52 protein-coding genes, 1 tRNA gene and 1 pseudogene (1 of these 54 cut by a window edge) are annotated in these 57,316 nt (G+C 68.1%); 17 read left to right on the forward strand and 37 right to left on the reverse strand.

Annotated features, from left to right (window positions below):
• Positions 1-671, forward strand: a pseudogene (locus NE2_RS36415) (polysaccharide biosynthesis protein); the annotation flags it as partial.
• Between the two features lie 18 nt (positions 672-689).
• Here NE2_RS36415 and NE2_RS23875 read toward each other — a convergent pair.
• A complete protein-coding gene (locus NE2_RS23875; RefSeq protein ID WP_233429865.1) occupies positions 690-1,163 on the reverse strand; it encodes a MarR family winged helix-turn-helix transcriptional regulator in 474 nt (157 codons plus the stop codon).
• Positions 1,164-1,258: 95 nt separating this feature from the next.
• Here NE2_RS23875 and NE2_RS23880 point away from each other — a divergent pair, with 95 nt between their 5' ends.
• Positions 1,259-1,699, forward strand: coding sequence for an SgcJ/EcaC family oxidoreductase (locus NE2_RS23880; protein WP_063029620.1), 441 nt, complete (start codon positions 1,259-1,261; stop codon positions 1,697-1,699).
• Positions 1,700-1,762: 63 nt separating this feature from the next.
• Here NE2_RS23880 and pgfA read toward each other — a convergent pair whose 3' ends face one another.
• On the reverse strand, positions 1,763-2,902 hold the full coding sequence (gene pgfA / locus NE2_RS23885; RefSeq protein WP_063029622.1) for a cell envelope lipid trafficking protein PgfA: 1,140 nt from the start codon (positions 2,900-2,902) through the stop codon (positions 1,763-1,765).
• Positions 2,903-3,135: 233 nt separating this feature from the next.
• Here pgfA and NE2_RS23890 point away from each other — a divergent pair, with 233 nt between their 5' ends.
• Positions 3,136-4,335, forward strand: coding sequence for an acyltransferase family protein (locus NE2_RS23890; protein ID WP_084494291.1), 1,200 nt, complete (start codon positions 3,136-3,138; stop codon positions 4,333-4,335).
• On the opposite strand, the gene NE2_RS23895 is transcribed toward NE2_RS23890, so the two are convergent.
• The 4 genes from NE2_RS23895 to NE2_RS23905 all read right to left on the reverse strand — a co-directional run bounded on the left by NE2_RS23895 (position 4,316) and on the right by NE2_RS23905 (position 10,942).
• Positions 4,316-8,968 carry an alpha-(1->3)-arabinofuranosyltransferase domain-containing protein gene (locus tag NE2_RS23895; protein ID WP_174553975.1) on the reverse strand — a complete coding sequence of 1,551 codons (4,653 nt, stop codon included), beginning with the start codon at positions 8,966-8,968 and terminating at the stop codon, positions 4,316-4,318. The two genes, NE2_RS23890 and NE2_RS23895, sit on opposite strands and share 20 nt — an antisense overlap.
• Positions 8,949-9,116 carry a DUF2613 domain-containing protein gene (locus NE2_RS35180; protein ID WP_081879341.1) on the reverse strand — a complete coding sequence of 56 codons (168 nt, stop codon included), beginning with the start codon at positions 9,114-9,116 and terminating at the stop codon, positions 8,949-8,951. The genes NE2_RS23895 and NE2_RS35180 overlap by 20 nt, the downstream gene beginning before the upstream one ends.
• Positions 9,117-9,244: 128 nt before the next feature.
• Positions 9,245-10,345, reverse strand: coding sequence for an isochorismate synthase (locus NE2_RS23900; RefSeq protein WP_063029624.1), 1,101 nt, complete (start codon positions 10,343-10,345; stop codon positions 9,245-9,247).
• A 93-nt stretch (positions 10,346-10,438) separates the two neighbouring features.
• Entirely contained in the window at positions 10,439-10,942 is a 504-nt protein-coding gene (locus NE2_RS23905; RefSeq protein ID WP_030514240.1) for a universal stress protein, read from the reverse strand.
• Positions 10,943-11,282: 340 nt separating this feature from the next.
• Between NE2_RS23905 and NE2_RS23910 the strand changes: the two genes are divergently transcribed.
• Positions 11,283-11,732: a VOC family protein gene (locus NE2_RS23910; RefSeq protein WP_146100745.1), complete on the forward strand. Its 450-nt coding sequence runs from the start codon at positions 11,283-11,285 to the stop codon at positions 11,730-11,732.
• A 43-nt stretch (positions 11,733-11,775) separates the two neighbouring features.
• Here the strand turns inward: NE2_RS23910 and NE2_RS23915 are convergent, their stop codons facing one another.
• The 7 genes from NE2_RS23915 to NE2_RS23945 form a co-directional block, all read right to left on the reverse strand.
• On the reverse strand, positions 11,776-12,783 hold the full coding sequence (locus tag NE2_RS23915; protein WP_063029625.1) for a Rieske (2Fe-2S) protein: 1,008 nt from the start codon (positions 12,781-12,783) through the stop codon (positions 11,776-11,778).
• The gene (locus tag NE2_RS23920; protein ID WP_063029627.1) at positions 12,780-14,378 is read right to left on the reverse strand and encodes an FAD-dependent oxidoreductase; all 1,599 of its coding nucleotides are present in this window, start codon (positions 14,376-14,378) and stop codon (positions 12,780-12,782) included. Before NE2_RS23920 ends, NE2_RS23915 begins: the two co-directional genes overlap by 4 nt.
• Positions 14,375-14,707 carry a lycopene cyclase domain-containing protein gene (locus NE2_RS23925; protein ID WP_030514244.1) on the reverse strand — a complete coding sequence of 111 codons (333 nt, stop codon included), beginning with the start codon at positions 14,705-14,707 and terminating at the stop codon, positions 14,375-14,377. Before NE2_RS23925 ends, NE2_RS23920 begins: the two co-directional genes overlap by 4 nt.
• The gene (locus NE2_RS23930) at positions 14,704-15,048 is read right to left on the reverse strand and encodes a lycopene cyclase domain-containing protein (protein ID WP_063029629.1); all 345 of its coding nucleotides are present in this window, start codon (positions 15,046-15,048) and stop codon (positions 14,704-14,706) included. The genes NE2_RS23925 and NE2_RS23930 overlap by 4 nt, the downstream gene beginning before the upstream one ends.
• An 8-nt stretch (positions 15,049-15,056) precedes the next feature.
• Positions 15,057-16,010 carry a phytoene/squalene synthase family protein gene (locus NE2_RS23935; RefSeq protein ID WP_063029631.1) on the reverse strand — a complete coding sequence of 318 codons (954 nt, stop codon included), beginning with the start codon at positions 16,008-16,010 and terminating at the stop codon, positions 15,057-15,059.
• Positions 16,007-17,287: a glycosyltransferase gene (locus NE2_RS23940; RefSeq protein ID WP_063029633.1), complete on the reverse strand. Its 1,281-nt coding sequence runs from the start codon at positions 17,285-17,287 to the stop codon at positions 16,007-16,009. Before NE2_RS23940 ends, NE2_RS23935 begins: the two co-directional genes overlap by 4 nt.
• Positions 17,288-17,490: 203 nt before the next feature.
• Complete coding sequence (locus tag NE2_RS23945) at positions 17,491-17,838, reverse strand: DoxX family protein (RefSeq protein WP_063011430.1); 348 nt, start codon at positions 17,836-17,838, stop codon at positions 17,491-17,493.
• A 129-nt stretch (positions 17,839-17,967) separates the two neighbouring features.
• Here NE2_RS23945 and NE2_RS23950 point away from each other — a divergent pair, with 129 nt between their 5' ends.
• Positions 17,968-18,969, forward strand: coding sequence for a sigma-70 family RNA polymerase sigma factor (locus tag NE2_RS23950; protein WP_063029635.1), 1,002 nt, complete (start codon positions 17,968-17,970; stop codon positions 18,967-18,969).
• Positions 18,970-19,026: 57 nt separating this feature from the next.
• On the opposite strand, the gene NE2_RS23955 is transcribed toward NE2_RS23950, so the two are convergent.
• A complete protein-coding gene (locus tag NE2_RS23955) occupies positions 19,027-20,364 on the reverse strand; it encodes an acetyl-CoA C-acetyltransferase (protein WP_063029637.1) in 1,338 nt (445 codons plus the stop codon).
• A 303-nt stretch (positions 20,365-20,667) separates the two neighbouring features.
• Between NE2_RS23955 and NE2_RS23960 the strand changes: the two genes are divergently transcribed.
• Together NE2_RS23960 and NE2_RS23965 are read left to right on the forward strand one after the other, a co-directional pair.
• A complete protein-coding gene (locus NE2_RS23960) occupies positions 20,668-22,029 on the forward strand; it encodes a 3-oxoacyl-ACP reductase (RefSeq protein WP_082856781.1) in 1,362 nt (453 codons plus the stop codon).
• A gap of 1 nt (position 22,030) precedes the next feature.
• Positions 22,031-22,900, forward strand: coding sequence for a MaoC family dehydratase (locus NE2_RS23965; protein WP_063029639.1), 870 nt, complete (start codon positions 22,031-22,033; stop codon positions 22,898-22,900).
• A gap of 130 nt (positions 22,901-23,030) precedes the next feature.
• On the opposite strand, the gene NE2_RS23970 is transcribed toward NE2_RS23965, so the two are convergent.
• The 3 genes from NE2_RS23970 to NE2_RS23980 all read right to left on the reverse strand — a co-directional run bounded on the left by NE2_RS23970 (position 23,031) and on the right by NE2_RS23980 (position 26,443).
• A complete protein-coding gene (locus tag NE2_RS23970) occupies positions 23,031-24,464 on the reverse strand; it encodes a DUF5685 family protein (RefSeq protein ID WP_063029641.1) in 1,434 nt (477 codons plus the stop codon).
• Positions 24,465-24,574: 110 nt separating this feature from the next.
• A complete protein-coding gene (locus NE2_RS23975; RefSeq protein WP_030514254.1) occupies positions 24,575-25,174 on the reverse strand; it encodes a TetR/AcrR family transcriptional regulator in 600 nt (199 codons plus the stop codon).
• Between the two features lie 90 nt (positions 25,175-25,264).
• A complete protein-coding gene (locus NE2_RS23980; protein ID WP_063029643.1) occupies positions 25,265-26,443 on the reverse strand; it encodes a glycoside hydrolase family 3 N-terminal domain-containing protein in 1,179 nt (392 codons plus the stop codon).
• 169 nt (positions 26,444-26,612) lie between these two features.
• On the opposite strand from NE2_RS23980, the gene NE2_RS36610 reads away from it, so the two are divergent.
• On the forward strand, positions 26,613-26,924 hold the full coding sequence (locus NE2_RS36610) for a hypothetical protein (RefSeq protein WP_063029645.1): 312 nt from the start codon (positions 26,613-26,615) through the stop codon (positions 26,922-26,924).
• Positions 26,925-27,053: 129 nt separating this feature from the next.
• On the opposite strand, the gene gnd is transcribed toward NE2_RS36610, so the two are convergent.
• From gnd to NE2_RS24000, 3 genes are all read right to left on the reverse strand, one after another.
• Positions 27,054-28,082: a phosphogluconate dehydrogenase (NAD(+)-dependent, decarboxylating) gene (gnd, locus tag NE2_RS23990; protein WP_063029647.1), complete on the reverse strand. Its 1,029-nt coding sequence runs from the start codon at positions 28,080-28,082 to the stop codon at positions 27,054-27,056.
• A 266-nt stretch (positions 28,083-28,348) separates the two neighbouring features.
• Positions 28,349-29,431: a glycoside hydrolase family 183 protein gene (locus NE2_RS23995; RefSeq protein WP_063029649.1), complete on the reverse strand. Its 1,083-nt coding sequence runs from the start codon at positions 29,429-29,431 to the stop codon at positions 28,349-28,351.
• 350 nt (positions 29,432-29,781) lie between these two features.
• On the reverse strand, positions 29,782-31,617 hold the full coding sequence (locus NE2_RS24000; RefSeq protein WP_063029651.1) for an acyl-CoA dehydrogenase: 1,836 nt from the start codon (positions 31,615-31,617) through the stop codon (positions 29,782-29,784).
• Positions 31,618-31,903: 286 nt separating this feature from the next.
• Between NE2_RS24000 and NE2_RS24005 the strand changes: the two genes are divergently transcribed.
• The 5 genes from NE2_RS24005 to NE2_RS24025 all read left to right on the forward strand — a co-directional run bounded on the left by NE2_RS24005 (position 31,904) and on the right by NE2_RS24025 (position 36,471).
• Complete coding sequence (locus NE2_RS24005; RefSeq protein WP_063029653.1) at positions 31,904-33,442, forward strand: arylsulfatase; 1,539 nt, start codon at positions 31,904-31,906, stop codon at positions 33,440-33,442.
• A gap of 2 nt (positions 33,443-33,444) precedes the next feature.
• Positions 33,445-34,383, forward strand: coding sequence for an HAD family hydrolase (locus NE2_RS24010; RefSeq protein ID WP_063029655.1), 939 nt, complete (start codon positions 33,445-33,447; stop codon positions 34,381-34,383).
• A gap of 63 nt (positions 34,384-34,446) precedes the next feature.
• On the forward strand, positions 34,447-35,319 hold the full coding sequence (locus NE2_RS24015; protein ID WP_063029721.1) for a formylglycine-generating enzyme family protein: 873 nt from the start codon (positions 34,447-34,449) through the stop codon (positions 35,317-35,319).
• A 21-nt stretch (positions 35,320-35,340) separates the two neighbouring features.
• The gene (locus NE2_RS24020) at positions 35,341-35,946 is read left to right on the forward strand and encodes an alpha/beta hydrolase family protein (protein WP_063029723.1); all 606 of its coding nucleotides are present in this window, start codon (positions 35,341-35,343) and stop codon (positions 35,944-35,946) included.
• A gap of 123 nt (positions 35,947-36,069) precedes the next feature.
• Positions 36,070-36,471 carry a hypothetical protein gene (locus NE2_RS24025; protein WP_063029657.1) on the forward strand — a complete coding sequence of 134 codons (402 nt, stop codon included), beginning with the start codon at positions 36,070-36,072 and terminating at the stop codon, positions 36,469-36,471.
• Positions 36,472-36,488: 17 nt separating this feature from the next.
• Here NE2_RS24025 and NE2_RS24030 read toward each other — a convergent pair whose 3' ends face one another.
• From NE2_RS24030 to NE2_RS24045, 4 genes are all read right to left on the reverse strand, one after another.
• Positions 36,489-37,190 (reverse strand): class I SAM-dependent methyltransferase, encoded by a 702-nt coding sequence (locus NE2_RS24030; RefSeq protein ID WP_063029659.1) that lies wholly within the window; start codon positions 37,188-37,190, stop codon positions 36,489-36,491.
• A gap of 75 nt (positions 37,191-37,265) precedes the next feature.
• Positions 37,266-38,372 (reverse strand): glycoside hydrolase family 183 protein, encoded by a 1,107-nt coding sequence (locus NE2_RS24035; protein WP_063029661.1) that lies wholly within the window; start codon positions 38,370-38,372, stop codon positions 37,266-37,268.
• Between the two features lie 150 nt (positions 38,373-38,522).
• Positions 38,523-39,266 carry a crotonase/enoyl-CoA hydratase family protein gene (locus NE2_RS24040; protein WP_030514268.1) on the reverse strand — a complete coding sequence of 248 codons (744 nt, stop codon included), beginning with the start codon at positions 39,264-39,266 and terminating at the stop codon, positions 38,523-38,525.
• A gap of 36 nt (positions 39,267-39,302) precedes the next feature.
• Positions 39,303-40,088 carry an alpha/beta fold hydrolase gene (locus NE2_RS24045; protein WP_063029663.1) on the reverse strand — a complete coding sequence of 262 codons (786 nt, stop codon included), beginning with the start codon at positions 40,086-40,088 and terminating at the stop codon, positions 39,303-39,305.
• 251 nt (positions 40,089-40,339) lie between these two features.
• On the opposite strand from NE2_RS24045, the gene NE2_RS24050 reads away from it, so the two are divergent.
• Positions 40,340-40,672: a hypothetical protein gene (locus NE2_RS24050; protein ID WP_030514270.1), complete on the forward strand. Its 333-nt coding sequence runs from the start codon at positions 40,340-40,342 to the stop codon at positions 40,670-40,672.
• Positions 40,673-40,747: 75 nt separating this feature from the next.
• Positions 40,748-41,527, forward strand: coding sequence for an enoyl-CoA hydratase-related protein (locus NE2_RS24055; RefSeq protein WP_063029665.1), 780 nt, complete (start codon positions 40,748-40,750; stop codon positions 41,525-41,527).
• 63 nt (positions 41,528-41,590) lie between these two features.
• On the opposite strand, the gene NE2_RS24060 is transcribed toward NE2_RS24055, so the two are convergent.
• From NE2_RS24060 to NE2_RS24100, 9 genes are all read right to left on the reverse strand, one after another.
• On the reverse strand, positions 41,591-41,890 hold the full coding sequence (locus NE2_RS24060; RefSeq protein WP_030514272.1) for a hypothetical protein: 300 nt from the start codon (positions 41,888-41,890) through the stop codon (positions 41,591-41,593).
• Between the two features lie 398 nt (positions 41,891-42,288).
• Positions 42,289-42,359, reverse strand: a tRNA-Gly gene (locus NE2_RS24065).
• A gap of 147 nt (positions 42,360-42,506) precedes the next feature.
• Positions 42,507-43,790, reverse strand: a complete 1,284-nt coding sequence (locus NE2_RS24070) for a cytochrome P450 family protein (RefSeq protein WP_063029667.1) — start codon at positions 43,788-43,790, stop codon at positions 42,507-42,509.
• Between the two features lie 187 nt (positions 43,791-43,977).
• Positions 43,978-45,246 carry a cation:proton antiporter gene (locus NE2_RS24075; RefSeq protein WP_063029669.1) on the reverse strand — a complete coding sequence of 423 codons (1,269 nt, stop codon included), beginning with the start codon at positions 45,244-45,246 and terminating at the stop codon, positions 43,978-43,980.
• On the reverse strand, positions 45,247-45,867 hold the full coding sequence (locus NE2_RS24080) for a hypothetical protein (RefSeq protein ID WP_146165229.1): 621 nt from the start codon (positions 45,865-45,867) through the stop codon (positions 45,247-45,249).
• A gap of 49 nt (positions 45,868-45,916) precedes the next feature.
• Positions 45,917-47,413: a flavin-dependent monooxygenase QhpG gene (gene qhpG, locus NE2_RS24085; protein ID WP_063029673.1), complete on the reverse strand. Its 1,497-nt coding sequence runs from the start codon at positions 47,411-47,413 to the stop codon at positions 45,917-45,919.
• Positions 47,414-48,027: 614 nt separating this feature from the next.
• Entirely contained in the window at positions 48,028-49,092 is a 1,065-nt protein-coding gene (locus NE2_RS24090; RefSeq protein WP_063029675.1) for a hypothetical protein, read from the reverse strand.
• 195 nt (positions 49,093-49,287) lie between these two features.
• Positions 49,288-49,680: a rhodanese-like domain-containing protein gene (locus tag NE2_RS24095; protein ID WP_030514281.1), complete on the reverse strand. Its 393-nt coding sequence runs from the start codon at positions 49,678-49,680 to the stop codon at positions 49,288-49,290.
• Positions 49,681-49,724: 44 nt separating this feature from the next.
• On the reverse strand, positions 49,725-50,249 hold the full coding sequence (locus NE2_RS24100) for a cysteine dioxygenase (RefSeq protein ID WP_063029725.1): 525 nt from the start codon (positions 50,247-50,249) through the stop codon (positions 49,725-49,727).
• Between the two features lie 344 nt (positions 50,250-50,593).
• Here NE2_RS24100 and NE2_RS24105 point away from each other — a divergent pair, with 344 nt between their 5' ends.
• Complete coding sequence (locus NE2_RS24105) at positions 50,594-51,046, forward strand: DUF6325 family protein (RefSeq protein WP_030514283.1); 453 nt, start codon at positions 50,594-50,596, stop codon at positions 51,044-51,046.
• A 10-nt stretch (positions 51,047-51,056) separates the two neighbouring features.
• On the opposite strand, the gene NE2_RS24110 is transcribed toward NE2_RS24105, so the two are convergent.
• Entirely contained in the window at positions 51,057-52,310 is a 1,254-nt protein-coding gene (locus NE2_RS24110; RefSeq protein ID WP_373862280.1) for a hypothetical protein, read from the reverse strand.
• A 121-nt stretch (positions 52,311-52,431) separates the two neighbouring features.
• Here NE2_RS24110 and NE2_RS24115 point away from each other — a divergent pair, with 121 nt between their 5' ends.
• A complete protein-coding gene (locus tag NE2_RS24115) occupies positions 52,432-53,310 on the forward strand; it encodes a TIGR03854 family LLM class F420-dependent oxidoreductase (protein WP_063029727.1) in 879 nt (292 codons plus the stop codon).
• A gap of 8 nt (positions 53,311-53,318) precedes the next feature.
• Here NE2_RS24115 and NE2_RS24120 read toward each other — a convergent pair whose 3' ends face one another.
• The 3 genes from NE2_RS24120 to NE2_RS24130 form a co-directional block, all read right to left on the reverse strand.
• Entirely contained in the window at positions 53,319-54,263 is a 945-nt protein-coding gene (locus NE2_RS24120; protein ID WP_063029729.1) for a zinc-binding dehydrogenase, read from the reverse strand.
• A gap of 22 nt (positions 54,264-54,285) precedes the next feature.
• Positions 54,286-55,746, reverse strand: coding sequence for an NAD-dependent succinate-semialdehyde dehydrogenase (locus tag NE2_RS24125; protein ID WP_106958488.1), 1,461 nt, complete (start codon positions 55,744-55,746; stop codon positions 54,286-54,288).
• A gap of 94 nt (positions 55,747-55,840) precedes the next feature.
• A protein-coding gene (locus NE2_RS24130; RefSeq protein WP_084494292.1) for a molybdopterin-dependent oxidoreductase crosses the window boundary here: on the reverse strand, positions 55,841-57,316 show its 3' portion. It continues 132 nt past the right edge of the window; the window shows 1,476 of its 1,608 coding nt (coding positions 133-1,608); the start codon falls outside the window, past its right edge; it ends in the stop codon at positions 55,841-55,843.

A 57,316-nucleotide genomic window follows, 5' to 3' on the forward strand; every position in this document is an offset into this window, starting at 1 on the left:
GAACCGGTGCGCGGGTCGGGGCGGTGCGGGCCGCCGGCGTGGGCGCGGTCCTGCGTGCCGCACAGGTCCAAGCCGCGTTGATGGCGCTCGCGTCCGCGGATCTGATCGTCGCCCGCATCGTGCTCGACGAGGCGGACGCCAGCCGCTACGCCCTCGGTGCGATCGCCACCAAGATCGCTTTCTGGCTGCCGCAGGCCGTCGGCGTCGTGCTGTATCCGCGGATGGCGCAACCGCAGCATTCCGTCCGCGCGCTGCGTTCCGCGCTCGGCGTGCTGGGGGCGGTCGGCCTGGTCGCCGTGGCGGGTGCGGCCGTGCTGGCGCCGCTGGCCCCGTTGTTCGCCGGCCGTGACTACGCGCCGATCCAGGATCTGCTGTGGCTGTTCGCGCTCGCGGGCGCGCTGTTGGCGGTGCTGCAGGGAGCCCTGCTGTCGGCCATCGCTGCCGACCGCACGGCACCGGCCGTCGTGATCTGGATCGGATTGGCGGTCGAAGTGGGCGTCGCGGTGCCGTTCGTGCGCAGCCTGCCCGTGTTGATCGCGCTGGCTACCGGAGTCGCCGCGACGGTCACGGCGCTGGTGGTCGCCGTCGTCATCCGAACCGTACGCCTCGACCCGCGCGCTGGCACCGACGTTGCTGTGGGAGAACGGCTTTCGCCGTTGTCGGCCGAGTGACATCGGGGTCGGCGCGGCCTATACGTCCGATTCCGTGACGTCCTCGGCGGTGATGTCCTCGGCCGCGCGCTGGTACGCCTCGGCCGCGCGCGCGAAATAGTCGAACAGCAATTCCCGCTGTTCGGGGGTGTAGCCGCGCACGATCTCGCCGATTCGGCGGCGCGCGGGGGCCAGGGCGCTGTCCAGTCCGGCGGGCCGGTCCACCGGTTCGACGATGACCTTGCGCCGGTCGGCCGGATCCGGCGCCCGGCGCACGTAACCACCCTGTTCCAGGCGATCGATCAGGCGGGTGGTGGGTCCGGTGGTGAGCCCGGTGCGGGCGCCGAGTTCGCCGGGCGTCATCGCGCCGCTCAATTCCAGGATGTTCAGCGCGTAGAGGTCGGTGGCCCCGAGCCCGACCGCTTTCGCCCCCGCTTGGGCATGCAGCACCACCGAACTCAGATAGCGCCGAAAGACTCGGCTGGGATCGCTGTCGCGGCTTGCTGTTGACACCGGGCGCACCTCTCTCATAGTCTCTTCCTCAACGAAGAGACTTCTTCAAAGAAGAAAAATCTTCTAAGCAGAGAATATCACGAGAGGGATCGCTCATGACCGCCACCGACACCACTGCCATCCGCGCCCTCATCGAGCGCAGCCGGGACGCGTGGAATAGCGGTGACGGCGCCGCCTACGGCGCGTGCTTCACCGCCGACGCCACCGACGTCACCTACCTGGGCACCGTCTACCACGGCGGGCCCGAGATCGGCAGCGCGCATCAGGCGCTGTTCGACAGCTTCCTGAAGGGCACCCGGCTCACCGTCGACATCGTCGAAATCCGCCGCTACGGCAGCGATACCGCCGTGGTCGTCACTCGCGGCGAATCGGCCAAGGGGCAGGCGAAGAAACTCGGCAAACTCGCCACCTACACGGTGGTCCGCGAATCCGACGGCCGGTGGCGGATCGCGGCGGTGCAGAAGACCCAGCGCAAAACTCTGATGGAGGCCCTGACATTCCGCCTGCAGCCCGCCGCTCGGCCGGCCGCACGGTAGCGCCCGGATACGACAGTGGCTCCCCGGTCCGACAACCGGGGAGCCACTGTGCGAGTGGAAGACCTAGCGGTTCTTACTGATGTCGATCTGCTGCGTCGGAGCCTCCGAGAACGCCTGCCCCGGCTTGTCGCTCGGCGGGGTGGTCTGCGGCTTCTTGACCAGACGGCCCGGCTTCGAGGTGCCGTCGCCGCCGCGAAGGCCCAGGATCAGGCCGGCGATCAGCGAGATCGCGCCCAGCACACCGAAGACGATCGGCAGCGTGCGGCCGTAGAGCGACAGCTGATCCATATACTTGCGGGCCTCGTCGGACTGCGAGCGGATGGTGTCGGGATCGAAGGTCAGCGTGGTGTTGATCGCGGTAACCTCGGGCTTGTCCGCACTGCGCGCGTAGTACTGGTGCAGCTGCTCGGAGCCGCTGATGACAGTGCCGGTCTGCGGCTCCACCCACACGTCACGGGTGTTGGTGTAGTAGCGGTTCATCGTGATGTCACCCTCGCCCGGGACGCCCCACTTGGTGGCCGGGAAGGTGAGCCGGTTGGTCGGCGAGGATGTGACCTTCGACAGATCGGTGGCCGGCACCTGCTGGCGGAAGTGGTAGACCTTCAGATCGTTGATCTCGGTCTCCTCCACGAACTTCATATCGAACGACTTGCGGGCGTTGATGTCGAAGTACGGGTACGTCGTCTTCTCGGTTCCCAGTGGGAAGCGGTACTGGAGGCCGGTGTGCTGCACCGGATCCGCGACGCTGTTGCCCTTGCTGTCGACGGTGGTGGCGATCGAGCCGTTGGGGTCGTCGTCGATCGGCTGGCCGGTCTTGCGGTTGATGGTGACGCGGTCGATGATCGCCGACAGCAGGCCGGTGTCGCCCGTCTTGTCCTTGCGGCGCAGCGTCTGACCGGCCTGGATGGTCATGTTGGTCTTGCCGGACGGTTCCTCGACGGTGAGGAAGCGCTGCGAGATGAGCCCGACGTTCTTATCGACCACCGCCGGGCCCTCGCCCGTGAGGAGCGATTTCGAATCCAGCACCTCGCTCGGGGCGTCGGGCTTGTTGGATGCGATGGTGGTGATCTCGAGGTCGAGGGGAGTTTTGGCCAATTGGCTCACCCCATATGTCGGGACCAGTATCGCTGCGACGATCAACAGCGCACCGAGTCCCACGAGCAGGCAGGCCACCGTCCTCTTGGTACCGGCACTGAGTGCCATGCAAACTCTCCTCGTCGTCGAACAAGCCTCGTCCGGGTGCGCTCATAACCGGGTGCGGTCATAACACAAGCACTCGTGAGCCCCGACACTAACAGTCCGGCACCTTAACCCGGCGAGCTGAGTGCGGAAAACACTCCGAAAAGTACGAGCGTCCGGCGAGTCGAGGCTCGAGTCTGCGGGCGCGGGGAGCCGCACGAGGCGCCGGCGAACCCGGCAGGGCACACTGGATCGCGATGACCGCAACGCCAGAAATCGCCACATCCAGCACCGACGTGCCGGTTGCCGCGGCGTCGCGTCCCGCTCCGCCGGTTCCCGGAACCCGGAGATTCGTTCCCGCGCTGGAGGGGCTGCGCGGACTGGCCGCCCTCGGCGTGGTGTTGACGCACGTGGCCTTCCAGACCGGCGCCACCGCGACGCCGGTGATCGGGCGGGTGTGGGAACGGTTCGACATGGCCGTCGCCGTATTCTTCGGTCTCTCTGGTTTCCTGCTGTGGCGCCCGCACGCCGCAGCGGCCCGCGGCCTGGGCACCGCCCCTCGGGCCGGGCGCTATCTGCTGCACCGGGCCGCTCGCATCCTGCCCGCCTACTGGGTCGTGGTCTGCGTGGCGCTCACACTGCTGCCGTCGGCGGCGCATTCGGCCGGACTGCGGGTATGGGGGGCGAATCTGATCCTGGTGCAGGTGTTCGTTCCGCTGACCCTGACCGACGGTCTCACCCAGATGTGGAGTCTGTCGGTGGAGGTGGCGTTCTATCTGATGCTGCCGCTGCTGGCCTGGGCGCTGGTCCGGTTGCGCGGCTCGGCGGCACGGCAGCGGGTGTTCGCGGTGAGCGCGATGGGATTGCTGTGCCTGGGCTGGAATTTCCTGCCGGTGCCGACCCCGGACGCCATCCACGCCGACAATTGGCTGCCCGGATATCTGCCGTGGTTCGCGGCCGGCATGGTGCTGGCCGAACTGGCCGAGGTCCTGGCCGCGCGGTCCCGCAGCGGGGACGTGACGCCGCGCTGGCAACGCCCGCTCGGTGACCGCCGGCTGATGTGGTCGGCCGCCGCGGTCGCGTTCGCGCTGTCGGCGACCGATCTGGCCGGTCCCGCCGGACTGGCCCGCGCCGCTGCGTGGCAGTACGCGATGAAAATGGGTCTAGGGGCCTTGATCTGTTTCGGCCTGCTCGCCCCGCTCGTGGTCGGTGTCGCGCGGCACCGCTTTCTGGAGAGCCGCCTGGCGCTGACGATCGGACGCTGGTCCTACGGCATCTTCATCTGGCATCTGGTGGTGCTGGCGATGATGTTCCCGATCTTCGGATTCATCCCGTTCAACGGCGGGTTCCTGCATGTGCTGGCATTGACGGTCGCCTTCACGATGCCGCTGGCCGCCGCGAGTTACGCGCTGGTCGAAGAACCGGTGCGGCAGTGGGTCAAACGTCGGTTCGGTTAGTGGAACGCGCCCGCCGGATCGGTGCGCGCGCGGGCAGTGCGGCGACGCCCACGGCGACCACCGCCACCAGCGCCGGGAACTGCGCCCACAGCGAGCCACCCATATAGGTCTCGGCCGAACGCCACGGCCCGGTCGAGAGCGCGGCTTCACCCAGAATCGTTCCGGCCCCGGCGAGGACCGCGAGAACGAGCGGCGCCTTCGGCAGCACCCGCACCGCAACCAAACCGGCGGCGGCGCAGAGTGTTCCGATCGGACCGGAAATGAGCAACGCGGCGATCGACACACCGGCCGCACCCAGCCACCAACTGTTCCAGGTCCGAGGTGGTGGGTCGTAGGTCGTCGCGGGTTCGCCGTCCGCCGGGGCGGGCGACTCGGCGGCCGACAGGGCGGGGGCGCCGGGCGTTCTGCCCTCTGCGGGGAGCGGCGTAGCCTCGTCGGCCGGCAGTGCGGCCGCGCGGCGCCCATCGCCGTTGTGCCACAACCGTTTACGCAGTCGTCTCGGAACCGGCAGGGCCAGCAGCGCCAGCGGGATCAGCAACAGCAATCCGCCGAAGATGGCCAGGCGATACCAGCGGTCGATCGAGAATCCCACGGTTACCGGGCCGTGCCCATCGGCGGGAATCACCCACCCCTGCTTCCACCCGTCGACCACGACGGGCCGCAACGCGTGGCCGTCCCCGGTGTGCGCGGTCCAGCCGACATTGGTACTGAGCGGCAAGACCAGCAGGCGATCGCCGACCGGCGCATTGATGCCGGCCGGGCGACCCGCATCTTCGGGCGACCCCGGAGCGAGGGATTCGGGCGAGGCGGAGCCGTCGGCCGCGAAAGCCGTGTTGTCCAAGCGCAGTTCGTCGACGGAGAACAGTTCCGTCGGGGCGACCGTGACGTCGACGGAACCGGCGGGGAGGTCGACCGTCCCCGGGGCGCCGCCGTCGCCGGGCGCGCACACGGTGGCGGACACCGGCTTTCCCGTGAGCAACGCATCGGCCGTCGCCGTCACGCTGGTGTGCAATACCCGCCCGGCGACCGCGATGGTCGGGCCGTGGTCGCAGTCGACGGTCACCGGCCGATCGCCGGGGGCGGCCGCGGGGTAGTCCGGTCCGAGTACGGACACCTCCGCCAGGCCCGGCGGTTGCTCCTGGGTGAGCCCGAGGGCGGTCCGGTCCAGCACCGGCTTCCAGGTATCGATGCTGAGCTCGATGTGGTCGGTGACGTACGGATGCAACTCCAGCCGCACCGGAGTCGGCGGCGCCGACATCGGCGCGGGGGTGTCGGTGGACTTCGGCTCCGGGGCGGGCGCGTTGCGCGGCGGTGTGGCGGTCGGCGAGGTTCGGCCCGGTGAGTCGGCCGTCGCCTCCGGATCGCGTCCCTTCGGTGCGGGCGGAACCTCGCGAACCTGCGGCCCGTCCCCGAGATTGACCGCGATCGAGGTCGGTCGCGCGGGCAGCGCGCCCATCGGCGGGGTGACCTCGAGGCCGGTCACCAGTTCCGGTCGCGGCAGCTGAATCGTCAGTGTCGGTTTGGCGCCGGTGCGATTGCGCACGGTGTCCTCGGGCGCGATCCAGCTCGTGCGCGGATCGCCGTCGGTCGCCGCGAAGGCCGAACCGCGCAGATCGCCCACGTCGGCCTTGCCGCGGGCGATGGGCCGCTCCGGATCGGTCAGCAGGCCTTCCAGCGCGGGGCCCTGTCGCGTGCGCAGGGTCAGTCGCGGTGCGACCGTCATCGGGTCCGGGACACCGAGAGTGCGTTCGAAGGCGCCCGGCTCCTCGGCGGGCAGCGCGAGGCCCTTGCTGCACCGCACCCGATCCGGCGCATCGAAACATCCGCTGCGGCCAGGGAATTCCTGTCCCAGATTCCAGCCGTGCACCGGTGTTCCGGCCGGAACGGGCGGTAGCACCGTGTGGTGGCGAATCGTCACGGGCGTCGGTGCGTCACGGTTCGAATAGTCGAACAGCTGAACTTCGCTGATGCCGAATTGCCCACCGCCGGTGCCGTTCTCGGTGCGGGTCGCGGTGATGGTGAGCCAGTCGGTACGGCCCGGCTGCAACGAAACCGACACCGGCGCACCGGGTTCCGATATTCGTGCGGCCACCGTCCCGTTAGCGGTGCGCACCTCGATCCACTTCACCGGGTCGCCGATCGCGGCGGGGCTCGTGGTGACCTGCAGGGCACCGGCTTCGATGGGATGGTCGAGGTCGAGTCGCAGCCATTGCCCGACAGCGTGTTCGGCGCTTGTGCTCAACCACGCGGTGCTCGGATCCCCGTCGAAGGCGGCGGCGGTCGAACTGCCGGGCGCCGCTCCGCCGAGCTGCGTGGCATCGGCCGCGGAACTGGACGCCGTGACGGTCGCGCCGGACCACTGTCCCTGCACCGGCTGCGCGCCGGGCACCGGGTAGTCGGGTACCAGATTGTGGGTGCGGCGGGCGTCGGTGGGCGCGCGCAGCGCCGAATTGTGGTTGTCCACCCGTCCGAAATCGGCCTCCCGATCCATCGGCGTATCGGTGATCGTGGTCGCGACCGGAGTCAGTCCGGCGCGTGCGGCATCGGCGGCCAGCAGCGCGGGACCGTTCGCGTCGGAGTCGTTGCGACGCAGCCGTTCCAGCACTTCCGGCCCGCCCTGCACCACCGGAACCGAAGGCAGCGGCACCGTCCGTGCCCCCGGGAAACTCGCCGGAGCGCCGGGACCACTGCGAATCTCGGCAGGGTCACCGCGGTCGCCGGCGCTCACCCGGTAGATCTCGATCGCCGGATACGTCGGGCGCAGATCACCGTCGGCGACCAGACCGTCACCGTGGCCCACCTCGATCTGGTTGCCGAATTCGGCGACCTTGGTGATGCCGGGCGAACCCTCGATCGCCGCGTGCGCCAGCATCGGCCGGGTGGAGCGGGAGGTATCGGGATCGAGATCGTTGCGCAGCACCAGAATTCCGATGCCTTGATCGATCAGTGTCGGTGCGAGCCCGGTCGAGGGCCGGCCGTCGGCGATCAGCCGCTGCACCGAATCCATCGCCCGGATCGCGCCCGGCGGCGTGAGCGGCACGGCATCACGCACCGCCCACGGCGTGCGAGCCAGAGCCTGCAGCGGTTCGTCGCGGGTCAGGCCCCAGATCTGACTGCCGAACGGTGCTCCGGGCACCACCAGCGCCCGGGTGTCCGGAGCATTGCGCGCCAACCAGTCCGCGGTCTGCTGCCAGTACGCCGGCACCTTGTCGTAGGCGCCGCGCGGGGCGAGTTTGCCGGTCCATGCCAACGAGGTCGACAACGCCAGCGCCGCCAGCAGCAGCGCCGCCACCGCGACCATGCGGTTGCGTTCGGGATGCGCGAAGGCGCTGCGCCACACCGGCATCGGCACCGAGGCGGGCAGCGGCACCCGCCGCAGCAGATGGGCGAGCCCGATCACCAGCGGGATCCGGATCAGTGGTTCCAGCTTGTGCACATTGCGCAGCGGGGCGCCGCCGGAATCCAGGAAGATCCGCACCGATTCGGCGAACGGGCCACCCAGCTGTCCGGCGTATCCGGCGCAGATGCCGACCAGGCCGGCGATCAGGACGAGCGTGAACCGACCGCGCGCCGGCATGGAACGCAGCGCCAGCCCGGCCATTCCGGCCGCCGCGAGCACGCCGGTCGCCAGCACCGCCGCGGGCTGGGTGACCAGCACCGCACCCGCGATCCGCTCCGGTGAGACGTACGGCGTCCAGCTGTCGGTGCCGCGCAACACCTCACCCAGCGACGCCCACTGGGTCGTCACGCCGGAGGATTCGATGTAGTCCAGGAACGGCGGACTCACCTTGCCCAGCACCAGCAGCGGCACCACCCACCACAAGGTGCCCAGGATCAGCAGCGGAATCCAGGCCCGGGTGAACCGCCACCAGGTCCGATTCGGGCGATACGACGCCCACCACAGTGCCGCGGGCAGGAAGGCGGCCACGGTCGCGACCGCGTTGACCGACCCCATCAGCGCCAACGCGAGGGCGCTCGCCGCCGGTGAGGTCGCACCCCGCATCGAGACCGATTCGGCGGTCGGCCGGTGCGGTAGCAGTCGCCGCCACCCGGACCGGGCGGCATGAATGCGCGGCATCCCGACCACACCCAGGGCCGCCGGTGCGAGCAGCACCCAGGGAGCCAGCATCATCGGCAGGGTTTCCGAGGAGATGGATCCGAGCGTGGTCAACACCCGCGGCGACAGCGCGAACGCGACCGCCGCGATCACCCGGGAACCGCGGGTGCCGATGCCCAGGACCTCGCACAGCCGGACGATGCCCCAGAAGCCGGCGAGGATCAGCAGCGCCCACCAGATCCGCTGCGTCACCCACGCCGGAAGGCCCAGCACATGGCCCAGCGAGAAGAAGGCGCCGTGCGGGAAGAAATATCCGTAGGCCTGGTTCTGCACCTGGCCCATCGGCGCCTGACTGCTCCACAGGTGGGCGGCACGCTGCAGGAATCCGACCGGATTCTGGGCGAGGTCGTATTTGGTGTCGGCGACGGTGTTACCGGGCGCCTGCAGATAGGTCAGCAGGAAGGCGACGAGAACGGTACCGGCGAACCAACGCCGGCCCAGTGGTGCGGTGGCCGAGGAGCGAGAGTCGACGGCGGGGGCAGCGGTCGGCGCAGCGTCAGCGAGCGCCGTACTCAACGTTGTTCAGTAGCGACGACGAGGCGTCTCCATGACTTATCTCGGGCCGCGAATTCTGCGCCGTCGCCGTCACGACGATGAACACCGCGATCACACCGAGCAGCGCTCCGGCGACGGCGCTCGCAACCCCCGGGACGGCAAACTTCATCGCGTACTCCCAACATCGACACAGGCGTCTTGCGAGCCAACCTACAACATGGACGCGCCCCGAGAGACAAGCAGCACGGCAACCCGCCGGGCGAACGGCTCCCGAGCGGCTTTTTCGAGCAGGTGCGATCAGCTCGGCTGGTCCGGTACCGGGCAGGCCAGCCCGTTCAACAGAGTGCGCAGTTTCGCGGTCGTCTCGTCGAGTTCGGTGCGCGGGTCGGAGGCCGCCACGATGCCGCCGCCACCGTAGGCCTGCACGGTGCGTCCGTCCGCGGACACGTCGGCGCACCGGATCGCGACCACCCATTCGCCGTCGCCGCGCGCATCGCACCAGCCGACCGCGCCGCCGTAGAAACCGCGCGGCTCCTCGTACTCGGTGATGGTCCGCAGGGCGAGGTCGGTGGGGGTGCCACAGACCGCGGGCGTGGGATGCAGCAGCAGGGCCAGATCGAGCGCGGTGGTGGCGGGATCGCGCAGGCGTCCGGTGATGGGTGTGGCCAGATGCCAGACCTCGGCGGTGTTGATCAGCTCGGGGCCGTCGGGAATCGCGAGTTCGGCGCACACGGGGGTGAGTCGTTCCCGGATCCACTCGATGACGAAGGCGTGTTCGTCGCGATTCTTGGTACTGGACAACAACTCCCGCGACCGTTCGGCATCGACCGTGGGATCGGCGTGCCGAGGCAGCGTTCCGGCCAGCGGACGCAGCGTGACGGTGTCACCGTGCCGGGCGACCAGCACCTCCGGTGTGGCGCCGACCAGGTGCGCGCCGGTCCGGCCGGCGGGCGTCAGATCGACGGCGAAGACGTTGGCCTGAGGATGGCGTACCAGCAGGTGCGCGGCGACCACCTCGGGCTCGAGCGGCTGGTCCGCCTCGGCGATCAACGAGCGCGCGGCGACGACCTTGCGGAGCGGCTGCGCCGGATCCGACAGCTGCTCCACCAGTTTCGTCACCCGGGCCACATGCTCTGCCGGACTGGGAATTTCCGCGACGACCCGGACCGCGGGCAGGGGCGGAACGGCGGCCGGACGCCACGGGCCAGCGCTGTGCTGGGCCTGCTGCGGCTCACACAGCGCGGCCGCATCGCCCGGGTCGAACGGGATCGCGCCGACGATCAGTTCCGCCGCACCGTCGCGCAGGGCCGTCGCTGCCCGCCGCGCATCGTCGAATGCGCGCCGGATGCCGGTCGTACGGACCACGCCCCCCGGTTGTGCGAGCAGAAAGCCGTCCATAGTTTCCCGACGATAGTCGTGTGCGGAAGCGGCGGCGGCCGGGTAGCGACGCAGATCTCATGTGGGCAGACTCATGTGAACGGGGCGGCACCCTCACAGCTGACCGGCGAGATCGCTGACCGGTATCGGTTCCTTTCCCGGCGGCACCAGCAGAATCGGCCGATGGCAGTGTTTCAGCACCGCCTCCGCCACGCTCGAATGCAGCAGTGCGCGGATGCCGGTGGAACCGCGCGTACCGGCGACGATGATGTCCACATTCAGCTCGTCTGCCACGTCGACGATCGCGTTCCAGATGGTCGAGGTGCATTCGGCGGTACGGGGCTCCGCATTCAATCCCGCCAATTTGGCCAGCCGTACGCCCTCGGCATTGATCTGTTTCGCGTCGACGTAGGCGATATCCTCGATCTCCTCGTCCGGCAGCCATTCCGGCTGCATCACACCGGAAAGTCCGGACAGCCGCGCGGCCTGGCGCACCATCGGCTCCCATGCGGTGAGCACGACCGCCTTGGGCGCGGACAAAAATCGCCCCGCATATTCCACGGCCCGCTTCGCATTCTCGGATCCGTCGTACGCGATGAGCATCAAGTCGCAAGTCATGCCGACCTCCCGGACATCCGTCCCGTGCGCATGCGGGTTGTTCCGAGACTACCCGCGGCCCCGAGAGTACTCGGGCGATGAGCGTAAATGCGGGATGTCGATCGGTATTCGCCGATTCGATTCGAAACCGTTCCGTTCCGTCACCGGATTCGGTCCGGACCGAATGCGACCATTCGGTCCGAACCGGCCGGACTGTGTCCTGAACCTCACTCGTGGCTGACAATTCGCGCGTGATTCACCGAATCACGTGTAACTGCTGTGATTTCCGGTATTCACTGGAACAACCGACGAACGGAGCCGGGGCACGGCGCCGGGAGATGGACAGTGAGTGAGGTGCATCGTGCGATTGAAAGAGATTGCTACGCCACAGGATTGGGCGGACACCTACCGGGAGCTGTTCGGATTACCCTATGTGCGCGTCACCTCGCCGGGATATGTGGTGTTACCTCTCGGCGACTCCGTCGCCGCCGTGAATACGCCGGAACCGCTCGGTGCGCTGGTACTCGGTGAATTGACCGTGCGCGGGATTCCGGGGCCGGTGCTCGTGCGTGAACACCCGCCGCGTCGAACGTTTATCGCGGTATTCGACGGATATCCCGATGTGGACCGGACACTGCGATTGGAACGCCACGGCGTCGATATCGGATCCCATCGCAGCAATGTCATTCTGCCCACCGGATTCGGGCGCCACACACATGAGGGCCGGTGGTGGGCGCGCGCGCCCCAGCGCGACGAATCGCTGCCGCTGCTGTCGGAGGTCGTGGCAGCGGTGGAGCGCATCGCGGCGTAGCACGACGACCGGGCCGGCGTGCGGCGGCGCCGCAATCGCGAGGCTATCGGCGGGTGCGCAACTCGTAGCGGCGCTCGGCATAGGCCAGGTCGTCGCGCCAGAGGCGGGCCGCCGCGTGGTTGATCAGCGGGCGCAGCACCGGGACAGCGCGGTGCGCGTGCCGGAAACCGGGGCGAGGCGAGTGTGCGATGACCGCTTCGATCACCGCGGTGCGAGGCCGGCCGTCGGGGCCCGGACCGAGCGGGGTGGCGTGGGTTTCCACCACGCTGCCCGCGCCTTCGCCGCCGACGATGCGCATGACGATCGTGCGCGGGTCGGGACAGGTGAATTCCGCTTCGACCGGAACGCCGAGACCGCGGGTGACGCGGAAGGTGACGGTGAGCAGGAAGCGATGATCGTCCTCGCCGAGGTGCTCGCGCTGGGGTGTCCGAGTGACATCCAGGCGGGTGAAGGAGTACGGGTGGAGCCATCCGCCGTGCCACGGATCGAGCCGGTTGGCGATGATGTCGCGCGGCTCGCAGATGCCCGTCGACCGATTGACCGCGTGCACCGTGGTGTCGTCGGGCCGGGCGCCGACGACCGGCGCCTCGGTCGGTGTGTGCCCACCCACGGTGTCCAGGCGTACCCAGGCGAGTACCCCGTCGTCGTGGCAGGGGAACGGTGACCACCGCGGCCCGCCGTCGGCGCCGATCCGCAGGCCGTGCCAGCGGCAGATCAAGGTGCCGTTCTCGACGCGGCCGGTCGCGAGCGACGCACCGAGGTGCGGGCATGCGCCGGGGCCGACCAGCAAGCTGCCGTCGCGGTCTCGCCAGGCGACGATCTCGACACCGCCGACGGTCGTGCCGAACGGCCGCCCCGCCCGGATCGCGCGACTCGCCGCGAACACGTACCAGTTTCCGCTGGGCAATCGCTGGGACCAGTCCAGTGTCGCGTCGATCAGGGCGGGATCGGCGTCGCGGTAGGTGGGCCGCTGTCGCGACCACTCTTCGGCGGCGAAACGTCGCAGTGGAAGGTTCTTCACCCGGCCGGTGAGCTGAAGCCGATGGTTCACGACGAATTCCTTTCCCGGAGCGCGAGGGTGCGCAGGACGGCCGAGCGGCCACGGTTGGGCACCGTCTGTAGTGAATGACCGGCTGTCTGCCAGTGTTGTGCCAACGCCGACGCCGCGAGCCAACCGGTTGTCGCGGCGCGTTCCATCAGGGCCACCGGAAGATCCACCCGTATGCCGTCACCTGCCAGCATCAACCGCGGGTGCGGGGTGGTGACCTCCGGCCGGTTGGCGAAATCGCCCGGCGCGAAACGGGGGCAGTCCCGGCGCCACAGCGTGCGTTCCGCCACGACCCGCGCCTGCCGGGATTCGGGGTAGATCTCGTGCAGTCGCGCGCACAGCCGGTCTCGCACCGCCTCCCGCACCGATGTGCCGGGTAGTTCGGGCGCGGCCGCGTAGGCGTGCAGTTCCACGACGCTGCCGCCTCGTTGCCGGGCCCATCGGGCAGCGGCGCTCTCGTAGCGATCGACGACACTGATGTTGTCGATCGGGCTGAGGTTGCCGGTGGCCAGGAAGCTGGGCCGGTCGCGGCGCAACGGCCGGTCCAGCCAGAGCCGATGGACGACGAAGGCCGGGGCGAGCGCCAATGCGGCGACTCGCTCGCGCCATTCGGCAGTCCCCAATTCCGGTGACGCGGCGACGATGTCGCGCAGACCGGCCACGTCGGCGGCGAGTACGACGGCATCGGCGGACAGACTGGACCCGGTGTCGGCGTGCAGCCGGAAACCGGGGCCGTCGGTGTCGATCCGGGTGATTCTGACGCCGGTGTGGAAATCGACACGGCCGGGGCGTCCGGTGACGTCCGGCGCGGTGAGATGGTCCCGCAGCGGATTCCACAGGCCCACATCGAAATTGTCCCGAATCGTGTCGAAGACCAAACCCTCGCTAGAGCCCAGGAAGTAGATGTGGAACATCGTCGCCAGTTCGGCTGCCGACATCTGCTGGGGAGCGGCGAAGAAGCTGCGAGAAAAGACGTCGAAGGCCAGATGCCGCGCGGCAACCGGGAAATTGATGCGCTGCAGGAAGGTATCGGCGTCCACGTCGTCGAGTTGCCGATAGATCCGCGGTACCGACACGGCGGCCAACGGTGCCGCCGCGGTGGGGTCCATCCGGATCAGGTCGCGCAGCCGGAAGGTGGGACTGCGCAACGCGAACGCCACCGCGTTCCAGGGAGGAGTGCGGGGCAGATGACGGAAACCGTCCCGGCGGCCCTGCGCGTCGATCAGCGGATAGTCGTCGACACGTTGCCACCTGGTCAGCCCAGGATCGCTGCGCGACAACAACTTTCGCAAATTGTAGTACTGCGGAAAGAAGGCGTGGAAACCCCGGTTCATGGCGAGCGCGGTGCCGTCGGGCAGCGTCTCGGTCCATCCGCCGACGCGTCCGCCGAGATATTGCTCGCGTTCGATCACATCGACTCGAAATCCCCGTTCGGCCAGGCCCGTGGCCGCGGCCAGACCCGCGATGCCCGCGCCCACCACCGCCACTCGTGGTCGCGGCTGCCCGCCCGCGCCGACATCCATTCGTCCCGGCGCGGCCGGGAGCCGGACCCGCCGCGGATCCCGCCCCAGCCCGTCGTGAGCCGACCGGCTTCTCATGACGGCGATCCCTCCTGCCGTTGCCGCGCCCGCTCCCAGCAGAGCAATACCGCTGTGACCAGGGCGAATCCGAAGAAGAAGTCCTCCACCGGGATATCCCAGGGAAACCGGATCCCGAGTATGTGGTCCGGGTTGTACAGCACGATCGGCGCGCTGAGCTTCGTCAACCACCCGTCGACCGGTATCTGGAAGCCGAGCACGATGACCATCGATATCCAGTAGGCGGGACGCCGCAGCAATCCGGTGCGCAGCACGGTCCATTCGGCGACCCACACCGCGGGCACCGCCGCGACAGCGGGCACGGTGTACGCGAGTATTCCGACGCTCATCGTCTGCCTCGCAGTGCCGGGCGCCGCCCTCGTTCGCTGCCGAGCAGCGCTTCGACGGCGACGAAGGTGAAGAGCCCGCAGATCGGAACAACCAGGAAGAACAGCACTTCCTCCAGCGGTATCGAGCCCGGCAGGGTGATGCCGATCAGGTAACGGCTGTCGAAACTCCATACGCCACCGGCGATCGCGAGCAGATCCCAGGTCAGGAAGAGCAGAGCGGGCGGTATCAGCGCGGCCGCCAGTAATCGTGGCCGGCGATACACGCCGCGGCCGAAGCATTCCAATGGCGCGGTCAGCGCCAGACAGGCCGTGAGGAGGAACAGGTAATGCCAATGCGCCATGCCGACTCCTACCGTCGTTCGTTGATCCTGTGTCCGCGTTCCGGCCGGCGGCGGGCCCACTGCGCGTGCGCCAGACCGGTGGCACCGACATACGCCCGGCGAAGCTTGCCGACGGTGGCGCGCTGCCCGAAGACTTCGAACCCGCAGCGTTCGATGCGATCCAGAATCTCCGAATAGAGCTGTAGAGCCGTCGCCACGCACGGGCGGGAACGGGATGCCAGGAGTTCGATCCCGTCCCGAGCGTAGGCATATATTTCCCGGGTGCGGGCATGTTGCTCGGCCAGCGCGTCACGCACCCGAGAATCGCTGCGCCGTTGTTTCCGGCACCACATCAGCAGATCGCGGTCGACGCCGTGCGCCGCCAGTTCGTCCGCGGGCAGGTAGATCCGGCCGCGCGCCAGATCCTCGTCGATATCGCGCAGAAAGTTGGTGAGCTGGAAGGCCTTTCCCAAGGCGGCGGCATATGGCTCGGCTGCCGTCGCGGGGCCGACGGTGCCCAGTATCGGCAGCAGTTGCAGGCCGATCACCTCGGCCGACCCGTAGACATAGCGGTCGAGCGCCTTGCGGTCCGGGTAGTCGGTGACGGTCAGATCGAGGCGCATGGATGCCAGGAATGCCTGGAACAGTTCGGCGCGGATGTGATGCCGTTCGGCGGTATCCAATACCGCGGCCAGCACCGGATCGGCATCGCCGTCACCGGCCTCGAGTTGCGCTGCCAACTGTGTCAAACGCGCCTCGCGGCGGTGAACGGTCCAGGCCGGATCGAATTCGTCGAGTACGTCGTCGACGCGGCGGGCGAATCCGTACAGCGCGTGCACGGCGGGGCGCTGATCGGGCGCGAGCAATCTGGTTGCCAGGAAGAACGTCTTGCCGTGGCGAGCGTTGAGAGATCGGCAATACCGGTACGAGTCACGCAGTCGCGGATCGGTGATGCCGGCCGCCTCGAGTTCGGTGCGGGTCACAACGCCTCCCCTCGGGGCCGCACACCCGTGGTCGTGTCCGCGAGTACGGACTCGATGGTGTCGAAGGGCTTGTGCTGTGCGATTTCCCTCGCCAATCGACGCGCCGCCACGCGATAGCCGGTGTCGCCGAAAACGCGGTCCACCGCCGCCGCGACCGCGGCCGGTGCGGGTGCGGCGCCACCGAGATCGATGCCCGCGCCGGTATAGGCCACGCGCGCGGCGACTTCCGGCTTGTCCGCGGTGTCACCCGCGACGATCACCGGGATGCCGTGGCGCAACGCATGGTGCACCCCGCCGTAACCACCGTTGGTGATCACGAGGTCGACATGAGGCAGCAACTCTGCGTACGGAACGAAATCACGCACGTGAATATGCGCGGGCAGCGGGCCCAAACTCGCGTCCTTCCCGCCGGTGCTGACCACGACGACCAGATCCGGGCGCCGCGCCAGCGCTGCCAGCGCGGGCCGGAGCAGCTGATCGGGATCGCCGTTGTCCCAGGTGCCCTGGGTGACGTGTACGACCCGGCGGTGGTCACCGACGGACTTCCAGTCGGGGGACGCCTCGAACCCGTCCGCCGACGCCGGAATCGGTCCGGTGAACACCACCGTGGATGGAAGATCGCGCCGAGGATATTCGAAACCGGGCACGGTGAATTGCAGTATCCGGTCGGCCAGGATCGGCCAATCGAGCAGGAAGACCGGGGCCGGCGGCATCCCGAGTTCGGCAAGAATCGCATTCAACCTCGCCTGCGATGTGCGGAACAGTACGTGGTGCACGAAATGATTCATCCGCGTGTAGTCGCGCCCGGCCCGTGGCTGCCATCCCACACCGAACGGCGGGCAATCGGCGCTGGAGAGCGTGAGCGGTCCGACTCCGCACACCAGCACCGGCGGTCGGGGAGCATCGGACACGAGCAGGGGTATCGCACCGCTGAACATCGAATCCACCAGCACGGCGTCGAAATGCCCGCGGGCCAGCTCGGAGGACAGCGCTGCGTACTGGGCCGTGAGGGGCGCGAGAAAGATCGAACGCAGTTCCGCCCGGCCGACCCGCAGACGCCGCCCGAGCCCGCGGCCCGCTTTCGAAGCCACGGGACGAACATCGGCCGCGCCCGGTAATTCCGCCGCCGGCACGCCGTGTTCGATCGCGAGTTCGCGAAATCGAGCTCCGGTGAGCAATCGGACTCGGTGCCCGCGCCGCCGAAGTTCGCCCGCGACGGTGGCCAGCGGCAGAACATGACCGGGTATGGGACTCGCGGCCAGCAAATATCGTGCCATTCCACGGTTCCTCGCTGATCGTGGCCGGATCGCCTCGGCGGTGTCCGCCCAGGATGTCGATCCGGCCTACTCTGCGCCGCGCTGACACTGCACGCGGCAGCAACCGTCACGTCGAGCTCAGTGAAGAAGCGTTCGGGCACCACATCGGTCGGCGACGTGTTGCCCGTACGACACGAGATTTTACGGTAGAACGCCCGCCCGGTTCAGGCGATCGGGAACAGGCAGGCGACGGCGAGTGCCAGGACCAGGCACGGCATCGGATACGGCAGATGCGCGTACCAGCGCGCCCGCACGATGGTGATCACCGCGCCGACGAAATACAGCACGAGGCCGACGGCCGCGGCGATGCCGATCGCCGGGATCGCCAGGCCGACCAGCAACCCGAGCGCACCCGCGGCCTTGATCGCCGCCAACGGCATCAACGCCCAGTCCGGTACCCCGTAGCTGCGCATATTTCCGCGCACCCAGTCCGGGTTGACGATGTCGACGACGGTCGCCCCGAAGACGACCACGGCGGCGACGATCGTGACGGTCACGTATGCGGTGTGCATGACACCCTCCTGCTCGTTCGGCGCCCTGATCTGCGATGGTGATGGTGTGGGCCGAGCCCACTGCGCGGGCGAACAGGGCGAATCCGTCCCACATCGAGTTCGACGTGCGGCGACCGAGAAAGGTGACCGGTGCGCGATCGGGACGAGCTGGCGCGGCGCTTCGAACGACACCGCGACCTGCTGCGCGATATCGCCTACCGCATGCTGGGCTCGCTGCACGAGGCCGAGGACGCGGTGCAGGAAGCCTGGCTGCGCCTCGATCGGGCCGCGAGCGCGACCGAGACGACGCGCGGTGAGCGAGGTGTTGCGGACGGGTCTGCGGTGGACGGGCGTGCGGCGGACGGGCTCGGGATCGACAATCTCGCGGCGTGGCTCACCACCGTCGTCTCGCGAATCTGTCTGGACCAGTTGCGTTCCCGGACCGCCCGGCGGGAAGAGTTCGTCGACCCCGTGGACCGATCCGCCGCGCTCGACTCCGCCGGCACCGACGCCGGCTCTCGGTCCGGCGCCTTCACCGAACCCGAACCCGAAGCGCTACTGGCCGATTCGGTCGGCCGCGCGATGCTGGTGGTGTTGCATGCGCTGAGCCCGGACGAGCGCGTCGCCTTCGTACTGCACGATATGTTCGCCGTCCCGTTCGGCGATATCGCCCCGATCGTGGGTCGGACCACGGCGACGACGAAGAAGCTGGCCAGTCGCGCCCGGCAGCGGGTGCGGGGCGACAGCTCGACGCCCCCGGCCGAGCTCGACCGTCATCGTGAGGTGGTCACCGCATTTCTGTCGGCGGCACGGGCCGGCGACCTCGGTGCCCTGATCGCGGTCCTCGCGCCCGATGTCGTGCGCACCGCGGACCCGGCGGTCCTGCCGCCCGGCATCGCGTCGGTCGTGCGCGGCGCCGCCGCCGTGGCCGAGGAAACCGTCTTGCTGCGCAACCGTTCGCAGGTCGCGGGTGTGGCGCTGATCGACGGCGCGGTCGGTGTCGTCGTCGCCCCGGCCGGGCGTCTCGCCGCGGTCCTGCTCGTCACCGTGCGCGGCGACCGGGTCACCGCCTACGACGTCGTCGCCGATCCCGAGCGACTCGCCGCGCTGACTGTCACCGTGGTGCCCGGGACAGCGCCGCTTCGGCCGTAGCCGAACCGGCGCTGTCCCGGTTGTCGAATTCCTATGTCACCGAGGTGAAGTCGCGGATCAACGCTCCAGGATCGCGACCACACCCTGGCCGCCGGCGGCGCAGATGGAGATCAGCGCGCGTCCGGAACCCTTCTCCGCCAACTGCTTCGCGGTCTGGGCGACGATGCGTCCACCGGTCGCGGCGAACGGGTGCCCGGCGGCCAGCGAGGAGCCGTTGACATTGAGCTTGGTGCGGTCGATCGCACCGAGGGCTCCGTCCAGACCCAGGCGCTCCTTGCAGTACTGATCGGATTCCCACGCCTGCAGGGTGGCCAGCACGACCGAGGCGAACGCCTCGTGGATCTCGTAGTAGTCGAAATCCTGCAGGGTGAGGCCGTTACGGGCGAGCAGGCGCGGCACCGCGTAGGTCGGCGCCATCAGCAGGCCGTCCGGACCCCAGACGTAGTCGACCGCGGCGACTTCACTGTCGACGAGGTAGGCCAGCGGCTTCAGGTTGCGCTCGGCGGCCCACTCCTCGCTGCCCAGCAGCACCGCGGAGGCGCCGTCGGTGAGCGGGGTGGAGTTGCCGGCGGTCATGGTGGCGTCGCCGAGCTTGTTGCCGAACACCGGCTTCAGGGTGGCCAGCTTCTCCAGCGAGGAGTTCGGGCGCAGGTTGTCGTCGCGGGTCAGGCCCAGGAAGGGGGTGACCAGGTCGTCGAAGAAGCCGCGGTCGTAGGCGGCGGCCATGTTCTTGTGCGAGAGGTAGGCCAGTTCGTCCTGCGCCTCGCGGGCGATGCCGAATTCCTTCGCGGTGATCGCCGCGTGGTCACCCATCGACAGGCCGGTGCGGGGCTCGGCGTTGCGCGGGATCTCGATGCCGACCATGCTCGGGCGCAGCCGGCCCACGAGCTTGACGTAATCCTTGTTGCTGCGCGCCCGGTTGGCGTCGAGCATCCATTCACGCATGGATTCGCTGACGCCGATCGGCGCGTCGGAGGTGGTGTCGGTACCGCCGCCGATACCGGCCTCGATCCGGCCCAGCGCGATGGCGTCGCCGACGGTGACGATCGACTGCAGGCCCGTGCCGCAGGCCAGCTGCAGATCGTGGGCGGGGGTGTAGGGCGACAGTTCGCTGCCCAGCACGCTCTCGCGGACCATGCCGTGCTCGCCGACGCGCTTGAGCACCGCGCCACCGACGACCATGCCCAGCCGCTCGCCCTGCAGCCCGAATCGGCTGACCAGGCCGTTCAGCGCGGAGGTGAACATGTCCTGGTTCGAGGCGCGGGCGTAACGGCCGTCGGAGCGAGCGAACGGGATCCGATTACCGCCGAGGACGGCGACAGGTTTGGCCTGCTTGGCCTTGTCGGCCCGGCTGCTCGATGGTGCGGTCTTCGCCGAACGGGCTTTGGTAGTCACTCGAGTCTCCTTGGGGGACGGTCGGGCCGGCGGAGCTTGCGGAGCCGGCGGGTGGGTAGGCACTGTCTCGGCGGGTTTTCTGGGGCCGGAGCCGGGAATGCCGCATATTGGGGACGAAGTCGGTAACCCGGCCGACTGTATTGCCGGCGATTCCGTCGGTTTACATTAAACTTACTCTGGAGTAAGTTAATTGTCGACACCGTACCCCGAAGATGTGGGCTACAACGCGCGGGGTAGTGGGGAAATACGGAAACGGCAGACGTCCAGATCGTCCACATTCGACACAAGGAGAAGGTAGGAACAGTGGCAGCCAGCAAGAGCAAGGGTGCTCCCAACCTTTACGGTTCGTTCGTCAATTCCGCCCCCGGCGCCTTCCTGGCCGGCAAGTTGGGCCTGCCGCAGCCGGAGAAGCTGCGCCGTTACACCCCGGGCGAGCCGGCGTTGCCCGGTCCGGTCCTGCTCGGCGGTAAGGGTCGCGTCGCCGACGCCGCGCGCACCCTGTTGTCGGACTACACCTTCGTCGACGCCCCCACCCAGGGCGTGAAGCTCGGCGCGCTGGTCTTCGACGCCACCGGCATCGGCACCGTGGAGGAACTGTCGCAGCTGTTCGAGTTCTTCCAGCCGGCCATGCGCTCGATCGCCCCCTCCGGCCGCGTGCTGGTCGTCGGCACCACGCCGGAACTCGCGGGCAGCGTCGACGCGCAGATCGCGCAGCGCGCGCTGGAGGGTTTCTCCCGCAGCGTGGGTAAGGAACTCCTGCGCGGCGCTACCGCCAACCTGGTCTACCTGCACCCGGAGGCCGCCGCGGCCGCCACGGGTCTGGAGTCGACCCTGCGCTTCATCCTCTCGGCCAAGTCGGCGTTCGTCGACGGCCAGGTCTTCCGGGTCGGCAAGGACGACAACGCCGCGGCCGGCATCGACTGGACCAAGCCGCTCGACGGCAAGGTCGCCGTGGTCACCGGCGCCGCCCGCGGTATCGGCGCCACCATCGCCGAGGTGTTCGCCCGCGACGGCGCCACCGTGATCGTCGCCGACATCCCGGCCGCCGGTGAGGCGCTGTCGCAGACCGCCAACAAGGTCGGCGGCACGGCGCTCGCGGTCGACGTCACCGCTGCCGACGCCGCGGACAAGATCGCCGAATTCGCCACCGAGCGCTTCGGCGGCGTCGACATCATCGTGCACAACGCCGGCATCACCCGCGACAAGCTGCTCGCGAACATGGACGCCGCCCGCTGGGACGCCGTGCTCAACGTCAATCTCGCCGCGCCGCACCGCATTACCGAGGGCCTGGTGGCCAAGGGTGCGCTGAAGGAGGGCGGCCGGGTGATCGACGTGTCCTCGATCGCCGGTATCGCCGGTAACCGCGGCCAGACCAACTACGGCGCCTCCAAGGCCGGTGTCATCGGCATGGTGAACGCCGAGGCGCCCAAGCTGGCCGAGAAGGGCATCACCATCAACGCCGTCGCCCCCGGTTTCATCGAGACCGCGATGACCGCCGCCATTCCGGTCGGCACCCGCGAGGCGGGCCGGCTGCTCAGCTCGCTGCTGCAGGGCGGGCAGACCGTCGACGTCGCCGAGACCATCGCCTACTTCGCCAGCCCGGCCTCGAATGCGGTGAACGGCAACATCGTTCGCGTCTGCGGCCAGGCCATGATCGGAGCCTGACGTGGCAACCCAGACCATCTCGCTGAACGAGCCGCCCAAGACCGGCAGCCTGTATCTCAAGGCCGCCCTGGGTGCCGTTCCGCTGCCGCTGGTGTCGGCGCGCAAGTCCGAGATTCCGGACCGCGCGGTCGAGTGGAACGGCGTCCGCGTCGATCCCGACCACCTCGCCGCCTACTGCCACGCGACCGGGCTGCGCTTCGGCGACTCCCTGCCGCTGACCTATCCGTTCGTGCTCACCTTTCCCGTGGTGATGCAGCTGGTGGTGGCCCGGGACTTCCCGTTCGTCGCGGTCGGCGCGGTGCACGCGGAGAATCTGATCGAGCGCACCCGCGAGATCTCGGTCAGCGAACCGCTCGACATCCGCGCCCACGTGGAGAATCTGCGGGAGCACCCGAAGGGTCTGCTGGTCGATGCGATCAGCGAGATCAGCGTGGGTCGGGAGCTGGTGTGGCGGCAGGTCACGACCTTCCTGCACCAGCAGCGCACCTCGTTGTCCGGTGGCCCGAAGGCCGCGCCGCCCCCGGACGAGGTGCCTCCGCCGCCGCTGCGCACGCTGAAGGTCGACCAGGCGATGATCCATCGCTACGCTGCCGCCTCCGGTGACCGCAACCCGATCCACATGTCGGCTCTCGGGGCGAAGGCCTTCGGCTTCCCGCGCTCCATCGCCCACGGCATGTGGTCGGCCGCCGCGATCCTCGGCGTGATCGAGGGCCGGGTGCCCGCGAAGACGTCGTACGCGGTGAAATTCGGTAAGCCGATCCTGCTGCCGTCCACGGTCAACGTCTACGCCGACCAGACCGCCGAGGGCTGGGATCTGTCGCTGAAACATCCGAAGAAGGGCTACCCTCATCTGACCGCGACGCTGCGCTGAGCAGCGAACGGCACGAACAGCCGCCCACCTTCTCGGCGGCCGCATATCGGATCGCATGGGGGATTCGATATGTGGCGGAGGCGAAAAGGTGGGCGGCTGTTGCCGTTCCGGCCGGCGACCGGCGGCCGGATCAGCAGTTGCAGTCGCAGCCGCAGCAATCGCAGTCACAGTCGCCGCAACTGTTGCAACAGCTGCAGCAATCGCCACAGCCCTCGCAGTCGCAGCAGTCGTCACAATCGCAGTCGCAGCGTTGTATCCAGGCTTCCCGGTGTTCACCGCTGCACGGCCGCCGATGCCCGCCACAGCAGGCGTATCCGGTGCAGTACACCCCGCAGATGATCCCGACGCCCTGCCAGAAGGTGGGCCGTCGCGGGGGCTCGTGCGGCGGCTCGTCCGAGGGCGGATACGGATCGCTCGGCGGCCGATCGCCGAACGGCGGCGGAATGTCGTAGGGCTGCACCGGGCCGGCGTGCCCGGCTGCCACGGGGTAGCCCAGCAGCTGTACTGCGGCGTCGGCAGCGGCGCCGTCGGAAAGCGTTCGGCCGCCGCGTTTTCCGCGGCCGCAGGCGGCTTTCGCGTCGCCGCATGCTACGGCCGCGGCTCGGCCCAGCTTCCGGACGACACCGCGCAACGGATCGAGCAGCAGCCAGCGGACGGCGGGAACGTGGGCGAGCTTCGCCTGGTGTAGCGCGCGGCGGATTTCGGCGTCGGATTCACGCAGCAGGCCATGCGCCTCTTCGGCGCTCACTCCGACGGCGAGAAGCGGGTTGAAGCGATTCCGGCGGCGGTCGTCGTCCAGATCTTCGATGGCGTCGGCCAGGTGAGCGATGCGGCCGAAATGCCATCCGGCATCTCGGAGGGCCGGCGTGTTCTCCGGTCGGCCCGCCAGCACCGCGCTGTGGGCGAACAGTTCCGCGGCACACATCTGTGTCGGCTCGGTGAGGGTGGCGAGGAGCGCGGCCGGTGTGGAACCGATTGTCCGCGTGGCGCTTTCGACGTCGGAGCCCCGGGAGTCGACCGCGGCAGCCCCGCGCCCGTGTGCCGCCTGCAAACGCGGTTGCCCGCCGCGCGCCGTGTGAATCCGCACTGCCTGTTCGAGTTCCGCCTGGCGGCCGATCGCGGCGATCAGCGGTTCGATATCCAGCCCGATGTCGGCGGCGTTCGCGCGCGCCGAGGCGAACCAGCGATCGGCCACCTTCCGCATGGGCCGCCGGACCAGCGGGCCCGCATCGCCGTCGTCGGCATGGTCGCGAATCTTGGCCGCTCCCAGCAGGAGTGACGCGGTGGTCGCCAGCCGCACCCCGGGGGAGTCGGCCGCGGCGACCGAGGCCCGCTGCATGCCGCGCAGCGCGCACGGCCCGGCCGCGGTTCGCGCGGACTCACCGGCCTGTGCTTCCGTCAGCACGTTCAGCACGATCGCATCGGTATTGGTCGCGGTGCGGGCCAATTGACCGTGCCCGTCGCGCAGGCCCAGGCACAGTCCGCACATCTGCGTGCGCCAATCCGCCGCGTCCAGGCCGTATTTCGCCGCGCTGTGCGCGCACGGCGTGAGAAGTCCGAACAATTCCGCCCCGTAGAATCGGCGGCCGCATCGGCAATCCGGCCGTCTGTGCAATCCGCACTCTGGCAGGTGCCGACCGCGCCGCGCAACTCGGACCGCGCGATTCGCCGGTGCTACTCGGCCTTCTTCTTACCGGCCAGACCGCGCCAGGCCAGATTGTCCAGGAGGTCGACCGCGCTGGCGACATCCACCTCACCGCTGGCGATCCGGTCGGCGATCGCCTCGCCCGCGCCGATCACCGCCACCGCGACGATGTCGAAATCCGTTCCGGGCTCGGCATATTTGGCGCTCGACTCGAGCAGTTTCGCGGTCAGTTCGATGATGCGCTCGCGACTGTTCGCGATCTCGGAGGCGAACGGCTGCTGCCCGAGGGCCTGCCGATACAGCACCGACCACGACAGCCGGTTGTTGTCGACATAGGACAGGAATGCCTCGAGCCCGGCCCGCAGCTGCTCGTGCGGGGTGAGCTTGGGGTTGCCGGCCACCGCGACGGCCTCGATGAACCGTGCGCTCTCGCGCTGAATGCAGGCCCGGAACAGTTCGTCCTTGGAGCCGTAGTACAAATACAACATCGGCTTGGAGATCTTGGCCTCGGCCGCGATGGCATCCATCGACGTGTCGTGATATCCCTTTCGGGAGAAGACCTCGACGGCGGCGTCCAGCATCTGCTGCTCACGAACCGCCCTGGGAAGCCGCTTCGTTCCGCCTGCCATCCACACTCCTAGCCCATATCGAAACCCCTATCTTACTCCAAGGTAAGTTTCGGAGAACAACGAATTGCCACCGATTCGCTGAAGCCGGGCTCAGCAGGGGAGCTGGATGCCTTTGTACTTGGCCACCCGCAGGACCGAATCGTCGACCTGCTTCATGGTCAGCTTCCCGTCGCGAACTTCCTGCTCGAGCCGGTCGAGTACCGAGCTGACGGCGTCGGTGCTGATCCACAGCGCGTCGTCGGCGCCGGCCTCCAGGGCGGCGGCTACCGCGTCCTCGATGCCCATCCGGGCGGTGATGGCCGCCATGCCGCTCAGGTCGTCGGTGAAGATCGGGCCGTCGTAGGGCTTGGCGTTGTAGCCGGTGCCCTGGCGCAGCAGTGCCATCGCCTGCGGGCTGATGCTCGCCGGAACGTTGGGCGTGGTCAGCCCGGGAACGTCCAGATGGCCGACCATCACCGCGGCGCCGGAGTCGATCAGGTTCCGGAACGGCACCAGATCCACCTGCTGCATCTGATCCAGCGGGGGCGTGCGCACCGCGCCGGTGTGGGAATCGCCCGACCCGTGCCCGTGGCCGGGGAAGTGCTTCATCACCGCGCCGACACCGGCATCGTGCATGGCCCGGATGTAGGCGCCGGCGTATTCGGTGACGACCTGCGGATCCTGCGAGTAGGACCGGTCGCCGATCACCGCGTCGTCGGGCTCGTCGCTGACGTCCACGTCGGGCGCGAAGTCGACGGTGATGCCGAGCTTCTTCATGGCCTGCCCGCGGGCCAGGCTCTGCTGGTAGTACTCGTCGGTCGACATGGTCTGCGCGGCGACCCGGGCCGAGGGCGCCTGCCCGATCAGGTTCTGCAACCGCGACACCCGGCCGCCTTCTTCGTCGATGGTCACCATCAGCGGTGTGCGCGCGGCGGCCTTCACCTGGTCGAGTCCCTGGCCCGACAGCATGGACTGGTCGGTCCAGCTGCCGACGAAGATGCCGCCCACCTGTTCCCCGCGCACCACCTGTTCGGCGTCGGCGGCGTTCTTGACGCCCACGGTGAGCAGCTGCGCCAGCTTCTGCCGGGTGGTGAACTGCGCGAGATAGCCTGCGGCGCAGTCCTGCTGGTTACCGGTTGTGGTGGTCGCGGGGGTGGCGCCCGTCGCGTTCGTCGTGCCCGGTGCGGCGCTGGGGCTGGTCGTGGTGGTGGAGGTGGAGCCGCCACCACCGGAGCACCCCGCGAGGGCGACTGCGGCTACTGCGAGAACGATCCCGGCAACGTTGCGCATGGACCGACCGTAGCCGTTCGAGGCGCCGGAACCTACCCGTGGTCGCCGACCGCACCCCTGCCCCGGAAATCGCACACCGAGAATCTGCAACTCGGCCACCGCGAACTGCAGTGGGCCGGGCGGTCAGGTCGGCGCCGACTTCGGTGGCGGCCTCGTCGACGCCGAACTGATGGGAACCCTCTACGAACTGCCCGGTATCGCCGACGCCGCACATACCGTCCTCGGCGCCGTCCAGCGCACGGCCGGCCCGCAGGCGGTCGCGATGCTGCCGGAGGGACTGCGTGCGCTGGCAGACGCCGCGCACACTCAGCTCGACGGGCTGGAGCCGAAATATCCTGAGATGCGGCCGGATTCGAAGCTGAACCAGGCCGGCCGGGCGGTGGCCGATGTATTCCGCTCGATGCTCACCGACCTCTACGGCTGGGGCACCGACCTGTTCGGCATGCAGACCATCGACTGGCTCGACCGGCAATTCGACTGAGCGGAGACATCAGGGCATTCCTCTGGGGACTGGGCTACCTGCTCACCTTCGGACCACTGGCGGCGCTGGACATGGTCGGCCGAGCCGTCGAAAGCCTGAGCTGAACCGGGCGCGAAACTGCGCCTGCGGCTACGTGCCCGGCAGCTCGTTGTGCCCGCCGAACGCCTTGCGCATGGCCGAGAGCACCTTGTCCGCGTAGAGCGCCTCACCGCGCGAGGAGAACCGCTCGTACAGCGCGGTCGAGAGCACCGGGGCGGGCACACCCTCGTCGATCGCGGCGTGGATGGTCCAGCGTCCCTCGCCCGAATCCGACACCCGCCCACCGAAGCTGGTCAGGTCTGGATCGGCGTGCAGCGCGGCCGCGGTCAGATCCAGCAGCCAGGACGCGACCACCGATCCGCGCCGCCACACCTCGGTGACCTCCGGCACGTCGATGTCGAACTGGTAGTACTCCGGATTCTCCAGCGGGGACACCTCGGCCGAATGCGCGTCGTCGAGTTCCTTGCCGATATTGGCCTTGTGCAGGATGTTCAGGCCTTCGGCGTAGGCGGCCATCGCGCCGTATTCGATGCCGTTATGCACCATTTTTACGAAATGTCCGGCACCGGCGGGACCGCAGTGCAGGTAGCCCTGCTCGGCGGGAGAGGGCTCACCGGTGCGACCGGGGGTGCGCTCGGCGGCGTCGACACCCGGTGCGATCGACTTGAAAAGCGGTTCCAGATGGGCGACCTGCTCGGCTTCGCCGCCGATCATCAGGCAGTAGCCGCGGTCCAGCCCCCACACGCCGCCGGAGGTGCCGATGTCGAGGTAGTGAATGCCTTTGGGCGCCAGGGCCTTGGCCCGCTCGATGTCCTCGTGGTAGCGGCTGTTACCGCCGTCGATGATGATGTCGCCCGGTTCCAGCAGTTCGGCGATCCGGTCGATGACCGCGCCGGTCGCACCGGCCGGAATCATCACCCAGACCACGCGCGGCTTCTCGAGCAGCGCGACGAAGGCCGGGTAGTCGGTCGCGCCCTGGAAGCTGTCGCCCAGTTCGTCGGTGAATTCCTTGATCTGGTCCTCGTGCCGGGAGTATCCGACCGCGGTGTGACCGTCCTTGACGATGCGCCGCACGATGTTGGCACCCATTCGGCCGAGCCCGATCATTCCCAGCTGCATACTCTTCTCCTAGAGTCGTCCGAGCTTCGGCAGGTCCGAGCTCTGCTTGCTGCTGTACCGCGGCGGGAGACCAGCGCCCTGCACCGCCACCGCTCTCGATTGTCCCCGCTGCCCCGATCGAAAATTTCTCCGGTGTCGAAACGAATCGTGTAACACCCCGAGCCCGGTCCCGATAATCAGATCGGCTCCGTGCAGTTGCCAGACCCCCGACCCGGCAACCGCACGGAGCCGTCTTCATGTCCTCGCGGCCTCCGGCTCCCGCACTTCTACAGCGGCGTCTTCATGAGCACGACGTTGTACTGGTTGTGCATGGTGAGCAGGAAGTACAGGTCGCCGCCGGTCTGATACGGGTAGATCATCGGCGCGTACATGGTCGGCAGATCGCGCACGTCGATCACGACGCGCGGCGCACTCCACGGGCCCTCCGGGTTCGGCGCGGTCCGCATGACCACGGAGTCGAAGGGATCGGTGGTCAGCATCACGTACTGGCCCAGATGCGCGTTCCACTGCACCGACAGCTCGCCCACGCCGCCGACGATCGGCTTGGCCGCGTTGGCGTCCTTCGGCTTCCACGCGCCGCCGTCCCAGTACTCGTAGGCGTCGATATTGGCGATATCGGCTTCCTTGACCCGCGAGATGAATCCGGGCTGGTTGCGGCCCGCCGGGGTGCCGTACTTGTAGACGTAGCCGCCGGCCTTCAGGAAGGCGTTCTGCTGGAAACTCTGGAAGCCGTTCTCGTTGCCGCGGCGGGTGGTCGGCAGCTGCGCCCAGGTCTGGCCGTCGTCACCGGAGACGGCCAGGGTGGAGAAGTTGGTGTCCCAGTGTCCATCCGGGCCCCACTCCCGCACCGACATCATCGACATGTACTGCACGCCGTTGACCGAGATGCCCGCGGTCGGAATGAAACTGATCTCGATGCCCGGAATCTTCGGGCTGGGCAGCGGATTGTCCACGAAGCTCGTGTAGTTCACACCCGCCGCCGGGTCCGCGTCGGCCGGGCTGCGGAACAGCACGTTCGAGCGCCACGCCCAGATGCTGCCGGCCAGCACGTTCGGCACGCCGAGGCCGGCGGTGTCGCCGTAGGCGGTGATCATCTGGCCGCGCCCGTCGTCCCACATGATGCCGAGGTCGGTGCCCAGCACGTTCTGGTTCTGCGTCCGGTTCGGCGAGGCCATTCCGGTGGCCTGGTAGACCGCCTGTGTCGGGCCCGGGAGCTGCGGCAATCCGTTGATGCCGTTCAGTCCGGGAATCGGATTGATGTTGTTCGGGTCGGCTCCGGCCGGCGATGCCGTCAGGCCCAGCAGCGCGACCGCCGCGCAAGCTCCCGCCAGTGCGGACAGTCGTCTCATATTCCGAATTCCTTCCATGAGTCGCGCCGTGGGTATTGTGCCTGCCCTCGGCGGACGGCGTGCTCCATGCCGACGAAACTCTCGTCACATCGGCGCGGCACGGCGTTGTCTCGGTTGTCTCGGTTTATGTATGGCGCACCAGACCCCGGGGCACTCCAGTGCCGACATTATTACCCGGTCTCGATTCCGGTGCAGGACCGGCGGTCCGGGCGTGCCGTCCGGATCGCTGCCCAGGCCTTCGCATTCGGGACCCGGAGCCCCTTCGCATTCGGGACCCGGAACGGCAGCGGCCCCGCCTCCCGAAGGCGGGAGGCAGGGCCGCTGTGTTCACGTGGTGGACGAGGAGGCGATCAGAAGGCCGCTTCGTCGAGCTCCATCACGTCGTTGTCCAGGTTGGACAGCACGGTGCGGGTGGAGGTCAGCTCCGGCAGCACGTTGCGGGCGAAGAACTGAGCCACGGCGACCTTGCCGTTGTAGAAGGCCTCGTCGGAACCGGTGGCGCCGTTGTCGAGGGCCTTGATGGCGACCTCGGCCTGACGCAGCAGCTGCCAGCCGATCAGCAGGTCGCCCACCGCCATCAGGAAGCGGACCGAACCCAGGCCGACCTTGTACAGCTCCTTGGCGTCCTCCTGCGCACCCATCAGGTGACCGGTCAGGGTGGCGGCCATGGCCTGCACATCCTCGAGCGCGGTGGCCAGCAGCTTGCGCTCGCCCTTCAGGCGGCCGTTGCCGGCCTCGGACTCGATGAACTTCTGCACCTGGCCGGCCACGTGGGCCAGCGCCACGCCGCGATCGCGAGCGATCTTGCGGAAGAAGAAGTCCTGCGCCTGGATGGCGGTGGTGCCCTCGTACAGCGAGTCGATCTTCGCGTCGCGGATGTACTGCTCGATCGGGTAGTCCTGCAGGAAGCCGGAACCACCGAAGGTCTGCAGCGAATCGGTCAGGTACTGGTAGGCCCGCTCGGAGCCCACACCCTTGACGATCGGCAGCAGCAGGTCGTTGACGCGGAACGCGAGATCCTTGTCGGCACCCGAGACCAGCTGAGCGATGTCCTCGTTCTGGTGGGCGGCGGTGTAGAGGTAGATCGCGCGCAGGCCCTCGGCGTAGGCCTTCTGCATCATCAGCGAGCGGCGCACGTCCGGGTGGTGGGTGATGGTGACGCGCGGAGCGGTCTTGTCGGTCATCTGAGTCAGATCCGCACCCTGCACACGCTGCTTGGCGTAGTCCAGCGCGTTCAGGTAACCGGTCGACAGGGTCGCGATGGCCTTGGTGCCCACCATCATTCGGGCGTTCTCGATCACGTCGAACATCTGCGCGATGCCGTTGTGGACCTCGCCGACGAGCCAGCCCTTGGCCGGGACGCCGTGGCCACCGAAGGTGACCTCACAGGTGGCCGAGACCTTCAGGCCCATCTTGTGCTCGACGTTGGTGACGAATACGCCGTTGCGCTCGCCCAGGGTCCGGTTCTCGAAGTCGAAGTGGAACTTCGGCACGAAGAACAGCGACAGGCCCTTGGTGCCCGGGCCGGCGCCCTCGGGGCGGGCCAGCACCAGGTGGAAGATGTTCTCGAACATGTCGTCGGAGTCACCGGAGGTGATGAACCGCTTGACACCCTCGATGTGCCAGGAGCCGTCCTCCTGCTGGATGGCCTTGGTGCGGCCGGCGCCCACATCGGAGCCGGCGTCGGGCTCGGTCAGCACCATGGTGGCGCCCCAGTTGCGCTCGACGGCGATCTCGGCCCACTTCTTCTGCTCGTCGGTGGCGTTGTTCCAGAAGATCTGGCCGAACGGGCCACCGGCGGCGTACATCGCGACGGCCGGGTTCGAGCCCAGGATCATCTCGTTGAGGGCCCAGACCACCGAACGCGGCGCGGGCAGGCCGCCCAGCTCCTCGTTCAGGCCGACCTTGTTCCAGCCGGCCTCTTCGTAGGCCTTGAAGGACTTCTTGAACGACTCCGGAATAGAGACGCTGTGGGTGTTGGGGTCGAACACCGGCGGGTTGCGGTCGGCGTCGGCGAAGGACTCGGCGACCGGCCCCTCGGCCAGGCGGCGTACCTCTTCGATGATGTTCTTGACCGTGTCGGTGTCCAGGTCACCGTAGGCGCCGGAATCCAGCACCGAGCCGATGCCCAGCACCTCGAAGAGGTTGAACTCCAGGTCGCGGACGTTGCTCTTGTAATGGCCCATCTCTGTTACTCACTCTCCGTTGAGTCGGTGCGGGTCGGTGTGTGCCGTTCCCGCCCATGTGTCTCCACACCGGGTAGTCGAACGGAACATCCGCCTTCTACTCGCGGGTAACTTACAGCGTATATTACCGATGAGTAATGGGCTTGGAAAGCGCTGACCGGGCGATGTGACGAGATGAACACGCGGCCGCCGGCTCACCGCAATCACCCGTCGCGGGTGAGGTGTCCGCGGGTGGTCGCGAGCAGGGTGTCGGCAGGGTAGTTCACCTGCGCCGAAGGAGGCCGCTGTGCCGGATTCGAAGCCGAACATCCTGGTTATCTGGGGTGACGACATCGGTATCACCAATCTCAGCTGCTACAGCGACGGCCTGATGGGCTATCGCACGCCCAATATCGACCGGCTCGCCGAGGAAGGCATGCGGTTCACCGACTCCTACGGCGAACAGAGCTGTACGGCCGGGCGGGCCTCCTTCATCACCGGGCAGAGTGTCTACCGCACCGGGATGAGCAAGGTCGGAGTGCCCGGCGCCGGCATCGGTCTGTCTCCCGAGGATCCGACCATCGCCGAGCTGCTGAAACCGCTCGGCTACGCGACCGGGCAGTTCGGCAAGAACCACCTCGGCGACCTCAACAAATTCCTGCCGACGGTCCGCGGATTCGACGAGTTCTTCGGCAACCTCTACCACCTGAACGCGGAGGAGGAACCCGAACTGCCGGACTACCCGCACAAGGACGCCTATCCGCGGCTGTACGACCTGCAACGCCCACGCGGGGTGCTGCACTCGTGGGCGACCGACGAGGACGACCCCACCGAGGACCCGCGCTTCGGGCGCGTCGGCAAACAACGTATCGAGGACACCGGGCCGCTGACCAAGAAGCGGATGGAGACGATCGACGAGGATGTGGCCGAGGCCTGCGTCGATTTCCTCACCCGTCAGCAGCGGGCGGGCGCGCCGTTCTTCGTCTGGCTGAACTTCACGCACATGCATCTGCGCACGCACACCAAGCTGGAAAGTGTTGGGCAGGCGGGGTTCTGGCAGTCGCCGTACCACGACACGATGATCGACCACGACCGCAATGTGGGCCGCGTGCTCGATGCCCTCGACGAGCTCGGCCTGGCCGACAACACGATCGTCATCTACAGCACCGACAACGGCCCGCACGCCAACACCTGGCCCGACGGCGCGACCACCCCGTTCCGCAGCGAGAAGGACACCAACTGGGAGGGTGCGTTCCGGGTGCCGCAGGTGATCCGCTGGCCGGGCCACATCGCCGCCCGCTCCATCTCCAACGACATAGTGCAGCACCATGATTGGCTGCCGACCCTGCTCGCCGCGGCCGGCGAACCGGATATCGTCGACAAGCTGAAACAGGGACATGTGGTGGGGGACAAGACTTTCAAGGTCCACATCGACGGCTACAACCTGCTGCCCTACCTCACCGGCGAGACCGAACACAGCCCGCGGCGCGGCATGGTCTATTTCTCCGACGACTGCGATGTGCTCGGAATCCGGTTCGAGAATTGGAAGATCGTGTTCATGGAGCAGCGCAAACAGGGCACGCTCGGAATCTGGGCCGAACCCTTCACCCCGCTGCGGGTGCCGAAACTGTTCAATCTGCGCACCGACCCGTTCGAGCGGGCCGACGTCACGTCCAACACCTATTGGGACTGGTTCCTCGACCACGACTACATCGCCTTCTACGGAACGGCAATCGCGACGGCTTTCCTCGACACGTTCAAGGAATTTCCGCCCCGTCAGGAACCGGCCACCTTCACCATCAACCAGGCGGTCGCCAAACTGCACGACTTCCTCGCCCGGGACTGACGATGGCGGTGTCGCTGGAATCATGGAACGACGGTGAAACCACTTCGGCCATCGTCGATTTCGTCGCTCGCGTCACCGATCGGGACGGGCCCGACTATGTCGAACCGTCCGCGCGGATAGCGGTATTCGACAACGACGGCACCCTGTGGTGTGAGAAGCCGATGCCGATTCAGCTCGACTTCACCATCCGGCGACTGGCCGAAATGGCCGAGCAGGAACCGCAATTGCGCACGCAACAGCCGTGGCGCGCGGCCTACGAGCAGGACCTGCAGTGGCTCGGCGCGGCGATGGTCAAGCACTACCACGGTGACGACGCCGATCTGAAATTGTTGATGGGCGCGGTAACTCGCGCGTTCGGTGAGATCAGCGTCGAGGATTACGACGCGCGGGTGGCGGCATTCTTCTCCCGTGCCGACCACCCGACCCTCGGCCGCCCGTATCACGGCTGCGGTTTCGCTCCGATGGTCGAACTGCTGTGGTATTTGCGCGACAGCGAATTCACCACCTACATCGCCTCCGGTGGTGATCGGGATTTCATGCGCCCGGTCGCGGGGGATCTCTACGGGGTGCCGCCGGAGCGGGTGATCGGCAGTGCGCTCGGGTTGACCTATCGGGAACGGGAAGGCCGCAGCGACCTGCTCTACAAATCCGCGATGGATTTCTTCGACGACGGGCCGGAGAAACCGGTTCGAATCTGGAGCCGGATCGGCCGCCGTCCCATCCTGTCGGTCGGCAATTCCAACGGCGATCTGCCCATGCTGTCGTTCTCCGAACTCGCGGGCGCGCCGTCGTTGCGCATGCTGATCCTGCACGACGACGCGGACCGGGAATTCGACTACGTCGCCGGCGCCGAGGATGCGCTCGAGCACGCGCGTCGCAACGACTGGACGGTGGTCAGCATGAAAAATGACTGGGCGCAGATCTTCACACCCGATTCGTAGGAACGGCCCGTGAACATTTCGATCGCCACCGACGTGCGGCAGATACCCGCACAGACCTTCGCTATGGGTTCGGACCGCCACTATCCGGAGGAACGGCCCGCCCATCGAGTGGCCGTGGACGCCTTCGCCATCGAAACTCGGCAGGTCACCAACACCCAGTACGAACGGTTCGTCGCCGACACCGGGTACCGCACCGTCGCCGAACGCCCGCTCGATCCCGCCGACTTTCCGGGAGCACCGGTCGAGAATCTGCAACCCGGCTCGATGGTGTTCACCCGGACCGCCGGCCCGGTCGACCTGCGGCATCTGAACCTGTGGTGGCGCTGGACGCCCGGCGCCTCGTGGCGGCATCCCGAGGGGCCCGGGTCGTCGATCGCCGACCGGCCCGATCATCCGGTGGTGCATATCGCGTACGAGGACGCCGCCGCCTACGCGACATGGATGGGCCGGGCGCTGCCGACCGAGGCGCAGTGGGAGGCCGCGGCCCGCGGCGGTGTGGAGGGCGCCGAATTCACCTGGGGCGAGGAGGGGGAATCCGGAGACCGACGCCTCGCGAACTACTGGCACGGCGACTTCCCGTGGCGTCCCGACCGCGGTTACGGACACACGGCTGCCGTCGGTTCCTATCCGCCCAACGACTACGGCCTGTTCGACATGGCCGGCAACGTGTGGGAATGGACCGGCGACTGGTACGCCGAGCGCCATCCGGGCGGCGGCGGATGCTGCGTCCCGCGTAATCCGCGCGGTGGGGATCAGGAGCGGAGTTTCGACCCGCGCCAGCCGCAGTTCCGGGTGCCGCGCAAGGTGATCAAGGGCGGTTCGTTTCTCTGCGCCGACAGCTACTGCCGCCGGTACCGGCCCGCCGCGCGTCGCCCGCAGATGATCGACACCGGGATGAGTCATATCGGCTTCCGGTGCGTGGCCGGCCCTGGCTGAGCGGGGATTACCGTGGACACCGTGCGCATCGAGACAGCTGCGGGGGACGCCGAGGTGGAGATCGACCGGGAGGCCGGCGATCGGTTTCTGCTGCTGCTCACCCACGGTTCCGGCGGCGGGGTGGAGGCCGGGGATCTGCTGGCGGTCCGCGATCGCGCGGTAGCGCTGGGCGGGGTGGTCGCGCGGGTGATTCAGCCGTACCGGGTCGCCGGTCGGCGGGCGCCCGGTTCGGCGACGGTGCAGGATGCGGCGTGGTTGGAGATCGTCTCGGCCCTGCGCGAGCAGGCGCCCGGGAGACCGCTGATCCAGGGCGGGCGCAGCAACGGCGCCCGGGTCGCCTGCCGGACCGCCGTCGAAGCCGACGCCAAAGGTGTGCTGGCGCTGTCGTTTCCGCTGCATCCGCCCGGTAAGCCGGAGAAGACGCGGCGCGAGGAGCTGCTGGCGGCGTCCGCGCACACCGATGTGGTGGTGATCAACGGTGAACGCGATCCCTTCGGAATTCCGGACTCTGCCGATGCGGCCGAGGTGAAAGTGATTCCGGGCCAGCCCCATTCGTTTCGCAGTGGCTTCGATCTCATCGCCCGGACGGTGGAGCCGTGGCTGCTGCGATGGGCGGAAATGGCTTGATCGGTGCGAAAAGGCCTGTGGATCATCGAATCTCAGGTTCCATCTCCGGGAATACCCCGATGCCGGGCCGCCGTGGCGGAGGTAATTTCGGCTGTGGTCGGGATTTCGAGAGGAGACAGATCCATGATCGCAGGCCCGATTCGCGCCGCTCGTCGTCCCGCGGCCGGTGTCGCACTGGCTGTCCTCGCAGCGGCCGGTATCGCCGTCGCCGGAGCGGGTGCCGCAGCGGCGAGCGTTCCGTGTGGCGCCGCCCCGCCGTGCAGCGCCGACGGCTTCGGCTCCGACGGGTTCAACGCCCAGGGTGTCGACCGATTCGGGCGCGACCGCTCGGGCTTCGACCCGTCCGGATACGACCGGTTCGGCCGTGACCGCTCGGGCTTCGACCGTTCCGGATACGACTCGCTCGGTTACGACCGCTTCGGCCGCGACCGCTTCGGCCGTGACCGATTCGGTGACGATCGGGCGGATCCGCCCGCACACTCCCACGGACCGGCGCCGCTACCCACCGGCAGCGCCGGACTGTGAGGCGTCGCCACCCCGGATCACGCGTCCGGGGTGGCCGTCGCTTGCTCCTCCGGATCGAGCACGATCGCGGTGGCCACCACGAGGGCGTCGATGGCGTCGCGTCCCTCGGTTTCGCGCAGCACCCGCTGCGCCGTGTCGATCCGAATATGTTCTGCCGCAGCGAGATCCGCCACCACGTCGTCGGGAGTGAACAGGATCGCCGGATCCTGCGGTCCGCCGTATCCGTCGGCGATATTGGTGGTGTCGTGGCCGAGGACGAGGAGGGTGCCGCCCGGACTCAGCCGCTCGGCCGCCGCGAGCAACAGGCTGCGCCGCTGGTCGGCGGGCAGATGAATGTAGACGGCGAGAATCAGTTCGAACGGGCCGTCGATCCCCGCACCGGCCAGATCGGTGACGTCCGCGCATTCCCAGTCGATCCTGGTGCGCACCGAACGTGACAGCCGCGAGGCGACCGTGCGGCCCTTGTCGATGCCCACCTGGGAGAAGTCGACCGCTCGCACCTGCCAGCCGTGCGTGGCCAGCCAGAGCGCGTGCCGTCCCTCCCCACACGCCAGATCCAGGGCGCGCGGCAGTTCGGGGGGCGCTTCACCGGGCGCATCGGGCACCAGCCGAACGCGCCGCTCCAAACCGAAGATGTGTTCCACCACCGTCGCGTTCGGCGGTGCACCCCACACCAACTCGCTCTGCGCGTAGCGCTCGTCCCACTCGGCGGCGTCCATGGGGCGAGTCTAGCCAGCGACAGCGCGCCGCCCGGCCGAGTGAAACGGGGCCGGGCGCCGGGTATCCGAGGCGACCTACAGCGTCGTGCGCATGAGAACGACGTTGTACTGACTGTGCACCGTGGTGAGGAAATACAGATCGCGCCCAGTCTGGTACGGGAAGATCGAGGGGGCGTACGCGGTGGGCAATTCACGTGTATCGATCAGCACCTCCGGCGGACTCCACGGTCCTTCCGGGGAAGGCGCCCGGCGCATCACCACCGAATTCCACGGATCGGTGGTCAGCATGACGAATTGCCCGAGGTAGTCGTTCCACATCACCGACATCTCGCCGACCCCGCCGGTGATCGGGCGGGCGGCGTTCACATCGTTCTTACGCCACGCCCCGCCGTCCCAGTACTCGTACTCGGCGAGATTCTGGATGTCGTTCTCCCGCACGCGCGCGACGTAGGCGAAGTGATTGCGGCCCGACGGCGTGCCGTATTCGTACACCCAGCCTCCGCTCTTCACGAAGGCGTTCATCTGGAAGTTGGCATTGCCGCCCTCGTCGGGCCGGCGGGTGAAATCGAGGTCGGCCCATGTTTCCCCGTTGTCGGCGGAGGCGGCCAGACCCGAGAAGTTGGTGGTCCACTGGCCGACGTCGTCCCAGCTCTTCACCGACATCAGGCTCATGTACTGCACGCCGTTCACCGAGATTCCCGCGGTCGGGATGCGGCTGATCTCGATGAACGGAATCTTGGGACTGGGGATCAGATCCCGCGCCTGGCCGAACACGTCGCGCACGGCGCTGTCGAAATAGATGCCGCCCGAAGGATCCTGGGTGTGACTGCGCACCAGGATATTGCTGCGCCACGCCCAGAAACTGCCGGCCAGCAGATTCGGCAGCCCCACCCCGGCGGTATCACCGAAGGCGGTGAGCATCTCGCCGCGGCCGTTGTCCCACATGATTCCCAGGTCGGTGCCGAGGACGTTGTAGTTCTCGGTGGCGTTCGGGCTGGCCATTCCGGTGACCTGGAATATCGCTCGCGAACGCCCGACCAGATTCGGTAATCCGGTGGTGCCGTTGAGAACCGGAATCGGATTGATGGCATTCGGGTTGGCGGCCGCCGGCGCGGTCACGGTCAGAAGCACGGCCGAGGCGCCCGCTATCGCGGACAGCAGGACGGATACGGTCTTGGACAAATGCAGCCCTTCCCGTTCTCGCCGATGCGCCCCCGTTCACCGGCTTCGCTGGCAAAGTGTGAAAATGCTAACAGCGAATCGCAGGTAAATGGGTTTCCTTCTCGCGTTTTCGGGTAACTCCCGCGTTGGCGGTGTGTTCCTTTGTCGAATCTACCGACGGCCGAGCGCTTGCCGGACCAGGAGTGGTATCTGCGTCGCCCGTTCGATTCCCAGGGTGCGGCGGGTGCCCGCGTGCCAGGTGCGCTCGAACAATTGTTTGGCGGCGGCGACCGCGGGTGCCGGGCGGGCCGCGATGCGATCGGCCAATTTCTCGGCTTCGGCGCGCGGATCCTCGCTCACCTCGGTAATCAGTCCGATTCGTGCGGCATAGGCGGCGTCGACGGGATCGGCGGTCATGGTCAGCAGGAGGGCCTTGTCCGCGCCGATCAGGCGCGACAGTGTGACCGCGCCCGACATATCCGGAACGAGGCCGTGCGCGACTTCCATCACGGCGAAATCGGAATCCGGTGTGGCGAAACGGAAATCGGCGGCCAGGGCCAATTGCAATCCGCCGCCGAAACAATGGCCGTGCACCGCCGCGATCACCGGCTGCGGCAGCCGCCGCCACGCCCAGCACGCCTCCTGAAAAGCATTGGTGCCCAGCCACGGCAGGGGCAGGAAATTGCGCACGATACTCAGCGGGTCGCCGGTTGCCTTCGCGATATCGAGACCACTGGAGAAACTGGGCCCGTTGCCGGCGAGGATCACGGCGCGAATCTCGTCGCGCTTTCCGATCACCCGCGCCACCCGGACGAGATCGTTCAACATGTCGATGGTGAGCCCGTTGTGTTTGTCGGGCCGGTCGAGTTCGACGTAGGCACGATCACCGTCGAAGGTCAGGGATACGTCGCTCATCGCTCACTCCGTGCTGATCGGGGTCGGCGCCCGCGGTTACCCGCCGGTAGGCACCTGCTCGAGGATTATCTTCGCGCAACCGACCGGGTCGTCGTAGAACGGGGTATGGCCGCTGCCCGCCAGGGTGATGTGCCGGGCCTGGGGAAGCCATTGCCGCGCCCGCCGGCTCTGGGTCCGATAGGTGAGCAGAATGTCGCGGTTGCCCCAGGCGATCGTGACCGGGATGCGAGCCAGGCGGCCACCGTCGCGCAGCCGCGCCTGGTCGAAAGAGGCCAGGGCCGAACGGAATCCGGGGGCATCGAGGACGCCGTCCACGGTCTCGACCGCGGTCCGGGTGTCCAGCGCCCACGGCCGGCCGAAGACGATGCTCAGGAAGGCGGTCCGCCCGGCCGGTGTGCCGAGGATGGCGGGCAGTTGTGCGCGCAGTCCCCGGCCCAGGGTGGCCGCGCGGCCCAGCGCCTGCTGACACCAGATGCGCCCGGCATCGGACCAGAAGCCGATCGGTGAATACGCGGTCACCGAACTCGCCACACCGCGCGCGCCGAGGTTCAGCGCGATCAGACCGCCCATCGAATTGCCGGCGAGGTGGGGTCGTTCCAGGCCCTGTTCGGTGAGGAACGCGTGCAGCGCGTCGGTGAGGGTGTCCACCGTGGTGTGCGGTAGCGGGTCGGACCCGCCGAAACCGGGAAGGTCGACCGCGATCACGTCGAAGTGGGCCGCCAGCGTGTCGATGACCGGTTCCCACACCTGCCAGCGACTGCCGACGCCGTGGATCAGGACCAGCGGTTCACCGGTGCCGACCCGGTGATGGTTCAACATCATTTCGAAACTCCCGCACCGAGACTCGGACGCCGACGAGGAACGGGGACACCCTAGCAATCATTGGCGTTACGCCAACAGAGGTCGCCGTAATCGCGGCCGAAGGATCGGTGAGCGGCGCCCTTGTGAACGCTCCGTGTTCGCAGGACTCGGACTGTTGTCCGGCCGCGTGATGCGGCAGTATCACCTGCGCGGTTCGTGTTCGGTTCCACCGGAACGCGCCATAGCTGATACGCCTGAGAATTGAGGAACAGTTGAGGATTTCGCTGATCGCCGCCGTCTGCATCGCCCTGCCGCTTCTGGGTGCGTGCGGTTCCGACAAGGATTCGGAGCCGACCATCACCCAGGCCGACCTGTCGAAATCTCTGCAGTCCAGCGGCCTCAAGGATGCGAAACTCGCCGATTGCGCCGCCAAACTCTATGTGGACGAAGGCATTTCGCAGGACGGCCTGCGGAAGATGACCAAGCCCGGCAGCAATGCCCAGGTGACCGACGGCTCGATGGGTGGCCTGAGCAAGGAGGACTCCGACAAGGCGCGTGCGGCGACCCAGAAGATCGCCACGACCTGCGTCGCAGCGCCGCAGTAGATCCACGGCACGATCACCGAGCGCTCGACCGGGTCGCAGGCCCCCACCGCGGCCGGACCGATCTACCGTGGGGATATGGCTACAGCGGAGTACCAGCACCTGCTCGTCGAGCGCAACGGTGAGACCGTTCGGATCACCATGAACAGGCCGGACCGGCGCAATGCGCTCTCGGCCGATCATCTCGGGGAGCTGCTGTCCGCGTTTCGCTGGGCGGGCGGCAGCGATGCGAGCGGGATCGTTCTGGCCGCGAACGGTCCCGTCTTCTCCGCCGGGCACGATTTCGCCGATGTCGCCGCCCGTGACCTGCTCGCCGTGCGCGATCTGCTGACCTTGTGCACCGAGGTCATGTCGACCATCGAATCCGTGCCCCAGGTCGTTGTCGCGCGCGTTCATGGCCTGGCCACGGCAGCCGGATGCCAGCTGGTCGCCTCCTGCGATCTGGCCGTCGCCGCCGAATCGGCCGGCTTCGCCCTCCCGGGCGGCAAGGGCGGCTGGTTCTGCCACACTCCGGCCGTTCCCGTGGCGAGGGCGATCGGCCGCAAACGCCTGATGGAACTCGCCCTCACCGGCGACCCGATCGATGCACACACCGCCGCCGACTGGGGGCTGATCAACCGAGCCGTCCCCGACGCCGATCTCGACCGGGCGGTCGCCGAGCTGCTCAACAGGGCGACCCGGGGCAGCCGGGCCAGCAAGGCGCTGGGCAAGCGCACACTGTACGCCCAGCTGGACCGCCCGGAGGACGACGCCTACGCGGTCGCGCTCGAGGTCATGGCCGCCGCATCCCAGCTGCCGGGCGCCCGCGAGGGTATGGATGCATTTCTGAACAAGCGCACGCCGATCTGGCCGGACTAGCTCGGTCCGGCAGTCGGCGGGGGAGGGTGCCGATTCGGCCGCGGAAGCCGAATCGGCGTCGGCCTAGCGGCCCGCGGTGTTCGGGTCCTGCTGGGCGAGCACGAAGGTGCCCTGCCCGTCGGGGCCCAGCCCGGTGTCGAGGATCTTGTCGTCGAGGAAGTCGACGACCTGCTCGTCGAGGAAGACGCGGGGGCCTTCCGCGTTGAGCACCTGGTCCTGCTCCGATGGCCCCGCGGCTACTGCGAGCTGCAGCGTCTCGGCGCCGTCGTTCGAGGAGATGCGCAATCCGGCATCGTCGGGCATTCCGTCCGCGGAGGTGATGGTGCGAACGGCCTCGATGGCAGTGGGCGTGAGCATGAGCATCTGTCCGGTTTCCTTCCGCCGTCGTCACAGGTCACGGTCGGTGCGACAGTCACGTGCCGTGGACCGGCCGATCAACCCGGCCGGCAGTCGTCCACGGCACCCGGCACCTCAGGAGGGGTAGCCACGATCCGCCCCGCCTAACCTCTCCGCCGGAATCGACCCGGTACGAACCCTTCGTTTCGGTCTCCGCGGTAGGTGGTACCCGGCGTTCACCGCCGCCGTGCGGTGGATAGAGTTGGCCTTCGGTATCAACCTCGGCGTCAGCTGACGACCCCGGACGACGGACATCGGCCGGTTGTTCGCCGGTGGCCGATGCTTATGGGCGACAACGGATTTCGCTCGTGAGCCCGCAGGCGGTATCGCGCAGCCGATGGACGGTATCGCGGGGGGAGAAAGAGAGCCGGTGACGGGAATCGAACCCGCACTCTCAGCTTGGGAAGCTGATGTTCTACCACTAAACTACACCGGCCGGTGCGTGAGGCACTGCAGAGAAGATAGCAGAGCCCGTACCCGAGATCACAACTTCCCATCTAGAACGACCCGACCCGGTTGGGGCGAGTCGCCACCCGACCCGGCGACCGTCGCGGCGGTCGCCCGGGCCGGGCGATGAGGGCGGCTACATCACGGGCAGGGGCGGCGATTTGGGGAAGACGACCGGCAATGAGGTCAGGGCCCGGTGGAACGGGCCGGGCCGCCATTCCAGTTGTGCGGCCGGAACGGCCAACTGAATTTCCGGCAGCGCGTCGAAGAGCTGGTCGATGGCGTTCTGGACCGTCAGGTAGGCCACCGATTTGGCGGGGCAGCTGTGTGGGCCGGTGCTCCAGGCCAGATGCGAACGGTTGCCGATACTGCTCGAGGCTTCGCCGCGGATCTTCGGATCGTTGTTGCACGCCGCGAGGCTGATCAGGACCGGCTGATCGGCGGGCAGCCACACACCGTCGATCATGATCGGCTGCCGTGGATAGGTGGTGCAGAAGTTGGCCATCGGCGGGTCGTTGAACAGGATTTCGTCGAGGGCGTCGGTGGTGGACAGGTTGCGGCCGAGGATGTCGCCGAACCGGAATCGCTCATCGGTGAGGATGAGCATCAGCGCGTTGTTGATGAGATTGCGCTGGGCCTCGAAGCCCGCGCCGTAGAAGGACATCAGCTGGGCGAACACCTCGACGTCGTTGAGGCCGTTCGGGTGATGGGCCAGGTGCGAGGTGACGTCGTCGCCCGGCTGCTCGCGCCGGTACGCGATCAGTTCCATCAGCGCTTCCTTGAGCATGTCCATGCCCTGTTGACCTCTGACGGTGTCGAACCGGGCGGCCATGCCGTTGGCGACGCGGGTCCCGATGTCGGCCGGGCAGCCGACCATCCGGTTGAGGACCTCGAGGACCAGCGGGAACGAGTACTGCATGACGAGATCGGCGGATCCCTGCTCACAGAAGGAGTTGACCAGCGGAACGGCAACCCTTTCCACGATCGCGGGCACGCTGTGGAGGTCGATGTGGTCGATCGCGGCGACCGACGGAGCGCGGTAACGGGCATGCGGCGCACCGGTGTTGTACCGGGCCGCCGGATACCACTCCATCATCGGGCGCACCGGTGAATCCTGCGGAATGGTTTTCTGCCAGGTGCGCGGATCGGAGGGAAAGTGGTCCGGGTCGTTGAGGATGCGAACCGCGACGGCGTAGTCGATGACCAGAGTGGCGGGCACACCGGGGGCGAGCTCGACGGGAACGAGGGAGGGGTACTGCCGTCGCATCTCGCGATAGGCGGCATGTGGATCGGCGACGAATTCGGCTGTGTACATCGGGAATCGGTCGTCGTCGGCATCGAAGGGCGAGCCGTGCTGGACGGGACATATTCCGGTCGCCGTGGTGTAGGGCTCGGGGAGGGGTGAGTGTGGTGTGGTCAAAGACGGGACTCCAGACGGGTGGAACAGGAATTCGACGAGAGCTCGGCGGGCGCGGCACGTGTCGCGCTCACGGTGCCTGGCGGTTCGCCCACGCAAGCAACATAGCAGCGACGCGCCGACGGTGTCTGCGAACGTGGGAGTAGGGTGCCGCCACCCGTATCCGGAGTCGATCGGATGTGCTTGTGGGTCAGTGCTTTCCGCTCATATCGGACGCCGTCGCGGCCACGGCGCTCGGGTCCGGATCGCGCTCCGAGTCCGGTGCGTGTGGCGGACGGGACGGTCGGTCGCCGCGAGATATGCCGAGCAGACGGAGCATCGGCGCCGTCGACGCGGTGGTCACCAGGGCCATTATCACCAGCAGTGAATACAACTGGGTGCCGATGAGGCCGGTGGTCAGGCCCACGTTCAGAATCACCAGTTCGGTCAGGCCGCGGGTGTTGAGCAGCGCTGCCACCGCGGCGGCCGCTCGCGACTGCATCCCGGTCAACCGCCCTGCGAGATAGACACTGCCGACCTTGCTCACCACCGCGACCCCGATGACCGCGATCAGTTCGCCTATCGATGTCGCGTCGACCGAGCCGAGATCCACGGCCAGCCCGGCGATCACGAAGAAGCCGGGCATCAGCAGGATGCACAGGATCCGCACACCGGCCTCGACCGTCCGGCGGCGTTCGCGCGGGAAGATGACACCGAAGGCGAAAGCGCCGAAGATCAGGTGCAATCCGATCCATTCGGTGATCGCGGCGAGCCCGAGCGCCCCACCCACGCCGAGCACGATCATCGTCTGCTGGGTGCCGGATTCCGAGATCCGGGCCAGCAACGGTCGGATGAACCACCACAGCAGACCGACCAGCGGTAGGAGCAGAACGAGCCGCCACTGGACGCCACCGGGGTGCGCGAGGGCGAGGACGACGGCGAGGACCGACCACGCCACGACGTCGACCAGCGCCGCGCAGGCCAGGCTGAGCTGTCCGATCTCGGTGCGAACGAGATTGCGGTCGTGCAGGATTCGGGCCAGTACCGGAAAAGCGGTCACCGCCATCGCGCAGCCGACGAACAGCGCGAAGTGCAACCGATTGCCGGTGGTGTGACGTGCCAGGACGGTGATCGCGACCGCGCTGCCCAGTGCGAAGGGAATCGCATAGGCCGCGGCGGAAACCGCGGGGATCGAGCGCCGGGCGCCGCGGAATATCTCCCGATCCAGTTCCAGTCCGGCGACGAACATGAACACTGCCACACCGATATTGGCGAGCAGCGTCAGATACGAGCGTCCGGCTTCGGGAAACAGGGTGGCGGACAGGTGGTGTCCGATGACGGTGGGACCGGCCAGGATCCCGGCGGCGATCTCACCGATGACCGGTGGCTGCCCGATCTTTTCGGCCAGCCATCCGAGCAGGTGCGCGGCCGCCATGATGAGAACCAAGTCGAGTAGGACCGTGATGGTGGGAGCAGGCACTCAGTTCTCCTCGAAAACATCATCCGGCAGAGCCGGTTCCGGCAGCGGACCCATCGTGTGTGCGGGCGGGACGACCGCGGGATGGAAGACTTCGCGGATATAGCACACGGGGCGGCGGCCGAGCGTCATGATGTACGCCCTGGACGCACTGGGCCGGCCGTCCGGCCACCGTCTGATGCCCGCCCAGAGCAGGCGGCGGTGCTGGGGCAGTCCGCGGGTGAGCAAGCCGTGGCCGATCGGCATCCGGACATCGTCGATGCCGCTGGCGGCCGCCGATTGTGGCACGGCCACTACGTAATTGAGCGAGACGGTCGCCAGAGCGGGGGTGACCAGACGGGAGCGCCGGACCAGCGCGCCGTCGGCATCCTGCAGCCGGAGTTCGTCGACGATGAATGTGGGCAGTGTTCGGGGCGGAACCTGCTGCTGGCGCAGGACGTGCACGCTCAACGTCGTCTCGAGGATGTGTTCGAGCGCCGTGGTCGTGAAGCCGGTGCCCGACAGCAGAGTTCGGGTCGTGGGGTGGTGGAATCGCTCGATCTGCGTGGCCGGGTTCATCCGGGGGCCCGGCCCGCTGGGCGTGGGTTCGCTCAGCGGGCCGGGGGCGGATCCTGTGACGGTCACTGTCGACTCCACGTCTCGGTTCGCACCGGGAGTCCTGGTGACGTCACCGCTAGAGAGCGGCGCCGGCACCCTTGCGGGGCGGTTGGACCGGGAGAGTCATGGCCTCGCGCTCGGCGTCGGAGCGCGGGCGGGTGGTCAGGCCGAACACCGGTTCCGTGGTGATGCGAATCTCGCCCATCGTGGTGTCGGACAGCGGATCGCGCCAGTGGTCCCAGACCGGCGACATATCCAGGCCGCCCATGTACTTGATGTTGACCCCGTCGGTCTCCGGGGCGGTGTGCAGGCGCTCCGCCTCGGCGACGATGACCTCGGTGCCGGTGCGGTCCTGGTCGCCCGTGGTCTCGCCGACGTCGGTCAGGCCGGCCATGATCCGGGTGAACGACTGCTCGGGCGAATCGCCGTCGTGGACGTCGGTGAGCTTGTGCGCGTGCGCGAAGTATTCCTCGGAGCCGATGTAGTGCTCGTACATCCGTGAGACCAGCGAGAGGAACCGGGTGTAGCCGCGGCGGTAGGTGTACTCGTAGTACGCCAGCGCATCGGTTTCGGACATCTCACCGCGCAGTGTGGTCGCGATCGCCGCCGCGGACACGAGCCCGGAATAGGTCGCCAGGTGAACTCCGGTGGACAGCAACGGATCCAGGAAGCACGCCGCGTCGCCGACGAGGACGTAGCCGGGGCCGCAGAACCGGTCGGCGACGTAGGAGTAGTCCTGTTCGGCCCGCACGTCGGCGATCTGCTCGGCGCCCTCGAGCATCTCGCACATCGGCTTGCTCTCCCGGATGGTCTCCAGGTAGTACGACTGGCGCGAATCGTGGGCGCGCAGCTTTTCCGCGGCCAGCCGCGCCGAGACCACATAGCCGACGCTGGTACGGCCGTCGGCGAGCGGAATGTTCCAGAACCAGCCGCCCTCCTGGGTCGACACCACGTTGATCGCGCCCTCCGGGCTGTCCGGGTGCAGGTGTGCGCCCTTCCAGTAGGACCAGATCGCCACGTTGCGGAAGGCGGGATGTTGGCGACGCATGCCGAAGTGCTTGGCCAGCAACCCGTCCCGTCCGGTGGCGTCGACGAGGAAATCGAACTCGGCGGTGTGGACGGTGTCGTCTCCGGCCTTGACCCACTCCGCCGCGGTCGGACGCTCACCGTCGAACAGGATGTTCTTGACGGTCGCCTGTTCGATGACCTCCGCGCCCTGGTCGGCGGCGTTGCGCAGCAGGAGGTCGTCGAAGGTGGCCCGGTCGACCTGCCAGGACCATGCCTCGGCATCGACGAGCTTGGACCAGTCCAGCAGCCAGGTGTCGTTCTGCCATTGGAAGTAGCCGCCGCGTTTGATCTGGAAGCCATGCGCGGCGACCCTGTCGTAGGCGCCGGAAACCCGCAGCGTGGACAGGCACGAGGCCAGCAGTGATTCTCCGATGTGGTAGCGCGGGAACGTATCCCGCTCCAGGAGGGTCACCCGCACTCCGGACCGTGCGAGCAGTGCGGCTGCGGTCGACCCCGCTGGGCCGCCGCCTACCACCAGAACGCGCGGAATTTCGTTGTTCCCCATAGCAACTCCCTGGAACTGCGTACGAACGGACGGTGCGCCTGATCGGCTGCCGGACCGAGTCCGGATGGCATGCCCTACGACAAACTCCGAAACCTCCGTAGCCGCTTGTTAACTCCAACTCGGCGCACGGGGAATCAGTTTATCAGTAGTACTTGAATCATCAAGGGAAACAGTAAGTTTCGATGCAATTTCATACATATAGTGCGTAGCTAGAAGATAGCTGATATAGGCACGAAAATGCCGCTGTCTGTGATGCGCGGCTAGGGTCACGACAGGGGACGCGACGTTGCGTTACGTGAGTGCCGTTTTCGGCGAGCAAAGCGGTAGAGACGGTGACGACGGACCGATGCGGGTTTGCAGTCCCGGTTGGTCACGTCCGGCATCACCCCACTTCCACCGACTCAATCAGAGTAAGGCCTTTGTCCGGTTCGCGCGTGGCATCCGCCGGATTCCGGCGGTTCCTTCGGGGTATGCCCTGGTCGCCGGGCATGTGCGGGAGAATCCTTGGGGCCGAACGATATTGCGGTATGCCGGCGAGGCGACGGGCGTCCACGCGAGGCCGCGGTACCCGCGTCAGGGCGCTGACGCAGGCACCGCGACTCGTGCCGTGGGCGCTATCCGGTGGTCGTCTCCGCGGTCAGTGCCGCGGTCGTCTCGGCAGCCCGCTGGGCGTCCGCGACACTGCAGCGGCCGAGACCGCACGCGGTCGCGACGCCGAACGCGGTACGACCGGCCGCCTGCTCGAACAGTCGCAGGGCGTGTGCGCTGTCGTCGGCGGAATCCGGTGACACCACCCCCGCGATGACGTTCCAGTCCGGGTCCAGCCGGCGCAGGGGTGCGTAGAACGCGGCGTCCTGGGGTGCGGGTTCGGCACCGAACGCACACGGAATATGCACTGCCGGAAGGGGAGTGCCGTCTGCGCGCAGCCGGCGTGCGGTGTGCTTCAGCAGGGTGACCGCGGGCGCCAGCGAACGCGGGCTGAGCAGCGCCTTGTGCTGGTAATCGCCGTAGCACAGGTGGACCACGGCCTGCGCCCCGATCTCGTGTATGCCGGTGAGTACCCCGGCCAGCTGGCGGGCCAGCAGCGGCGCCGCCGCCCATTTCGCGCCCAGCTGGTCGGCCTTGACCATGCCCAGCAGCGCGAAGGGTGATTCGACCTGCCAGACCACGCGATCGCCGTAGCGCGCGTTCACCTCCGCGATCTCTTGCAGTGCGGCCTCGGTGAAGACCGGCAGATGCCGCAGCGCGGCCACGATGAGATCGGAGCGGCGCAGTGCCGGGCCGAGCGGGAAGCCGTTCGACACCGCCGCACCGGCGAAGACGAACATCGCCAGATCCAGCGGATTGGGTTGGCTCAGTTGCAATCTCGTCCCGTCCAGTTCGGGCCGCCCGGCACGCACCTCGTCGAAGGCGGCTACCACGGCGCCGATGCGGTCGAGCCGGTCCATCGCCACGTGCCGCGGTTCCAGCTTCGCCCCTGGTCGAAGGCCGTAGCTCGGGAAATCGCTGTAGTCGGAGTAATCGCCGGTGCGGACGACATCGAAGACGTCCTCGTGCTCTCTGCGCCGGCGGAGGTAGTCGAGGATCCAGTCCGGATCCAGGTCACAGGGCAGTCCGGTCACGGGATGGCCCGCACTGCGGTCGGCGAACCACTGCAGCACCGCAGCATCCCCGGTCATCAACTCGGCTGGAACACTTCCGACATAATGCGCACACCTGGTCATCGCACTCCTCGTAATTCCGTTTGCCCCTCTACATTCTCAGCCAGATCGTTTGCAGGTGAAAGAATTCCGGGAACCGGGAGGTAGACGCGGCGCTGCGGACGTGTGGCTGTCGTGGCAACCGTGCGGGGAGGCGGGTGGCGGTCGGTGGTGCTACGGAACGGCGGGGGTGCCGCCGGGAGCCACGGGCAGGCCGGCCGCCTTCCACGCCCGGAACCCGCCGACCAGATCGGTGGCGCGAGCCAGTCCGAGACGCTGTGCGTCGGCGGCGGCCAGGCTGGAGGCGTAGCCCTCGTTGCAGACGATGATCACCTCGGTGTCGGGCGTCAGATCCGGGAGCCGATGCGAACCGCCGGGGTCGAGCCGCCATTCCAGCACGATCCGTTCGACGACCACCGCGCCGGGGATCTCACCCTCGGCGAGGCGGTCGGCGTGCGGGCGGATATCGACCACGAGCGCGCCCTCGGCCAACCGGTGCGCGGCGGTGACGGGCTCGACGCGGTTCAATCCGGCGCGTGCCTGTGCGAGCAGATCCTCGGCGCTCATACCGTCACTCCTCGGCGATCGGGCGATGGGGGCTACCGGCATGGTCACACACCGGTGAAATCCCGCAGCGACCGGTATTCGCGGACCGGTCGCAGCGGTGGCGAGTAGGCGTGCACCGTGGTGGCCGGCCGGGCGCTGCGGTTGTGCAGCTGGTGGGCGCGTTCGGGCCCGAACGCGATCGTGTCGCCGGCCCGGCGGCCGGCCGAGCGTATCGGGCCGGTGGGGTAGCGGTAGTCCTCGTCCAGTTCACCGATCGAGACGGTGAACGACCCCGACGCGCCCCCGTGGTCGTGCGGTTCGGTGCCCTGTCCGGGCGCCCACGACAGCAGCCACAGTTCCACACCCATGGTCAGCGCGAGCCGGGTCCACCAGCGCCGCGAGGTGTCGAACCGCACGATATCCAGCAGCGGTGTCGCCAGTTCGCTCGCCACCACCGCGGTGAGCTCGTGTAGTTCGGCCGGTGTCCACAGCGTGCGCTCGGCCACCACGGCGTCGCGGAGGAGCGGCACGTCGACGCCCGGATGAATGTCTTTGGCGTGCTCGAGTCGCACAGGCACGGACGTCGTCACCACTACCCCTTCCACACCGCGGTCACGCGAATTCTTCGCCGCCACACGCGGTTTGCCACCATCCAGACTCACCGTGAGCGAAATTCCGTGGTGTCGCCGAGCCGGGTGAACGGGCGGCGTCCGCCCGGCGGATTCACCGGCCGGACTTGCGATTCGGGACGCGTATGAGACACCGTGTCCGACCGGCTTGCGTGCCGGAATAGATTCCGGTTTATCCGCGAGCGGCCCGGCTTCGAATCATTAGGTGTCACGCCGGTGGCCGATATGCTCGTCGTTTACCGCGTGGCGTCAGCTGCTGTCTCGCCGAATCACGCCGGTGATCCGGCCAGGGATGAGGTGCTCGGATGACCAGTGCTGCCGGTATCGATGAGATGGGTCCGATCGACTATCTCGTCATCGAGTTCCCCGCGGGCCGCCCCCCGGACGGCTCGGCCCTGCCGGTGCTGCGCGATCTGGTCGGCCGGGGCATCATCCGCGTGCTGAATCTGGCGTTCCTCCGGAAAGAGGGCGACGGGTCGCTGACCGGCATCGATATCGCCGATATCGGGCTCGAGTGTGAAGCGAGCGTGGCCTTGTTCGCCGAGGAGACGACGGGCGTACTCGACGACGGCGATCTGCGGGAGGCGGGCGCCGCCCTGCACCCCGGGCGTTCGGCCGCCGTTCTGATCTACGAAAACACCTGGGCCGCACCACTGTCGGTGGCTCTGCGGCGCAACGGCGCCGAAACCGTCGCCGCCGGCCGCATCCCGGTCGAGGCGATCCTGACCACCTTGGACAGCCTCGACGACAAGAACTGAGACCGGCGATTCAGCGGCCCGCTCCGAAGCATCCGGCCGCTCCCGTGGCGGCGAATACGGCGGTGGTGCAGTAGGTGGCCACCGGGTAGTAGGGGCCCATCGTGGTGGCCGGATCGCCGCCGCGCTCCCGCGAGGCCTGGATCGACTGCGGGTAGAAGCTCTCGCTAGGCAGCATGTTCCGCAGGAAGAGAACCTTCTTCGCCACCTGCGTGCTGCCCCAGGGCAGCGCGGTGACACTCGAATCCATCTGTGCCGGTAGGTCTTCCGGCGCCGCGACGACGTAGGTGTAGTAGCCGTCGGCGTCGAGCCGGGTCTGGAAGTCGGCCGCGCAGGCCACAACCGGATAGGGCGTCACCAGGTCGTTCTGGCACATCGACCAATATCGGACCTGCTGAGCCGGGTCGGTCGGAGGCTGTCCGGCTCGCGAATCCGGGAAATGCGGCGCCTTACCGCGCACCACGACCAGGCGGCCCGGCTGATAGGTGAGTCCCGCCCCGAGGTATTTGTTGTCGCCGTTCGGGAACAGCCCCGAGGTGCTCGCCGGATTCACGAACGTGGCCTCGGGCACGTTGCCCGGGAACGCGCCCGCCGCGGCCCCGGCGATGACCTGGTCGAATCCGGCGGTCGCGGCCTGGGCGAGGGGTCCGGGATAGGCGCTGGGGTCGAAGACCCGGCTGCACGGTTGCCTGGTGACGGTCGCGCCGGCGACGGTCAGCGTCGCATCGGGCAGTGGTACCCCACCGCCGGCCGAAGTCGGGTCGGTCGGCACATAGACCCGGATGATCACGAATCCGATGGGCGCGTTCTGCGCGGCGGGCAACGCCCGAATCTCGTTGCGGCCGTGGTCTGCTGCGCCGGTCACCAGTCGAGCATGCCAGCGCCGCTGCGTTTCCGGCGCGGCCGTCGGTGCGGCGAACGGATTGGCGCTGCCCGGATCGGGGGCAATCTGGTTGTCCCGCAACGTATCCACGGTATCGAGGTTCGTGCCGTAGGTATTGAGCGAGAAGTAGCGCGCGGCGGGGTAGCTGCCCGCCAATTCGATGGAGTCGCCCGGACCGAGCGCATACGGCAGCACCCAGTAGGTGGCGTTGGCATCCGGGAAAGCCACATTGAGCACCGTACTGTTCGACATGAACCGCCAGGCGCACAGCGGTGAATCGGGCGCGGCCTGCGCACCGGCCGACGGCGCCGACCAGACCCCGGCCCATACCGCGAGGAGCACGCCCAGCATGCGGGCACAGCGCGACCGCGACGAAGTCCTCATCCGACCGACTGTGCCGCCGGGCAGGGCGCAACCGGATCACCCGCCGCGGGTGAAGGCGCCGGACTCGGCCGAAATATCGATCCCGACGCGGCTGTTGTGCAGGCTTGTGAGCAATGGCGAGGTGAAGATCCGGTTCGGGGTGGGTACGGGTTCGGCGGCCGATCCGGAAGATCTGGCGGCGCTGGTGGATCGGCTCGAGGCCGCGCGGGTCGATTCGCTGTGGTTCTCCGAACTGGTCTTCGCGCCGGCCGTGGATCCGACGGTGGGGATGGCGTTCGCGCTGGCCCGCACCAGCCGTCTGAAAGTCGGCACCTCGGTCGCGATTCTGCCGGGGCGCCACCCCGTGCTGGTCGCCAAGCAGTTGGCGTCCTTGGCCGCCTTGGCTCCGAAGCGGGTGCTGCCGGTATTCGGACTGCGACCGGCGGGGCCCGGCGAGCAGGACCTGTTTCCGGTGCCGGGGCCGCGCGGCGCGGTCTTCGACGAATCGCTGCGCCTGCTGCGAGCGATGCTGCGCTCCGACGATGTCGATTTCGACGGCGACTACTTCACCGTTCGCGCGGCGACGGTGGGCAAGCGGCCGGCCCGCCCGCTCGACATCTGGCTCGGCGGTCGCGCACCGGGCGCCTTCCGCCGCATCGGCCGATACGGCGACGGCTGGCTCGGGAGTTTCGTGACCCCGGCCGAGGCGGCGGCCGGGGTGTCGGCGATCAATGCGGCGGCCGCCGCGGCGGGCCGGGAGATCGAGGCCGATCACTTCGGTATCACGCTGTTGCTCGCGGAGAACGGCATCCCCGCCCAGCTGGCGGCACGGATCGGCGCGCAGCGAGCGGGTGCCGATCCGGGCGACGTGATCGCCGGAAGCTGGGCGGACCTGCACCGGCTGGTGGACGGGTACCTCGCGGCCGGACTGAGCAAATTCGTCGTGGTGCCGGCCGACGGCGCGATATCGGCCGAATTCGTGGACCGGTTCGTCACCGAACTGCTGCCGCGGCAGAACTGAGGCGGGCATCAGGGCACGTCGATGACCAGCTTGCCCGCGTTGTGCCCCTCGTCCAGCCGTTCGTGGATCGCGACGATGTCGTCGAGCGGCATGGTCTTCGCGATCCGCGGATGGACGAGTCCGCGCTCGAACAGCGGGGTCATCTCGGTGAGCCGGCGGCGTTCGCGGCTGAGGAAGATGCCGTAGAGCGTCTGGTTGCGCTGGTAGAGATCGTCGAGCCGGCCCTCCGGCCCGAGGATGGTCGCGATGCGTCCGCCGTCGCGAGTGGCCGCGCAGCTCCGGCCGACATTCTCGCCGCCCACGGTGTCGAGCACCGCGTCGACGCCGGTGCCGTCGGTGTGCGTGCGGGCCACCTCGACGAAGTCCTCGCTCTTGTAGTCGATCGGGGTCGCGCCGAGATCCCGCAGCAGCTGCTGATGGTCCGCCCCGGCGGTGGCCAGCACCGAGGCGCCGGCCGCGCGGGCGAACTGCACCGCGAACGTGCCGACACCGCCGGATCCACCGTGTACCAGCACGGTCTGCCCCGGCCGCACACCGAGCCGGCGCACGATCGCCTCCCACGCGGTTCCGCCGGCCAGCGGAATCGCGGCGGCCTCCGCGAACGACAGGCTCGTGGGTTTCGGCGCGACGATCGAGGAGGCCGCCACGTGGTACTGGGCATAGGCGCCCCCACCCGAGGCCAGTTCCGAGGTGTAGTACACGGCATCGCCGACCGCCACGTCGGTGACACCGTCACCGACCTGTTCCACCTCTCCGGCGACATCGCTGCCGATCACGGCGGGCAGCGCCAGGTTCGGATTCGCCAGTCCCCGGCGGATGATTCCGTCCACGGGGTTCGCGCTCGACGCCCGGACTCGCACCAGCACCTCACCCGGGCCGGGACGAGGCGTATCGACGTCTCGAACCGTGAGTGCCTCCGGACCACCGAATTCCCGCAGCACCGCTGCACGCATGCGCATCTCCTCCTTCGAACGGTCAGCCCGCGACACCGGCGGATGCGGTCTTGCGGGGTAGCGAGCGAATCAGCTTGCGATTGGCGAAACCGAACATGCCGAGCTCGGACAGTTCGCGACCGAAACCGGACTGCTTCACTCCGCCGAAGGGCAGATCGGCCTGCGAGGAGGTCGGGTGGTTGATCCACACCATGCCGCTGTCGATCTGCTCGGCCACCGCTCGGGCGCGGTCCGGGTCGCTGCTGTACACCGTGGCGCCGAGTCCGAACTTCGAGGTGTTCGCCAACTCGATCGCCTCGCGTTCGTCGGCGACGCGGTACACCACCGCGACCGGGCCGAACAGCTCCTCGGAATAGGCCCGCATCGCGGGGGTCACATCGGTCAGCACCGTCGCGTCGACGAACGCGTCGCGGCGTCCGGGCGCCGGTACGTCGGGGCGGCCGCCACCGGTGACCACCGTGGCGCCCTTCTCGCGGGCATCCTGAACCTGTTCCAGCAGGTCGTCGGCGGCCTTCGGGGAGGAGAGCGGTCCGAGTGTGGTCTCCGGATCCGACGGGTCGCCGGGGCGCAGTGCGCCGAACCGCTCGGCCAGACCGGCCACGAAGCGGTCGCACAGTTCGTCCGGGACGATGAAACGTTTTGCGGCGACACAACTTTGACCGGTGTTCGCCAGCCGCCCGGTGGTCGCCGCATCGATCGTGTCGTCCAGATCGTCGGCGTCGAGCACGATGAAGGGGTCGCTGCCGCCGAGTTCGAGCACGCATTTCTTCACGTGCCGCCCGGCGATCTCGGCCACCGACGCACCGGCGGCGTCGCTGCCGGTGAGGGACACGCCCTGGACAGCGGGGTGCGCCAGGACGTGCTCGACGTCCGAGATCCGCAGGAAGACGTTGGTGTACACCCCTTCGGGCGCGCCGGCGTCGGTAAAGATCTTCTGCAGTTCGAGCGCGGTGAGCGCGCAGATCTTGGCGTGCTTGAGCAGAATCGTGTTGCCCAGCACCAGATTCGGCGCCGCGAACCGCACCACCTGATAGAGCGGGAAGTTCCACGGCTCTATGCCGAGCAGCACCCCCAGCGGTGCGTTGACGACCTGGGCTTCGCCCTCCTCGACCGGCAGCGCGGTGGGCTCCAGAATGCGCGGGCCGTTCTCGCCGTAGTACTGCAGGATGCTCGCCGCGAGGTCGACTTCGAACTCGCTCTCGGAGATGCGTTTGCCCATTTCGCGGGTGATGAGCCGGGCGAGGTCGTCCTTGCGTTCGCGCATCAGATCGGCCGCGGCGGACACCACCCGCGCACGCTGCTCGACCGGCGTGGCGCGCCACGACCGATAGGCGTCGTCCGCACGCTCGAGCAGGGCATCGAGTTGTTCGGTCGCCAGATAGGGCAGTTCGGCGAGGGTTTCGCCGGTATAGGCGTCGACCGTCTCGAACGGTTCGGCGTCGGGACCCGAGGCGCTCATCGGCTGGATGTTGGTCGATGTCATCGGTCACCACTCCTCGTACGACGGAATCCGACTCGGTCGGTCTCGGTCGGTCGGTGTCACAGGGTGGCTACCCGCCCACGGCGCACGAAACATCTCACCGCACACTGACCGTCCGGGAATGCCACCCCGTCGCGCCGTCCGGCATCGGTGGGCGGCGCTGAGCGGGCTGGGTGGTTCCGGTGGTGTCGGTGGCGCGGACGTGCAGGGTGTGGGTGCCCGGGGTGGCCTGCCAGCGGTAGGTCCATTGGCGCCAGGTATCGGGGGAGTACTCGGTGGTCAGGTCGGCGGCGAGCCAGGGGCCGTCGTCGACCCGCACCTCCACCGACGCGATCCCGCGATGCTGGGCCCAGGCGACCCCGGCGACTGTGACCGGGCCGGCGGGCAGGGTGGCGAAGGCGGCGGGGACATCGATCCGGGATGCGGTCTTGATCGGCGCCCGGTCGGCCCACCCCCGGGTCGTCCAATATGCTTGTGCGCGATCGAATCTGGTCACTTCGAGATCGACCACCCATTTGGTGGCGGAGACGTAGCCGTAGAGGCCGGGAACCACGAGCCGCGCCGGGTAGCCGTGTTCGAGCGGCAGCGGCGCGCCGTTCATGCCGACGGCGAGCAGGGCGTCGCGCCCGTCGGTCATCGCCTGGAGCGGCGTCCCGGCGGTGAATCCGTCGGCGCTGCGGGACAGCACCATATCGGCATCCGGACGCACACCCGCCTCGTGCAGCAGATCGGCCAGCCGGTAGCCGGTCCACACCGCATTGCCCGCGAGATCGCCACCCACTTCGTTGGATACACAGGTCAGCGTGATCATGCGCGCGACAGCGGGCCGCCGACGCAACTCGTCCATCGTGAATTCCACTGTGCGGTCGACCATTCCGTGGATACGCAGGCTCCACTCGGTACTGCTGACGGCCGGCACCTGCAGTGCGGTGTCGACCCGGTAGAAGTCGGCGCCGGGAGTGACGAACGCGGTAAGTCCCGGCACCGAGCGGGTCATGGCCGGGGTGATCGGCGTGGCGTCCGAAACTGCCTTGGGCACGATGAATCGCGCCCGGTCCGCGGCCACGTCCCGCAGCCGTTGCGCCACGAATCGTCCTGCCGCCGCGGCACCGACCGCGATCGCGCCGGCCCCGGCCGCCATCGCCAGAAAACGTCGCCGGGCCAATCGAGTGGCACTCGGGATATCGCCGTGGTCCGGGACGCGGTCCCGAGCCCCGTCGTGGCCCGGCCCCTCGTCGCGCCGGCCGCCGTGGGGGACCAGTAGCCGCAAGACGACCAGCCCCGCCGCCACACCTGCCGCGGTCGGAATCGCGAACCACCACTGCGCATTCGGGCGATGCAGTGCCGCAACGATGATCGCGACACCCAGAACGACGAATACCGCACTGCCGACGCGACGGCGACGTTCGAGCACACCGCACAGTGCGGCAAGCGCCACCATCGCCGCGCCCATGGCGGCGAACAGCACATCCTTGTCGTGACCGCCGAACCGCCGGATCGCCTCCTCACGCAGTTGCTGCGGCGTGTGATCGACGACCGTCGCCCCCGCGGCGAAGAACGGCGAGGAGCGTGG

It is taken from the genome of Nocardia elegans NBRC 108235, assembly GCF_001612845.1.
GTDB classification, from domain to species: Bacteria; Actinomycetota; Actinomycetes; order Mycobacteriales; family Mycobacteriaceae; genus Nocardia; species Nocardia nova.

What these genes read in the sequence shown, in the direction of transcription:
- NE2_RS23880 (WP_063029620.1), top strand. Translation starts at nt 1,259, where the DNA reads ATGACCGCCACCGACACCACTGCCATCCGCGCCCTCATCGAGCGCAGC.
- pgfA (WP_063029622.1), bottom strand. Translation starts at nt 2,902, where the DNA reads ATGGCACTCAGTGCCGGTACCAAGAGGACGGTGGCCTGCCTGCTCGTG.
- NE2_RS23890 (WP_084494291.1), top strand. Translation starts at nt 3,136, where the DNA reads ATGACCGCAACGCCAGAAATCGCCACATCCAGCACCGACGTGCCGGTT.
- NE2_RS35180 (WP_081879341.1), bottom strand. Translation starts at nt 9,116, where the DNA reads ATGAAGTTTGCCGTCCCGGGGGTTGCGAGCGCCGTCGCCGGAGCGCTG.
- NE2_RS23900 (WP_063029624.1), bottom strand. Translation starts at nt 10,345, where the DNA reads ATGGACGGCTTTCTGCTCGCACAACCGGGGGGCGTGGTCCGTACGACC.
- NE2_RS23905 (WP_030514240.1), bottom strand. Translation starts at nt 10,942, where the DNA reads ATGACTTGCGACTTGATGCTCATCGCGTACGACGGATCCGAGAATGCG.
- NE2_RS23920 (WP_063029627.1), bottom strand. Translation starts at nt 14,378, where the DNA reads ATGAGAAGCCGGTCGGCTCACGACGGGCTGGGGCGGGATCCGCGGCGG.
- NE2_RS23925 (WP_030514244.1), bottom strand. Translation starts at nt 14,707, where the DNA reads ATGAGCGTCGGAATACTCGCGTACACCGTGCCCGCTGTCGCGGCGGTG.
- NE2_RS23930 (WP_063029629.1), bottom strand. Translation starts at nt 15,048, where the DNA reads ATGGCGCATTGGCATTACCTGTTCCTCCTCACGGCCTGTCTGGCGCTG.
- NE2_RS23940 (WP_063029633.1), bottom strand. Translation starts at nt 17,287, where the DNA reads ATGGCACGATATTTGCTGGCCGCGAGTCCCATACCCGGTCATGTTCTG.
- NE2_RS23945 (WP_063011430.1), bottom strand. Translation starts at nt 17,838, where the DNA reads ATGCACACCGCATACGTGACCGTCACGATCGTCGCCGCCGTGGTCGTC.
- NE2_RS23975 (WP_030514254.1), bottom strand. Translation starts at nt 25,174, where the DNA reads ATGGCAGGCGGAACGAAGCGGCTTCCCAGGGCGGTTCGTGAGCAGCAG.
- NE2_RS23980 (WP_063029643.1), bottom strand. Translation starts at nt 26,443, where the DNA reads ATGCGCAACGTTGCCGGGATCGTTCTCGCAGTAGCCGCAGTCGCCCTC.
- NE2_RS36610 (WP_063029645.1), top strand. Translation starts at nt 26,613, where the DNA reads ATGGGAACCCTCTACGAACTGCCCGGTATCGCCGACGCCGCACATACC.
- gnd (WP_063029647.1), bottom strand. Translation starts at nt 28,082, where the DNA reads ATGCAGCTGGGAATGATCGGGCTCGGCCGAATGGGTGCCAACATCGTG.
- NE2_RS23995 (WP_063029649.1), bottom strand. Translation starts at nt 29,431, where the DNA reads ATGAGACGACTGTCCGCACTGGCGGGAGCTTGCGCGGCGGTCGCGCTG.
- NE2_RS24000 (WP_063029651.1), bottom strand. Translation starts at nt 31,617, where the DNA reads ATGGGCCATTACAAGAGCAACGTCCGCGACCTGGAGTTCAACCTCTTC.
- NE2_RS24010 (WP_063029655.1), top strand. Translation starts at nt 33,445, where the DNA reads ATGGCGGTGTCGCTGGAATCATGGAACGACGGTGAAACCACTTCGGCC.
- NE2_RS24015 (WP_063029721.1), top strand. Translation starts at nt 34,447, where the DNA reads ATGGGTTCGGACCGCCACTATCCGGAGGAACGGCCCGCCCATCGAGTG.
- NE2_RS24025 (WP_063029657.1), top strand. Translation starts at nt 36,070, where the DNA reads ATGATCGCAGGCCCGATTCGCGCCGCTCGTCGTCCCGCGGCCGGTGTC.
- NE2_RS24030 (WP_063029659.1), bottom strand. Translation starts at nt 37,190, where the DNA reads ATGGACGCCGCCGAGTGGGACGAGCGCTACGCGCAGAGCGAGTTGGTG.
- NE2_RS24040 (WP_030514268.1), bottom strand. Translation starts at nt 39,266, where the DNA reads ATGAGCGACGTATCCCTGACCTTCGACGGTGATCGTGCCTACGTCGAA.
- NE2_RS24045 (WP_063029663.1), bottom strand. Translation starts at nt 40,088, where the DNA reads ATGATGTTGAACCATCACCGGGTCGGCACCGGTGAACCGCTGGTCCTG.
- NE2_RS24055 (WP_063029665.1), top strand. Translation starts at nt 40,748, where the DNA reads ATGGCTACAGCGGAGTACCAGCACCTGCTCGTCGAGCGCAACGGTGAG.
- NE2_RS24060 (WP_030514272.1), bottom strand. Translation starts at nt 41,890, where the DNA reads ATGCTCATGCTCACGCCCACTGCCATCGAGGCCGTTCGCACCATCACC.
- qhpG (WP_063029673.1), bottom strand. Translation starts at nt 47,413, where the DNA reads ATGGGGAACAACGAAATTCCGCGCGTTCTGGTGGTAGGCGGCGGCCCA.
- NE2_RS24090 (WP_063029675.1), bottom strand. Translation starts at nt 49,092, where the DNA reads ATGACCGGGGATGCTGCGGTGCTGCAGTGGTTCGCCGACCGCAGTGCG.
- NE2_RS24095 (WP_030514281.1), bottom strand. Translation starts at nt 49,680, where the DNA reads ATGAGCGCCGAGGATCTGCTCGCACAGGCACGCGCCGGATTGAACCGC.
- NE2_RS24105 (WP_030514283.1), top strand. Translation starts at nt 50,594, where the DNA reads ATGACCAGTGCTGCCGGTATCGATGAGATGGGTCCGATCGACTATCTC.
- NE2_RS24110 (WP_373862280.1), bottom strand. Translation starts at nt 52,310, where the DNA reads ATGAGGACTTCGTCGCGGTCGCGCTGTGCCCGCATGCTGGGCGTGCTC.
- NE2_RS24120 (WP_063029729.1), bottom strand. Translation starts at nt 54,263, where the DNA reads ATGCGTGCAGCGGTGCTGCGGGAATTCGGTGGTCCGGAGGCACTCACG.
- NE2_RS24125 (WP_106958488.1), bottom strand. Translation starts at nt 55,746, where the DNA reads ATGACATCGACCAACATCCAGCCGATGAGCGCCTCGGGTCCCGACGCC.